Origin of the sequence: Streptomyces bicolor (assembly GCF_000719285.1) — a bacterium.
Taxonomy (GTDB): domain Bacteria; phylum Actinomycetota; class Actinomycetes; order Streptomycetales; family Streptomycetaceae; genus Streptomyces; species Streptomyces bicolor.
Genome location: NZ_JOFS01000006.1, coordinates 224,749 through 281,658, shown reverse-complemented (window position 1 = coordinate 281,658; position 56,910 = coordinate 224,749). Strand labels below are relative to the sequence as shown.

Sequence of the window (56,910 nt, the reverse complement as noted above, 5' to 3'; positions counted from 1 at the left end):
CGGGCACGTCGGCTCAAGGGGCCCGGGCCTGCGCATTCGCGAATCTGACTGGCCGTAAGGACCGCCTGGGCCAGGTCGCATCGCAGGTGCGCGTGTGCTGTTCTGGAAGCAGCCGCAGGAGGCAACACCGATGCGTCGCAGCCGGACTTCCGCCTTCGTACCCTCCCGGTCGCCCGCCCCGACCGGAGCGGGCGGGGGGTTGCTGCCCACGCGAGATCTCGCTGCCGCCTGGATCCTCGTCGTCCTGATCACGGTGCCGGCCTGGGCGATGACGATCGGACAGGCCCGGGACATGGGGGTCGAGCCCGGCACCATGGGGATGGCGCTGCCCCTGTTCCTGCTGCTCTGGGTGACGATGATGGCGGCCATGATGCTGCCGTCCATGGCACCGGTGGCCATCACCTGGGTGCGGGGCATCGGACGGCAGTTCTCCGGCTGGACCCGGGCCGCCCGCACCGTCGAGTTCGTGGGCGGATATCTGCTGGTGTGGACGGCCTTCGGGCTGCTCGCCTACGGGGCCCTGGCCCTGACCGGCGGCCTGGTGGACGACCATCCCACCGCCGGACGCTGGATCGGCTCGATCGCCTTCCTGCTCGCGGGCCTGTACCAACTCGGTCCCCTCAAGCACGTCTGCCTGCGGCACTGCCGCGACCCGCTGAGCCATCTGGTGCGCTACGCCGGCTTCCGGCGACCGGCCCGCGACCTGCGGGTGGGCGTCCACCACGGCGCCTACTGTGTCGGCTGCTGCGCCGGACTGATGGTCGTCCTCGTTCCGCTCGGCGTGATGAACGTGGCGGCGATGGCCGGACTGGCCTTGGTGATCTTCGTGGAAAAGCTGTGGTCCCGGGGCTTGCTTCTCACCAGCGTCGTGGGCGTCGCCTTCCTCGTCCTGGCCCTGCTCGCTCCGTTTCAGGACTGGCTGCTGCCGGGGCTGGAGGGCTCGATGCCGTCAATGGACGGCATGTGATCCCCCCGTACGTGCCAGGTCCGCCGCCCGGCGCACGAGTCGGGACCCTCCTCCCCGTGGACCGGTTTCCCGCCCTGCACGTGGGGTGCAAGCTGGAGGGGAGGCCACCCTCCCGATCCCGGGAGCGGGCTCGGGATACGCGGTCTCGCCACTCCGAGTGAGCTCCTTCGGGCTCGGCAGGAGGGAAGCGAGATGACGGAACAGGCCCCCACCGGCACGCGCTGGCACCTGGCCGGCGACTGGTTCGATGTGTGCAAGTGCGCCATACCCTGCCCCTGCACGTTCGCGCAGCCCCCGACCTACGGTGACTGCGAAGGCGTACTCGTCTGGCACATCCGGGAAGGCAACTTCGGCGACGTACGGCTCGACGATCTCAACGTCCTGATGCTCGGCTCCTTCGAGGGCAACCCGTGGGCCGGCACGCATACCGATCCGTACGCCGCGGTCTTCCTCGACGAACGCGCCGACGACCAGCAGCGCGCTGCGCTGGGGGCCGTCTTCGGCGGTGAGGCGGGCGGTTGGCCGGCACAGTTCGGGGAGATGTTCCACCCCGAGATGCGTGGCATGGTCATCGCACCCATCCACGTGGAGATCGACGAGGACCTTGCCACCTGGCGAGCCGAGATCCCAGGCCGCGTCACGGCGACCGCCGAGGCTCTCAGCGGCCCGACCACCCCGAACGGTGCGCGCGTCCAGGTCCACAACGCCCCGGGCGCCGAGGTGGGGCCAGGCCAGATCGCCACATGGGGCCGGGCAACCATCGACCGCGCAGACGCATTCGGCTTCTCCTGGGAACGCTCCGGCAAATCGAGCAAGTACTTCCCATTCGACTGGAGCGGCCCTGACTGAAGAGCCGATGTGCACGGGCGCGCCCGCCGATGCCCGGCCTGGTTGCGTCCTCCCGGTCGCTCTCTCCGCCTCCCCCAGCGCCGACACTGCCGGTGCTCCGCCATGCCCTGTCTCCCTTCCGCTACCGCCCGCCGCATCGCGGACCAGCAGACAGGGCGGTACAAGGGGGCGCGCAGGACGGCGAGCGCCCCTCTCCAGCCTCCGCGCTCCAACGGGACTTCACCAATTTTGCGATGATTGACCTGGCTGCATCGCAGTTTGCGACACACTCACTTTCGCGCTACAGACCCGACGCCTCCTATTGATCATTAATTTGCGCTCAGGGCCAGATCCCGCAGAAGGTGTAATGTTCAAAAAGCTGCTCGCTATTTTGCAAGCCATAGCACTTGCGCTCCTACCGATCATCTCGCCTGGCTTGACGTTTTTCTGCGGAACTCAGGTGACCTCCTCCAAGGGTGCAATAAGGGCCGGGTACATCATCCTTGGCGTTATGTCTGCGATCGCGGCTCCTTGGTTCGCCCGTATAAGCAGGAAGCGCGAACGCCGAAACGCAGTGATCAAGAACGAAGCGGTCATCTCCGCGGTGGCCGACGAAATGGGCTCCCTTGTCACCCGCCCCGAGGAAAGGACCGGCCGACTGGCACGAATCCAAGATCGGCTCACCACCTGTGCTGCTCAGCACGCCGGCTCCAAGGCGCGTGCGGCCTTCTTCACCGTGGAGACCAGAAGGCGTCTTCGCCTGGCGACCTACCACAACCGCGATACTCCACCCCGACAACTCGAAAGGATGCAGGAGGAGGGCCTTGTCAATGCAATGAACGGCAAGGAGATCGTATACGTAAAAGACACCATGAACACCGATGGAAACCTGAGCTTCAACCTCGGCGACTCATATCGTTCGGCCATCATCGCTCCCGTATACGCAGGTAACGAACCACAGGGCGTTTTGGTAATCGACGCTCCGGAAGCCAAACGGCTCACGAAAAAGCACGTTCGAGAGTCCTACGTGCGAGCCCTGACACATCTGCTGGGCACCGCCCACGCGATGGGTAACGGCGTTCATGTCACCAGAAACGGCGTGCCACGCCAACCGGACGGGAAGCAGGGCGGTAAGGCAACCCCAAGTCAGGGTAAGGACAGTTGAGATGAGCGAAACGGTCCATGGGCAGCCGAACGGCCCTAACCTGCTGTGGAGTTGGCGGATTGGTCTGGGGGGACATCATGCCTGAACGCGAAGCCGAGATCATCGAGTCGGGACGCGCCTGGATGGCGGGTCGCGTGCCCAACGATGTGTACTTCTCCAAGGTGGTTCAGTCCGCGGCCGTCAGCCCGGGTGAGGAACTGCTCAGCCGGGTCTTCGCCTTGATCGCGAAGGTCGTCAGGTGGAAGCGGCACACTGCGTAATCGGCGCCTACCGCTCACGGGGATGAGTGTTGGCTCGGCGGCGTGAGGCTCCTGGCTGAGCACCGGCGAGTGGCAGCAGGCGAAGACCTCCGCATCTCCCCCACGCCCTTGCCGGGAACCGCGTCGTCCGGCACCGGTCCCTCCCCTCGTGGGGACCGGTGCCGGACGGCGGAGTTGTTGTGCCGGTCCGGAGAGTTACCGGCCGCGGCGGCATCAGGCGGCGGGTCAGTGTCGATCTGGTCGGCGTCGATCGAGCCGGTGTGAGTCGAGCCGGTGTGAGTCGAGTCGGTGTGAGTCGAGTCGGTCCGGAAAGTGACCGAGAACATGCGGCGCCATGAGTGGTCTCTCCGAGCTCTTGGCTGGTGGCCTGTCCGAGCGGCGCGCGAGAGCTGCGCATTTGCGTCGTGATCCTGCCATTCGAGCGTGCCCGCGAGGAGGTTCCGGTCTCCGGAGGCCGCCGTTACCGCAGGTCAGCCGTATAAAGTGAGTTTTCCGGTCCGGATGATCAGGTACGGCGGAAGTGAAGAGGTGGAGGCTTTGAGTTCCGACCCCGGGGCGCGCACGGCCTTCGCGGAACGGCTCGCGCTGCTGTACAAGGAGGCCGGCAACCCCCCGCTGAAGAGCGTGGCCGAGGCGGTCGTAAGGCTGCAGCGGGTCGATGAGCGGGGGCGGCCCGTACGGGTGTCCGCTCAGCGGATCAGTGACTGGCGGCGGGCCAAGAACGTGCCCGCGCAGTTCGCCGCGCTGGTCGCCGTGCTGCATGTCCTGATCCCGCAAGCCCGGCGCGCGCGGCCCACACCTGTGTCCGCCGGGCTCTACGACCTGGGCCAGTGGCAGCGGCTGTGGGAGCGGGCGACCTCCGGGGAAGAGGAGGAGCGGACTCCGGTCGAGGTCCCGGCGATGTCCGGTGGGGTGTGTCCCTACCGCGGACTGGCCTCGTACCGGCAGGAGGACGCCCGGTGGTTCTTCGGCCGGGAGCGGAGTACGGACGCCCTGGTCGCCCAGCTCCGCACCGTGGAGAAGTCCGGCGGCGGTCTGGTCATGCTCGTCGGCGCCTCCGGGGCCGGAAAGTCCTCCCTGCTGAACGCCGGTCTGGTGACCGCGCTCCAGAACGGTGCCCTGAGTAGTGAGGGCGGTGGGAACGGCCCGGCCGGCACCGTCGTGCAGTTCGTGCCCGGCAGCGATCCGCTCGCCGAGCTGTCCCGTCGTATACCCGAACTCGCGGACGTCGTCCGTCCCTCGGCAGCGCGAGACCGGCGAGGGGCGGAGCGTTCCTCCGCGCCGTCGGCAGACGCCGTCGGCCCCGGTGACGCGGCCGGGCGCGAGGCCGGCGGGGAACCCGGGCCCGGCACCGACCTGACCCGGGCCACCCGCGACGCCCTCCACGCCTGGGCCCGGCGCGAGGCCCCCTCGGGCGCTCGCCCCGTCCTGATCGTCGACCAGTTCGAGGAGACCTTCACCCTCTGCCCCGACGAAGCGGACCGCCGCACCTTCGTCCAGGTCCTGCACGCCGCCTGCACGTCCCCCGAAGCGGACGACCCCGCCCCCGTGCTCGTCGTCCTCGGCATCCGCGCCGACTTCTACGAGCAGTGCCTCGCCCACCCCGAGCTGGCCGACGCGCTGCAGCACCGGCACATGGTGCTCGGACCGCTCACGACCGCGGAGTTGCGGGACGCGGTGACCGGGCCGGCCAAGGCCGTGGGGCTGGAGCTGGAGCCGGGGCTGGCGGAGCTGATCGTGCGCGAGGTGAGTGCGGACGGCCCGCGCGGGACGCATGACGCGGGGGTGCTGCCGCTGCTGTCGCACGCGCTGCTCGCCACCTGGCAGCGGCGCAAGGCGGGGCGGTTGACGCTGGCCGGGTATCGGGCGGCGGGTGGGATCCAGGGGGCCGTGGCGGCCACCGCCGAGCGTGCCTGGTCCGGCCTCGATCCGGCCGCGCGCACCGCCGCCCGGCTGCTGCTGCTCCGGCTGGTCCGGCTCGGCGAGGACACTCAGGCGACCCGGCGGCGCGGGACCCGGCGGCAACTGGCGGCGGAGTCGACGGATCCGGGCAAGACGGAGGAGTCGCTCGAGGCGCTGGTGCGGGCCCGGCTGGTCACGCTGGACGCGGAGACCGTGGAGATCACGCACGAGGCGCTGCTCCATGCCTGGCCACGGCTGCGGGACTGGATCGACGACGACCGGCAGGGCAATCTGCTGCGCCAGCGGCTGGAGGAGGACGGCCGGGCCTGGGAGGAGTCCGACAGAGACAACTCCCTGTTGTACCGGGGGTCGCGGCTGGAGCAGGCCCATGGCTGGGCCCGGTCCGCCGGGGACACCTTCCTCACCCGCAGCGCCGTGGAGTTCCTGGCCGCCTCGGTACGGCTGCGCCGGCGCACCGTGTGGATCATGCGGAGCGCGGTCGCGGCGCTGGTCGCGCTGGCCATGGTGGCCGTCGGTGCGGCGGTGGTCGCCTGGCAGCAGCGGGACGACGCCGTGTTCGCGCAGGTGCTCGCCGAGGCCGACCGCTTCCAGTACACGGACCCCTCGCTGTCCGCCCAGCTCGACCTGGTGGCGCACCGGCTGCGCCCGGACGACGAGGACACCAGCAGCCGGCTCATCTCGATCGTGAACGCCCCGCTGGCCACACCCCTGCGCGGCCATACCGGCGCCGTCTACCTCACCACGTTCAGCCCGGACGGGCGGCTCCTGGCCACCGCCAGCTACGACCGGACCGTACGCCTGTGGGACGTCGCCGACCGGGCCCGGCCCAAGCCTCTGGGCAAGCCGCTGACCGGGCACGAGAGCTGGGTGAGCAGCGCGGTCTTCAGCCCGGACGGCCGTACCCTCGCCAGCGCCGCCGACGACGGCACGGTCCGGCTGTGGGACGTGCGGCACCCGAACCGGCCGCGTGCGCTGGGCGCGCCCCTGACCGGGCACGAGGGCACCATCTACCTGGTCGCCTTCAGCCCGGACGGCCGTACGCTCGCCTCGGTCAGCGAGGACCGCACGGTGCGGTTGTGGAACGTGGCCGATCCGGCGCGGCCGGCGGCGCTCGCCAAGCTGACCGGGGCCGACGCCGCCGTGCGGTCCGTGGCGTTCAGCCCGGACGGGCGCACGCTGGCGGCCGGGGGCGACGACGACAGGATCCGGCTGTGGGACGTGGCCGAAACGGGCCGCCCGAAGGCGCTTTCCACGCTGACCGGGCACACCGACCTGGTGCACTCCGTCGCCTTCAGCCCGGACGGCCGCACCCTCGCCAGCGGCAGCGCGGACGACACCATCCGGCTGTGGGACGTCACCGATCCGCGCCACGGCAGCCAGCTCGGCGCACCGCTCACCGGGCACACCGGCCCCATCTGGTCGGTGGCCTTCAACCCCGCCGGCAGCATGCTCGCCGCCGCCAGCGCGGACAGCACCGCGAGCCTGTGGAACGTCAGCGACCCGGCGTACCCCTCCCAGGTCGGCGAGCCGCTCGCGGGGGCCAGCGGGGAGATGTACGCGCTCGGGTTCAGCCCCGACGGCCGTACGCTCGCCACCGGCAGCGGCGACAGCAAGGTCCGGCTGTGGTCGATTCCGACGGCGGACATGATCGGGCGCAGCGGGGCGTTCCGGCCGGACGGGCAGGTGCTCGCCACGGCCGCGCGCGACGGCAGCGTACGGCTGTGGAACGTGGCCCGGCCCGCCCGGCCCGTGCTGCTGAACGAGCCCTTCATGCCCGGCGACGGCGGCCAGCGTTCCCTGGAGTTCTCCCCCGACGGCCGCACCCTCGCGGTGCTGACCGGCAACCGGGCGGTGCATCTGTGGGACGTCGGCGACCCGTCCCGCCCGGTCTCCCTGGGCGCGCCCATCACCCTGCGCACCCGGTTCATGGGCCCCGACGCGCTGGCGTACAGCCCCGACGGACGCACCCTCGCCACCGCCTACGACGACCGCACCATCCGGCTGTGGAACGTCAGCGACCCGGCCCATGCCGTGCCGCTCGGCGCACCGATCACCGGGCACACCGGCTACATCAACTCCCTGGCCTTCAGCCCGGACGGCCGCACGCTGGCCAGCGGCAGCGCGGACAGCACGATCCGGCTGTGGAAGGTGACCGACCCCCGCCGTCCCACCCTGTTCGGCGCGCCGCTCACCGGGCACACCGGGCCCGTGAACGCGCTCGAGTACAGCCCGGACGGCCAGACCCTGGCCAGCGGCAGCGACGACGACACCGTACGGCTCTGGGACGTCACCGACCCGGCTGCGGCGGCCTCGCTGGGCCCCCCGCTCACCGGCCACACCGAGTCGGTGGTGTCGCTGACGTTCAACGAGGGCGGGCGCTATCTGGCCAGCGGTGGCAACGACAACACCGTGCGGCTGTGGAACGTCTCCCGGCCGTCCGACGCCTCCGCCGTCGGTCAGGCGATGAGCCCCAACGCCAAGACGGGCAACTTCCTGTCGTTCAGCCCGACGGGCCACATGCTCGGCGTCTCCAGCGGCACCGACACCGTACGGCTGTGGAACCTGGACGTGGACCAGGCGATCCGCCGCGTCTGCTCGACCACGCGGAATGTGCTGACGCGGGAGAAGTGGGACGAGTATCTGCCGCGGTTGTCGTACGAACCGCCGTGCGCGACCTAGGTCCGTGCGCGAGTGCGTGGGCGAGTCCATGCGCGAGTCCGTGCGCTCAGTGATGGAGCGGGGACGCATGTGGCATGACGAGGGATCATTGGACAGCGGTTTCCGTGATCCCGGTCACAACCCCTCCATGTAGCCGATCAGTCGACTCCCGTCGGCGAGGCAGCCTTGTTACTGTTGGGGACAGCCCGATCGCTGGTGCATCCCCCGTCGCCAGCGGTCGGGCCTTCGCATGTCCCCGGCGCCCGGGGCGGCGCGCCTCCCCGACCCGGTGGGTCCTGCCGAGGAGCCGTACGCTGACCGCGTGCCACACGACTCCCCCACCAAGCGCGTCATCGTCGTCACCGCTGTGCACGGCCCTTCGGCGGCGTTCCTGCCGGAGGCGCACAAGTCGCTGGACGCGCAGGAGTTGCCGGCGGGCTGGGAGTGGCACTGGGTGATCCAGGAGGACGGGAGGACGGACGAGGTCCGCCCGTACATCCCCGACGACGCGCGCGTGACCTTCCGTCAGGGCCGCCCCGGTGGCCCCGGCGTGGCGCGCACCATCGCGCTCGCGCACGCCGAGGGCGAGTACGTGAAGATCCTGGACGCCGACGACCAGCTCACGCCGGGGACCCTGGCCCGTGACGTGGCCGTCCTGGAGGCCGACGGCTCGGTCGGCTGGACCACCTCCCGTGTCCTGGACCTCCTGCCGGACGGCTCGACGGCCGGTTTCCCCGACGACCCCGACGACGGGCCGATCGAGCGGGGTGCCGTGCTCGACTTCTGGCAGGCGCACGACTTCCGCGCCCAGGTCCACCCGGCGACCCTCTGCGTACGCCGCGACCTGCTGCTCGGCCTCGGCGGCTGGATGGCGCTGCCGGCCTCGGAGGACACCGGCCTGCTGCTGGCCCTCAGCTCGGTGAGCCGGGGCTGGTTCTCGGCGGAGGTGGGGCTGCTCTACCGCAAGTGGCAGGGCCAGATGACGGGTCAGCGGGCCCACGTCGACCCGGCGGAGCGGGCGGCACGCATGGCGGTGGTGGAGGCCAGGGCGCGGGCGCTGGGCTCGTTCGGCTGGTGCTGTCCGCCCGCCGTTCGCTGATCCGCCTGCTATTCGGTGAGGGAGATGGCCTGGGACGGGCACTTCTCGACGGCCTCCCGCACCCTCGGGTCGGCGCCGCTGTCCTCCCGTCCCGGTCGCACGACGCCGTACTCGTCGACGAACTCGAAGACCGACGGTGCGCGGTGGACGCACTCGGCGGAGCCGTAACAGAGGTTCGGATCGATGGAGACCTTCATCCGCGCTCCCGTCGTGGACCGTGGCCGGGCTTTCCTGACTGGACTGCCCAGCCGCCGAACCCTCCTAATCCTCCGGGTCCTACTGGTCCTACTGGTCCTACTGGTCCTACTGGTCCTACTGGTCAAAGGGGAGTTCGAGCATCCGGATCGCGTTTCCGCGCAGCAGCTTGTAGGCGACCTCGGCGGAGAGCCCGCCGACGTGCTCCTCGGCCACCCGCTTGGTCTCCGGCCAGGTCGAGTCGACGTGCGGATAGTCCGTCTCGAAGGTCGCGTTGTCGACGCCGACCGTCTCGATCGCCTCGATGCCGTGCTTGTCGCGGAAGAAGCAGCAGAAGATCTGGCGGTAGTAGTACGTCGACGGCGGCTCCGGGATCAGGTCCTTCACGCCGCCCCAGGCCCGGTGCTCCTCCCAGACGTCGTCCGCGCGCTCCAGGGCGTACGGGATCCAGCCCATCTGGCCCTCGCTGTACGCGAGTTTGAGCCGGGGGAACTTCACCAGGACCCCGGAGAAGAGGAAGTCCATCATCGACGCCATGGCGTTGTTGAAACTGAGGGATGCCTGGACAGCGGGCGGGGCGTCGGGTGAGGCGGCCGGCATCTGGGAGGAGGACCCGATGTGCATGTTGACGACCGTGCCGGTCTCCTCGCAGGCCGCGAAGAACGGGTCCCAGTAGCCGGAGTGGATGGACGGCAGCCCGAGATACGTCGGAATCTCGCTGAACGTCACCGCCCGCACCCCGCGCGCCGCGTTCCGGTGGATCTCCGCGACCGCGAGGTCGATGTCCCACAGCGGGATGAGGCACAGCGGGATCAGCCGGCCGCCGCTGTCGCCGCACCACTCCTCGACCATCCAGTCGTTGTAGGCGCGCACGCAGGCCAGCCCGACCTCCTTGTCCTTGGCCTCCGCGAAGGTCTGGCCGCAGAAGCGCGGGAAGGTCGGGAAGCAGAGCGAGGCCTCGACGTGGTTGATGTCCATGTCCGCCAGCCGGGCCTTCGGGTCCCAGCAGCCGCGCCGCATCTGCTCGCGCGTGATGCCGTCGAGCGTCATATCGTCCCGGGAGAAGCCGACGGCCGCGATGATGCGCTTGTACGGGAAGAGGTCGCCCTCGTACTCCCACCAGTCGGTGATCTGGCCGTCCGGGTCCGTGGTGAACCGGTACTTCCCGCCGATGTACTCGAGGTCACCGATCCCGGCAGTGAGGGGCTTCGGGCCCCGGTCCCGGTACTTGGCCGGGAGCCAGGTCTCGAAGAGGTGCGCGGGCTCGATCACATGGTCGTCCACGCTGATGACCTTGGGCAGATCCTTCGTGCCGCTCTCGGTACTGGCCACGCTTACCTCCCGAAGCGCCTTATCTGACGGTCCATCAGATTTAGGGTCAGGGTAGTGGCCCGGCCGGAGTCCCGCCAGGGCTCATGCAGGTCGACGCCAGGCGTCAGTTGTTCCAGCTCTCGTCGTACGGATCCTTCGGCGCCGGCACCGGCTTCGCCTCCGTGACCTCGATGTACGGGATCGGGCCCCCGTTGACCGGGTCCTCGGCGCGGCGTGGGGTGTAGGTGCCGGTGATCTGGAGCCAGGTGTCCGGCTGGAGGACCGGGGGGACCTGGCCGGTCAGGGCGACCTTGACCGGCTGGGCGTCGGCCGCGCAGCAGTTGAGGGCCATACGGACCAGGTAGGGGGTGCCGTCGGGGTCCAGGGCCAGGAAGCCGGTGAGCCGGACCCGGCGGTCGCGCAGGGTGCGGCCGTGGTCGTAGACGGCGCGGCCCGCGTAGTCGACGACGCTGAGGGGCAGGGGGTCCGCGGCGGGGAGGGCGGGGTAGGCGAGGGGTTCCTGGAGGGCGGTGCCGGTGCGGGTCGCGCTGTAGGAGCCGAGGGCGGGCGGGGCGACCAGGATGAGGGCGAAGAGGGGGAGGACGAGGAGCCAGGAGACGCGGGGTTCGGGGTGAGCATGCTCATCGGTCTGCTTCTGGCGTCGCGCCCGCTTCCGCTCGTACCACACCGTCGCCACCGCCGCCGCGATCAACACCGCGCCGGCCACCAGCACCAGCGGACGCAAGCCCTGCTTGACGTACCGCAGATAGAGGTCGGTCGTGCCCGCGTGCAGCAGGGACGCGCCGAGCAGGAACAGGACGGCCGACTGCGCCTGGCGGTTCACAGGATCACCCAGCCGGTCAGCACCGACACCACCACGGCCAGCGCGAACGTGGCCGGTGCGAAGCGCAGGGCGAAGGCGCGGCCGAAAGTGCCCGCCTGCATCGCGAAGAGCTTCAGGTCGATCATCGGGCCCACGACGAGGAACGTGAGCCGGGCCGTGAGCGAGAACTGCGACAGCGACGCCGCCACGAACGCGTCCGCCTCCGAGCAGATGGACAGCACCACGGCGAGGATCGCGAGGACGAGGACCGACAGCACCGGGTTGTCGGCCGCGGCCCGCAACCAGCTCTCCGGGGCCACCGCCTTGAGGGTCGCCGCCGCCATCGCGCCGACCACCAGGAAGCCGCCCGCGTGCATCACATCGTGCCGCACGGAGCCCCAGAAGGCCTCGCCCTTGGTCTGGCCGTCGTGGGAGGGGCGGGACGGCGGCTTCAGCCAGTCGGTACGGCCGAGGCGCAGCCACAGCCAGCCCATCGCGCAGGCCACCAGGAGGCTCGCGACCAGTCGGGCGAGGACCATCTCCGGGTCGCCGGGGAAGGCGACGGCCGTCGCCGTCAGCACGATCGGGTTGATCGCCGGGGCGGACAGCAGGAAGGCGAGTGCCGCTGCCGGGGTGACGCCCCGCCTGACCAGTGCCCCCGCCACTGGTACGGACGCGCACTCACAGCCCGGCAGCACCGCGCCCGCCGCCGAAGCGACCGGGACCGCGAGGGCGGGGCGGCTCGGCAGTGCCCGGGCGAAGAAGGACGGCGGCACGAACACCGCGATCGCCGCCGAGAGCAGCACGCCGAGTACCAGGAAGGGCAGCGCTTGCACCATCACCGCGACGAACACCGTCGTCCAGCTCTGCATGACCGGGGCGGAGAGCGCGCGGCGGATCGGGCTCTGCAGGAGCACCAGCACGAGCATCAGCATGGTGAGCAGGAGTGGGGAGTTGAGGTGCCGGGCCTCCTCCTGCGGCCTCGCCTGCTCCCTGTGGTCATCGGTCCCCTTCGGGACCGCTTTGGTGATCGCCACGGGCGAGGTACCTCCGGTGGTGCGGAAGGGCGTTGGATTCCCTCCCCTCTCATACGGCGGGAGAGGCGCGGGCGTTCAGGGTCCGCAGGACCGCTTCTGGAACCACCCGTCACTTTCAGGCAGTCTTTCCCCTCGTGGGGAGCGTTCCGAATCAGGGCTTAGGGAGTGACACCGCCGCACACATGGTGGTGTGCGGCGACGACGGGCTGGCGCATCGGCTGGCCGAAGAGTTGCGTGGGGTGTACGGCGAACAGGTCACGCTCGTCGTGCCGCCCTCCGAGCGGACGGTACGGACGCCGGTCGTGGGCCGGGCCCGGGCGGCGTCGGCGGCGTTCATCGACCGGATGGTGAACGTGGCCGTCAGCCGGACGGGCGGCGGGACCGGCAGCGGAACCGGCGGCAGTGAGCCGACCGGGAGCATCCGGGTGGTGGAGGCCGGCGAGGCGACCGAGGAGAAGCTCGCCGAGGCGGGCGTGGAGCGGGCCGCCGCGCTCGCCCTCGTCTATGACGACGACGAGACCAACATCCGCGCCTCCCTCACCGCCCGCCGCCTCAACCCCCGCCTCCGGCTCGTCCTGCGCCTCTACAACCGCCGGTTGGGCCAGCACATCGAGGAACTCCTCGACCAGGCGGCCGCGTTGGCGACCGGCGTGGGTGATGCGGGGCTGGACGCCTCGACGACCGTCCTCTCCGACGCCGATACGGCCGCCCCCGCACTGGCCGCCACCGCCGTCGCCGGCACCACCAAAGTCGTACAGACGGACGGCCTGCTGCTGCGCGCGGTGGAGCGCCCGCCCCTGCGTCCGGGCCAAGCGCCGCCTTCCGGGCTGGCCACGCTGGCCGTCCTGTCCAGCAACGACCCGGCCGGAGCGGCCGGTTCGGAGGGCAACGGGGAGCACGGTCCGCTGCTGCTGCCGGACACGGCGGCGGTGCGGGAGGCCAGGGGGCGGGGGACGGTCGTCCTGGAGCAGGTGTCGTACGCGGGCCCGTCGCTGCCGTCCGGCAGGGGGGTCGTGCCGTCGTTCGGGTCCCTGTTCTCGCGGCGGTTGAGGTGGTCGCTGGCGGGACTGGTGGGGTGTGTGGCGGCGCTGGCCGTGGCGCTGACGGTGGTGACCGGCGAACACCCGCTCTACGCGACGTACATGACCCTTCTCGACCTCTTCGCCATCAACGAACCCGCACTCCACCAGTCCCTGGCCCGCCAGATCCTCCAGCTCCTGTCCGGGCTGATGGGACTGCTGCTGCTTCCGGTGCTGCTGGCGGCGGTGCTGGAGGCGCTGGGCACGTTCCGTACCGCGTCCGCCCTGCGCAAACCGCCGCGTGGGCTGGGCGGCCATGTGGTGCTGCTCGGCCTGGGCAAGATCGGCACCCGCGTGCTGACGCGGCTGCGGGAACTGCACATTCCCGTGGTGTGCGTCGAGGCCGACCCCGAGGCGCGCGGGCTCGCTACGGCGCGGCGGCTGCGGGTGCCGGTGGTGCTCGGGGACGTCACCCAGGAAGGCGTCCTGGAGGCGGCCAAGATCCACCGTTCGAGCGCGCTGCTCGCGGTGACCAGCGCGGACACGACGAACCTCGAGGCCGCGCTGTACGCCCGCTCCGTGCGGCCCGATCTGCGGGTCGTCCTGCGTCTGTACGACGACGACTTCGCCACCGCCGTCTACCGCACCCTGCGCGCCGCGCACCCCCACGCCTCCACCCGGAGCCGCAGCGTGACCCATCTGGCGGCGCCCGCCTTCGCCGGGGCGATGATGGGGCGGCAGATCCTGGGGGCGATTCCCGTCGAGCGGCGGGTGCTGCTGTTCGCGGAGCTGGACGTGGCCGGTCATCCCCAGCTCGAGGACAAGACCGTCGGCGAGGCCTTCAAGGAGGGCGCCTGGCGGGTACTGGCCCTGGACCGGAGCCCGCAGGACGGGCGCTCCGACGATCGCCGGGAGGAACCGGCGGTCGAGGAGGCGTACGAGGAGGCCCGGGTGGGCGGGGGTGCGTCGGGGTGGGTGTGGGACCTGCCCGACAACTACCTCCTCCAGAAGGACGACCGGGTGGTACTGGCCGCGACGCGGCGGGGGTTGGCGGAACTCTTGGGGAGGCGGTCGCGGGAGCGGGCGGGGGCGTGACGGCGGGAGTTTTCTCGCCCCCGCCGCCCCTACCCGTCCCATCCACCAGGGGCGCTGCCCCTTCGACCCCGGCCGCCTGGGGGCTACCGCCCCCAGGCCCCCGCTTCGGCCCCTAAAGGGCCTCGTCCTCAAACTCCCCCAGAGGGGGCACCCCCAGACAGGCTGAGAGTGCAGGCCGGCGTCTAGGAGTCCTGCCCCTTCCTCAAGTACCGCTCCGCGAAGTCCAGTTCCAGTCCCACCTGCTTGATCCGCTCGTCCACCACCAGCGAGCCGTGTCCGGCGTCGTAGCGGTACACCTCGTGAACCGCGCCCCTGGCCTCCAGGCGCCTGACGTAGTTGTCGATCTGGCGGATCGGGCAGCGTGGGTCGTTCACTCCGGCCGAGATGTAGACCGGGGCCTTCACCTGGTCGACGTAGGTGATCGGGGACGACGCCTCGTAGCGCTCCGGCACCTCCTCCGGTGTGCCGCCGAGGAGCGTGCGGTCGAGGGCCTTCAGGGACTCCATCTCGTCGTGGTACGCGGTGACGTAGTCGGCGACCGGAACCGCCGCGATGCCCACCGTCCAGGCGTCCGGCTGGGTGCCTAGGCCGAGGAGGGTGAGGTAGCCGCCCCACGAACCGCCGGTCAGGACGATGCGGGACGGGTCGGCCAGGCCGGAGGTCACCGCCCATTCCCGGACCGCCGCGATGTCCTCCAGCTCGATCAGTCCGACCCGGTGCTTGAGCGCATCCGTCCAGGCGCGGCCGTAGCCCGTCGAACCGCGGTAGTTCACCCGGACCACCGCGTAGCCGTGGTCCACCCAGGCCGCGGGGCCCGCCGCGAACGCGTCGCTGTCGTGCCAGGTCGGGCCGCCGTGGATGTCGAAGACCGTGGGGAGCGGGCCCTCTGCGCCCGCCGGGCGCTGCACGAGGGCGTGGATGCGGCCGCCCGGGCCCTCCACCCACACGTCCTGCACCGGGACCGAGCGGGGTGACTTCATGCCGGGCGGGTCCAGCACGATCCGTCCGGTCGTCGACCGCACCGCCGACGGCTCGGCCGCCGACGACCACAGGTACTCCACGCTGCCGTCCGGCCGGGCCGTCGCCCCGGACACCGAGCCCGCCGGGGTCGGGATCCGCACCAGTTCACGCCGGGCCAGGTCGTAACGGAACAGTTCGCTGCGCGCCTCGAAGCTGTGCGCGATCAGCAGACCGGTCCCGTCGGGATACCACTCCGCGCTCACATCACCCGGCAGCTCCAGCGCGAGGTCCGACTCCACCCCTGTCGCCACGTCCCACACCAGCGGCTCCCAGCGGCCGCGCCTCTGGTGGCCGATGAGCAGGCGGGTGTCCCCGTCGACCGGGGCGAAGCCCAGGACCTCCAGGCCGAGCTCCTCGGAGCCGCCCTTGGTGTCGTCGAGCTCGACGACCGTCGAGCCGTCGGGGCGCAGGACGCGCAGCGCCGAGTGCATCGCGTCGCCGTGCTCGGTGTGCTCGATGGCGATCAGCGTGCCGTCGTGCGAGAGGTCGCCGACGCCCGCGGACTCGCGGTGGCGGTAGATCTCCGCCGGGGGCTCGCCGGTGCGGGCCAGGTGGATCGTCGTGCCGTCCTCGTCCGTGGAGCGGCCCACGATCGCCGTACGGCCGTCGCGGCCCAGGGCGAGGCCGGCCGGGTACGACGGGTCCAGGCCCGGCGCCGCGAGCTCGTCCTCGCCGCCGCCGAAGCCCTGGCGGCGCCAGACGCCGAACTCGTCGCCGTCCTTGTCGTCGAACCACCAGATCCACGCGCCGTCCGGCGACAGCACGCCGTCCGTCGTGCCGTTCGGCCGGTCGGTCACCTGCCGCTGCTCGCCCGTCGCACGGTCCCAGGCGTACAGCTCGTACGTCCCGGTGGCGTTCGACACGAACAGTGAGCGGTCCGGGGCGTCCTCCGCCCAGTCGGGCAGCGACACCCGGGGCGCCCTGAAGCGCTTCTCCCAGTCCGGCATGTCCTTGTCCTGCATGTGGTGATCCCGCGAATCGGACCCGTGGCTCTCAGTCATGGGCCCATAGTGCCTGGCCCGGCCGACAATTCGCTGCCGAGGTCCCCAGCCTGTGGATAACTTCGCACTCACGCGACGACCGACCCGCCCGGAAGCCCTTCCTCCAAGCCCGGAGCCGCCCGGACCCGAAGCCGCCCGGGCCCAGGCCCCCCAGGCCCGGATCCGCCCGGGCCGGAGCTCCCCCCGACCTTCTCCGCTGGAGGGCGTTTGCGCAGGTCAACGCCATTGTCAGTGGTGGGGTGCAGACTGCTTGGCATGACCGATCTGCGGAAGACAGTCGAGCGGTTCTGGGCCACCGCCGAGGCCCGGGAGTGGGACGCGTTCGCGGAGACACTCGCCGAGGACGTGACGTACACGCTGCCCCAGACGCGGGAGCGGATCAGCGGCCGGGAGCGGTATGTGCGGTTCAACCGGGAGTATCCGGGTGACTGGCACCTTCGGATCGAGCGGATCGTCGCCGAGCCGGGCCAGGTCGTGACCTGGGCCCACTTCACGGTGGGGCTGGAGGAGATGTACGCCATCTCGTTCTTCACCGGCGACGGGAGCGGCCGGATATCCGCGATCACGGCCACGCGCCGGTAGGCGCACATTGTTGCGGTTGGCCCGAGCCGTACGAGCCCCCGGCCGGCCGCGACCACCTCACCGAACGGTACTGACCCCGCGGCCCGGCCCTCCGCCGGAGCCCCGTACCGTTGAGGGCGTGTACCGGTTTCTGCTGACGCCCCGTTGGTGGGGGATCAACGTCTTCGTGCTGCTCGCCATCCCCTTCTGCGTGTTCATGGGGTCATGGCAGCTGAGCCGGTTCGAGTCGCGGGTGGAGGACCATCGCAGCGCCGGTGAGCAGGCCGCGGAGAACAAGCAGGAGGCCGCCCGCCCGCTCGCCGAGCTGCTGCCCGTGGACAAGGCGACGGTGGGCAGGCAGGCCACCGCGAGCGGACGGTACGGCGAGCAGCTGCTCGTGCCGGACCGGGAGCTGGACGGCAAGCGGGGTTACTACGTCCTGTCGCTGCTGCGCACCGACGACGGCAAGGCCCTGCCGGTCGTGCGGGGCTGGCTGCCCGGTGACGCCGACCGGGCCGAGGCCCCGGCCGCACCCGGCGGCGAGGTCACGGTCACCGGCGCGCTCCAGGCGTCCGAGGTGCCGGGCGAGAACGGCGTGCCATCGCAGGGCGGTCTGCCGTCGGGCCAGACGGGGGCGATCAGCGCGGCGTCGCTGGTGAACCTGGTGTCGTACGACGTCTACGACGCCTGGATCACCCTCAACAAGGGCGACTCCGGCATGAAGGCCGTACCGGTGGCCGCCGCCAACGACACCGGCCTCGACCTCAAGGCGTTCCAGAACCTCGGCTACACCGGTGAGTGGTTCGTCTTCGCGGGCTTCGTGGTCTTCATGTGGTTCCGGCTGCTCCGCCGCGAGGTGGAGTCCGCCCGGGACGCGGAGTTGGGGCTGACGCCGGACGAGGAGCGCGTTTCCAGCCCGTCCGGGGTCTGAGGACAAGGCCCGTCCGGCGTCTGAGGACGACGCCGGTTCAGGGCCGAAGCGGGCTCTGGGGGTCGCAGCCCCCCAGCAAGCCCACGGCGAGCGGCGTTCCGCGCTACGCCCCCGTCACCACACCCGTCCAGTACACGGTCCCCGCACACGCGTTGGACACCGTCACCGTGGCCGTAGGGGCGCCCGCCTCCGTCGTGTTGGCGATCGTGACGCTTCCGTCGGCCGCGGAGTCCTCCGTCATCAGCTGGGTGGAGGTTCCGGTGTCGCCACCCGTGGAGGTGCCGTCCGTGGTGCCGGAGGTGACCTCGGTCGGGGTCGGGTCGGGCGTGGGTTCGCCCGTGGGGCCGCCGCTGGTCTCCCCGTTCGTGGGACAGGTCTCCGAGGGGACCCAGGCGAACTTCACCGCGTACGAGTCGCCGGGCTTGAGGACGAGCGAAGTGAGCTCCTGGGACGGGTCGGGCAGGCCGGCCGCCGGGTCACCGGCGACATGCCGGGACACGAAGATCTTCGCCGCGTCCGCCGCCCCGGCCGGCACGGCGCTCAGTGTGCCCGGGCCGCTCACGATGCAGTCGCTGGTGGAGACGTTGCTGAAGCTGAAGGTGCCGTACACCGTGCCGGCCGAGTCGGGGACGTCGGCGGCCTGACTGGCCACACCGAGCTGATCGGCGGTACACGAGGCCACGCCGGCCGGACTGGTCTGCATGGGGTTGTCGGGGCTTCCGGAGCCGGCACCCGGGCCCGTGCCGGTGCCCTTGTCCTCCTCCTTCTCGCTGCCCTTGCCCTTGTCCTCGGTCTTGCCCGAGGAGCCGCCGGAGGTGCTCTCGCCGCCCGCCGTCTCCTCGCCCTGTCCGGCCCCGCCCTGCGCCTGTTCGCCGTGGCCGGCGTTGGACGAGTTGACACTGGCGTCGGTGACGTTGGAGACGTGCACCAGAGCCGGTACGGCGGTGCCGACGAAGAGGCACGCGGCCGCCATGCCGACGAGCGCCTGCCGCTTGCGCGCCCGTCGCGCGGGCACCGCCCGCCGCAGATGGTCCAGCGTGCCGTCGCGCGGCTCGATCTCCTGGACCGCCTGCTGCAGCATGCGGCGCAGCGCCAGCTCGTCCGATTCGAGCCCTTCGGGGCCCTGGTCGTCGGGGCCGTGGTTCACAGTTCCGTTCCCAGCGTGCGATTGCTTCGGCTCTTGCTTGTCCGGCCCCCCGGCCGGGCCGTGCCTCCCCCGCGCCCCGAAGGGCGTGAGGGGACCCCCGGAGGGCTGGTGGGGGACGTGCGGAGCACGCCGCCCGTCCTTGTCCTCGCTCATGCCGGCGCCTCCATGGCGACCCGCAGCGCCGCGATGCCGCGCGAGCCGTACGCCTTCACCGAGCCCAGCGAGATGCCGAGCGTCTCGGCGACCTGGGCCTCGGTCATGTCCGCGAAATACCGCAGGACCAGCACCTCGCGCTGCCGGCGCTGCAGGCCCTTCATGGCCCGGATCAGCGAGTCGCGCTCGAGCTGGTCGTACGCCCCCTCCTCCGCGCTCGCCATGTCGGGCATCGGCTTGGACAGCAGCTTCAGACCGAGTATGCGGCGGCGCAGGGCGGAGCGAGACAGGTTGACGACGGTCTGGCGGAGATACGCCAGCGTCTTCTCCGGGTCCCGGACGCGCTTGCGCGCGGAGTGGACGCGGATGAACGCCTCCTGGACGACGTCCTCGCAGGAGGCGGTGTCGTCGAGGAGGAGGGCCGCGAGACCCAGCAGCGAGCGGTAGTGCGCCCGGTAGGTCTCGGTGAGGTGGTCGACGGTCGTACCGGCCGCCGCGGTGTTCTCGGCGTGGTCGGCGCCGTCACGCTGACTGGGAATGCGGGCGGGCCGCGCTGCGGGCATGGGCGCGATCACCGGCATGCCGCCGGGCACGCCGGACCGGCCGGGCCGGCGGGGCGGCCGTAGAGCCGTACCGCGGGTCGCCGCACTGAAGTCGAGTACCTCTGCCACGCCTGTTGGACACGCGTCCCCCCGCGAGGGTTGTACGTGCCGGACGTCACTTTTGCGTCAGTCCCCGCAGTCGCCGCAATCGACCCCCGGGTCCCTGCGGCCACCGCTCTCGTGCCAGGCAGCACAACTGACCGTGCGTCAAACGCCCACATGCCTACCCGCTCTTCCCTTATGTCCCATATGAACGGGCGTCCCCACGCCCTGCTCATGGCGTCCCCACGCCAGAAAAAACGCGTCCTGCAGCCCCACGAGGGTGACCGCAAAGACGCTCCCCGCCCTGCAAGCGGTTGCAGGGCGGGGAGGAAATCTTCTGTTGCCGCGCAGCCCGGATCAAGTGGTCCGGACCATCGATCGGCTCACATTCTTCACATGGATCCTACAAACATTTCAGCCGCAGCCCAGAAGAATTCCGGCATCCGGCTCGGCTCACCCGAACTCCGCCGCCACGAGCTCGGCGATCTGCGCGGTGTTCAGCGCGGCGCCCTTGCGCAAGTTGTCGCCGCAGACGAAGAGTTCGAGCGCCGTCGGATCGTCGAGCGCGCGCCGCACCCGGCCGACCCAGGTCGGATCCGTGCCGACCACATCGGCGGGGGTCGGGAACTCCCCGGCCTCCGGGTCGTCGTAGAGCACGACCCCGGGCGCCGTGGCCAGGATCTCGCGGGCCTTGGCGACGGTGACCTCGCCCTCGAAGCGGGCGTGGACGGTCAGCGAGTGCCCGGTCAGCACCGGCACCCGCACACAGGTCACCGCGACCGGCAGCTTCGGCAGCCCGAGGATCTTGCGGGACTCGTCCCGCACCTTCATCTCCTCCGACGACCAGCCGTCCTCGCGCAGCGACCCGGCCCACGGCACCACGTTCAGCGCGACCGGCTCCGGGAACGGCCCGGTGTTGTCGCCGACGGCCCGCCGCACGTCACCCGGGGTGGTCCCCAGTTCCGTGCCGGCGACCAGGGACAACTGCTGCCTGAGCGTCTCCACTCCGGCGCGCCCGGCCCCGCTCACCGCCTGGTAGGAGGACACCACCAGCCCACGCAGCCCGAACTCCGCGTGCAGCGCGCCCAGCGCCACGATCATGGAGAGGGTCGTGCAGTTGGGATTGGCGACGATGCCGCGCGGCCGCATCCGCACCGCGTGCGGGTTGACCTCGGGGACGACGAGGGGCACCTCCGGGTTCATCCGGAAGGCGCCCGAATTGTCCACCACCACCGCGCCCTTGGCGGCGGCGATCGGCGCCCAGCGGGCGGACACCTCGTCGGGGACGTCGAACATCGCGATGTCGACCCCGGCGAAGGCCTCCTCGGTGAGCGCCACGACCTCGACCTCCTCACCGCGCACGGCCAGCTTGCGGCCGGCCGAGCGCGGCGAGGCGATCAGACGGATCTCGCCCCAGACGTCCGCGCGCTGGGACAGGATCTGGAGCATGACCGAGCCGACGGCTCCGGTCGCCCCCACGACCGCCAGCGTCGGACGGCGGGACTCGATCCCCGCCATCAGCGTCCGGTGCCTCCGTACACCACGGCCTCGTCGCTGTCGGAGTCCAGCCCGAAGGCCGTGTGCACGGCGCGGACGGCCTCGTTGACGTCGTCGGCGCGGGTGACGACCGAGATGCGGATCTCGGAGGTCGAGATCAGCTCGATGTTGACCCCGGCGTCGGAGAGCGCGGTGAAGAAGTCGGCGGTGACGCCCGGGTTGGTCTTCATCCCCGCGCCGACCAGGGAGATCTTGCCGATCTGGTCGTCGTAGCGCAGCGAGTCGAAGCCGATGCCGTGCTTGTTCTTCTCCAGGGCGTCGATGGCCTTGCGGCCCTCGGCCTTGGGGAGCGTGAAGGAGATGTCCGTCAGCCCGGTGGAGGCGGCGGACACGTTCTGCACGATCATGTCGATGTTGATCTCGGCGTCGGAGATCGTCCGGAAGATCGCGGCGGCCTCGCCCGGCTTGTCCGGCACGCCGACGACCGTGATCTTGGCCTCGGAGGTGTCGTGCGCGACACCGGAGATGATGGCCTGCTCCACCTTCTTGTCCCCTTGCTCAATCGGCTCGCTGCTGACCCAGGTGCCCTGCAGCCCGCTGAAGCTGGACCGGACGTGGATCGGGATGTTGTAGCGGCGGGCGTACTCCACACACCGGTGGAGCAGCACCTTCGAGCCGGACGCTGCCAGCTCCAGCATGTCCTCGAAGGAGATCCAGTCGATCTTCTTCGCCTTCTTCACCACGCGCGGGTCGGCGGTGAACACGCCGTCGACGTCGGTGTAGATCTCGCACACCTCGGCGTCCAGCGCGGCCGCGAGCGCGACGGCGGTCGTGTCGGAGCCGCCGCGACCCAGGGTCGTGATGTCCTTCTTGTCCTGGCTGACGCCCTGGAACCCGGCGACGATGGCGATGTTGCCCTGTTCCAGCGATTCCCGGATACGGCCGGGCGTGACGTCGATGATCCGGGCTTTGTTGTGGACCGAGTCGGTGATGACGCCTGCCTGGCTGCCGGTGAAGGACTGGGCCTCGTGGCCCAGGTTTTTGATCGCCATGGCCAGCAGCGCCATGGAGATACGCTCCCCGGCGGTCAGCAGCATGTCGAACTCACGCCCAGCCGGCATCGGCGATACCTGCTCGGCGAGATCGATCAGCTCGTCCGTCGTGTCGCCCATCGCGGAAACGACGACGACCACCTGGTGGCCGTTCTTCTTCGCTTCGACGATTCGCTTGGCGACGCGCTTGATGCCCTCGGCATCGGCTACGGAGGAGCCTCCGTACTTCTGCACGACAAGGCCCACGTGCGCTCCTCGCTCAGTCCGTGTGTGTCGGCTCAGTTTAACGAGCGTCCGAAATCGACCTTGGGGTTCCCAGATGGTGAGATCCGGCCGCTCGGGGTGGTGTCTGCCCGGTGGCGGGTGAGGCATACGAGGAAGTGGCACAGCTCACCATCATTGACGCTCTCCGTAGTCGACCGCTAACTTCGCGTCGTCGTCGCCACACCAGGAGCACACGGCTCCATCGGGACTTGCGACGCGAAGGACTTCTCCTCCTTTGACGACTGCGACCGCTTCAAAGATCCAGCACGTCACTTCTTCCACCACTCCGGCCGGCCTCTTCGAGGTCGAGCCCTTCACACCCCACTGCGAAGTCATCCGTACCGCCGGCGACCACGCCGTCATCGGCGTCTCCCCGGGCAACAGCTACTTCTCCGCCCAACGCGTGCACGACCTCGCCCGCTGGGGGCTCACCCTGTTCGAGCGGGTGGACTTCGTCTACACGGACCTGTACGTGGCCGAGATGTACGCGGCGTCCGGCTATCCGCCCGAGGACGCCCGCCGCAAAGCCGTGAAGAACCTGCGCGGTGTACGGGCCAAGGTCCTCGGCGCCGTACAGGCCGCCCGGGCCGTCGACCCCGGCGGCACCCGGCTGCGCGCCCACGCCATGTCCGACTTCCGCGGCAACCCGGCGTACCGCGAGATCCACGACCACCTCCAGGCGCGGCTCGCCACCGACGACGAGTTCCGCACGACCTGCGAGAAGCTCGTCGACTCCTTCCTGGCCGGCAAGGCGGGGCGGGCGACCGAGGCACAGCGCGAGGTCTGCCTGGCCTACGTCTGCGCCGAGGCACCCCTCTTCCTGGACCCCCCCGCCATCCTCGGAGTGCCCTCCTCCCTCAACTGCTACCACCAGCTCCTGCCGATGGCGGAGCTCCTCTACGCCCGGGGCGCCGGTCTGCGCGCCTCCCGCAACCAGGGGCACGCCATCGTCACACCGGCCGAGGGAACCGACGCCGAGGGAACCGACACGGAGGGGGCCACCGATGCTCACTGAAGACCTCATCGACTTCCCGTTCTCCTGGCGCGGTGACCAACTCCCAGCAGAGGTCGAGGAGTTGCGCGCCAAGACGCCCGTACGGCGGGTCCGTACCATCGCCGGCGACGAAGCCTGGCTCGTGTCGTCGTACGACCTCTGCAAGCAGGTCCTCGAGGACCCGCGCTTCAGCCTCAAGGACACCTCCGCCCCCGGCGTGCCCCGGCAGTACGCGCTGACGATCCCGCCCGAGGTCGTCAACAACATGGGGAACATCACCGGGGCGGGGCTGCGCAAGGCCGTGCTCAAGGCGCTCAATCCGAAGAGCCCCGGGCTCGTGGAGTGGATGCGCTCGTACGCCGCCGAGCTCGTCGACGGGCTGATCGGCGAGGGCGCGCCGGCCGAGCTGCGCGGCGGCTTCGCCGATCCGTACTCGGCGGGCATGCACTGCCGCATCCTCGGCATCCCGCAGGCGGACGCGCCCCGGCTGATGCGGAGCCTGGACATCGCGTTCATGAACTCGGCCTGCCCGGTCGCGGGCGCCCGGCTGAACTGGGACCGGGACATCGCGTACATGGCCGGGAGGCTCGACGATCCGGCGACGACCGGTCTGATGGCCGAGCTCGCGGCCCTGCGCGCCGACCCCGACTACGGCCACCTCACCGACGAGATGCTCGCGACGGTCGGGGTGACCATGTTCGGCGCGGGCGTCATCTCCACCTCGGGCTTCCTGACCATGGCGCTGGTGTCCCTGATCCAGCACCCGGACCTCCAGGACGGGCTGGTCGCGGACCCCGGCAGGATCCCGGCAGCCGTGGACGAGCTCCTGCGGATCAACCTCTCCATCGGCGACGGTCTGCCGAGGCTGGCGACGCAGGACGTACGGCTGGGAGACGTTGAGGTGAGAGCGGGCGACCTCGTCCTGGTCCTCGTCGAGGGCGCGAACTTCGACCCGGACGCCTTCCCCGACCCCCACACCGTCGACCTCGGCCGCGAGAACGCCACCGCCCACCTCTCCTTCGGCGGCGGCCGCCACTACTGCCCCGCCACCGCGCTCGGCCGCAAGCACGCCGAGCTCGCGCTGGAGGTCCTGCTGGAGCGGATGCCGGGACTCCGGCTCGCGGTGCCGATCGAGCAGCTGGTGTGGCGGACCGGGTTCATGAAACGGATCCCGGAGCGGCTGCCGGTGATGTGGTAGCAACCGTTTTGTCCGCTCATTGATCGCTCGTCGATCACCCGGGGGCTCGGCGACCAGTCGTCTTTAAACTTCAACCATTAAGGTTCCGCCTGTGCGCGTACTTCTGGTGGAAGACGACGAACCGGTCGCCGAGTCGCTCCGGCGCGGACTCATGCGCTACGGCTTCGAGGTGGCCTGGGTCAGCACGGGCAGCGCGGCACTGAGCCACTCCGACCCCTACGACGTCGTACTCCTCGATCTCGGCCTGCCCGACACCGACGGCCTCGACGTCTGCAAGGCGCTGCGCGAACGCGGCGACGTGCCGATCATCGTGATCAGCGCCCGCAGCGACGAGACGGACCGGGTGGTCGGGCTGGAGCTCGGTGCGGACGACTACGTGTCCAAGCCGTTCGGGGTGCGGGAGGTCATCGCGCGGATACGGGCGGTCATGCGCCGTATCCAGCCCCGTACGCCCGCCGCCGCTGCCGCCGAGGCCGGTCCGGACCGTTACGGCGACCGCCTCACCATCGACCGCAAGGCGGCCCGTGTCCGCCTGGACGGCGCGGAGGTGGCCCTCGCGCCCAAGGAGTACGACCTGCTGGCCTTCCTCACCGAGGAGCCCGGGGCGCTGATGTCGCGCGAGCAGATCATGGAAGCGGTCTGGGACGCGAACTGGTTCGGCCCGACCAAGACGCTGGACGTGCATGTGGCGGCGTTGCGGCGGAAGCTGGCCGGGGCGATCACGATCGAGGCGGTGCGCGGGGTCGGCTTCCGGCTGGAGATCGTGAACGCGGGTCGTGACGCGTCATGATCCGCCAGCTCACCCGGAGCTACGTCGCGCTCGTCGCAGGAGCCATCGCCCTGTTCACCGTGCCCGTGGCCTTCACGCTCACGGACCAGCTGCGGGACGACACCGCGGCTTCCGTACGGCGTGAGGCCGACACCATGGCCCTGCTGCTCGGCAACGGCAACCCCCCGTCCTGCGCGGCGCTGGAAGAGATGGCCCGTGCCTACGCCGGCCAGACACCCGGCAACGTCGAAGTGACGAACCGCTGCGACACGAACCTGCCCAGCCCCGAGCAGGACGCGGCCCTCACCAAGGCCCTCGAGACGGGCAAGCCCACGACCGACTGGGGCTCCCCCTTCATCTGGGGGCCGGAGCTGGTGATCACGGTCCCCGCCCGCGAGAGCGCGGTGGCCGGTGACGGCCGCAACCGGGGACCGGTCGTCGGCGCCGTACGCATCGTGTACTCGACCGGCGACCTGACCAGCCGGCTGTGGACGATCTGGGGCTTCCGCGCGGGCCTGGCGGTGGCCGTCCTCGTCGTGGCCGCCGTGGTCGGCGCGGGGGTGGCCCGTCGGCTCACCCGCCCCCTGCGCCAGCTCAACGACACGGCGAGCAGGTTCAGCGACGGCGACCTGTCGGCCCGCTCTCCGGTGACGGGCCCGAAGGAGACACAGACCCTCGCCCGCACCCTCAACCAGGCGGGAGAGCGCCTGGACACCCTGATCGCCTCGCAGCGCATCTTCGTGGCCGACGCCTCGCATCAACTACGCACTCCTCTCACGGCGTTGCGGCTGTCGCTGGACAACATCGCGGACGGCGTGGACGACGACTTCGTCAAGGAGGACGTCGAGCAGGCGACGGCCGAGGTCGTCCGGATGAGCCGGCTGGTGAACGGCCTGCTGGTGCTGGCACGGGCCGAGGCGAAGGTCAGCGCGGCGGAACCCCTGCCCCTGTGGGACATCGTGCGGGAGAGGCTGGACGTGTGGAGGCCGGCCGCCGACGAGCGCGGAGTCACCATCACGCTCAGGGGGAGTGCCGACGGCCGGCTGCTCGTGCTGGCCAGCCCCGGTCATCTCGACCAGGTGCTGGACAACGTGCTCTCGAACGCCCTGGAGGTGTCACCGGACGGCGGCACGATCACGGTCCGGGTGGAGCCGAAGGGCGACGTGGTGGAACTCTCGGTTCTCGACGAGGGACCGGGTATGTCGGACGCCGAGAAGTCCCGGGCCTTCGACCGCTTCTGGCGCGGCCAGGGCCTGACCGGGAAGGCCGGTTCCGGGCTCGGCCTCGCCGTCGTCAAGCAGTTGGTGACGGACGACGGCGGGGCCGTGACGCTCGGGGACGCTCCCGGGGGCGGGCTGAGGGTGACGATCAGCCTTCGGGCATCTTCGAGGAGTGGTGGTTGACGATGAGCCACTCGCCGTTCCGCTTCTCGTACTCGTACGTGTAGCGGGCCTTGACGACGCTCTTCTCGCCGCTCTCGGGGTCGGTGAGCGTGAACTCGTAGACACCGGCGTCGAGCGCGGAGTTCTGGTCGAGGACGTTGACGTGCGTCTCGATCTTCTTGCCGGCCGGCTTGTTCGCCAGGAAGTGCTCGAAGTAGTCGACGATGGCGGCGCGGTCGGCGCGGACCTTGTTGGACACGGTCGGCAGCAGGACCGCGTCGCTCGCGTAGAGGTCCGCGACCTTCTCCGGGTCGCGGGTCTGCAGGGCCCTGTTCCAGTTGTCGAACAGCCCGGCCACCTGCTTCTCGGTGGGCCGCTTGCTCTCACCCCACGAGGGCCCGGCGACGGCGGCACCGGCGGCGACAGTGCCGACGGCGACCACGGCGGTGGCGGTGACAATGGCCACGCGCTTACGTATGGAACGACGAGTCATCGCATCTCCAGTGCTGGTCCGGTCGGTTTGCCTCCCTCCGCGTCCTGTCGGGCGCTTGCCTCTGCGGTGGAAGTGACTCCAGATTCGCGGTGCACCGGTTAGGGCCCGTGCAGCGGACGTACAGGCCCGGGACAACACGCCTCCAATTCACGCTGTGCATCCGGCCGATCACACAGCGGCAGCCAGTGGTCTCCCGAAGGGGTGGTGTAGCGGGCTGCACCCTGGGAGCATGCCGACCCGTGGCAGGCGGGTGGACGGGCACACGCGGGGTGGACGGTACGGGAGTTCGTGCCGAACGCGCAGTTGTACGGCGTGGTCGTCAACGCCTTCTCGGTGGCGGCGAACGGGGTGCCTCAGCTCAGTGCGCCTCGCTGGGGGAGCGTCATCGCGGCGATGCTGATCGGCGCGGTGATCGGCAGGTGGCTGGCCCACGAACCTCCGAACAGCGGGCGCGGCAGGTGGTGTTGGGGCTGGCGTTGGTGGGTGGGGTCACGACGGCGGGGAAAGGGGTGGCGGGGTCGTGATGCCCGGTGGGGCACCGGCCCAGCGGGCCGCGGATCAGACCCGCCCCCCGAACAGCGTCACGAGACCGTGGTCCAGCTCCGCACCCACGGTCTCCTCGCCCGGCGCGATCACGGTGTAGGTGCGGGCCAGGAAGCGGTACAGGTCCGCGGTGGTGAAGCGGAGCAGGGCCGTGCCCAGCGGCGAGTGGAACTCCACGTACGTGTGGGACGCCCCGCACGGCCGGACCCGCACATGGCCGACACCGGCGGGCGCGTGCAGACCTTCACTCAGCAGCACACGGGCGAACGTCCAGGTCGTGACCTCGCCGTCGAGCGTGACATGGGGCGGGAAGTCGAGGTGCACGGCCAGCGGGTCGACGGAGGTGTAGCGGAGGGTCGCGGGTATCGCGATCTCCTGGTCCACGGCGGTGATCAGGCGGGCACCGATGGGCTGCTCCAGGGTGACGTGCATGGTCGGGCTCCGTTCGAGGCGGGGGGTGGGCACGGGCCGGGGACCGACCGGTGTGCCTGAGAGACCGCCCGAGGGGCCGGAGCATTACGCCACTTCAGAAGCCTGTTCCTGTAACCCGTGTCACACCAGGTTCGCTCAGTCCACCAGCTCCTTGAGGGGCTCGGTGTCCAGAGTGAAGTTCACGGGATCCGGGAGCTTCACGGAGGCGCCGAAGGGCAGTTTCTCCTCGTGCCGGTAGCAGCCGTCCTCCGGCTGATTGAAGACCACGACCGAGCAGTCGTCCCGGTCGATGAGGAGGTAGACGGGGATACCGGCGGCGGCGTAGCCATCGGGCTTTTCGACTCGGTCACGCTTATGTGTGTCGGCGTCGTACGAGGTGATCTCCACGGCCATCAAGGCACCGTCGGCTTCGGACCACTCGCCCTGCCCCTTGAGGCCGCCCACTCGGACCAGCACGCCGTCGGCACGAGCGCGCCCCTTGCTGTACCGCTCGGTTTTCAGGCCGCTTTCAGCGTGCAACCACAGATCCGGGCGATGCTGCATGCACACCCGTTGCAGCCACGCGATCATCTCGCGGTGGTTGCCATCCGCCATGGGCTTGACCACGACTTTTCCGTTGATGAACTCCAGCCACACGCTCTCCGGGGCATGGCGTTCCAGTTCCTCGAACTCCTCGACGGACATCTGCGGCCGGTCTTCGATCCTGGGGGTCATGGCGTCGCCTCCTCGACACCATGGTGCCCCGACCGGCACCTCTTGCACGCTCACAGCAGTCCCGCCGCACGCCGAAGAGCATCGACGCGTTCGGTGACGTCGATGACCTCGTCCGCGCCGGGCAGACCATCACCGTCGCGCGGACCGGGCAGGAAGGTGGCCGGGACGTAGCCGTTCACCGGCCCCTCCGCCTCGATCTCCGCCAGGCATTCCCGGCACAGGCCGCTGACGATCTCCGTCGTCCGCTCGTCCGCGTCGCACAGCCCGCAGGCCATGAGCACGCGGGTCACCCGGGCACGGCGCGCGGCCTGCTGCCGGATCTTCGCCTTCTTCGGAGGCATCTTGTTCTCCAATCGGTTGCGGGCGAGTCCGCCCGGGTTGGTGACGGCGGGCGGCAGCCCGTCGGTCAGGGCCTTGGTGATGTCGTGGGGCGTCGCGCCACGGGACAGCCACTCGCCGGCGAGGGCTTCGAGGGAACGGCAGTCCCGGTCGGACAGCGGCATACGGGCGTCGGCGGCGCGCAGTTCGGCGAGGGTCCGGTAGGCGGTGCTGGGCTGCTCGGCAGACGACTCACCGGGCTGCTCGTCGGGCTCAGGCTGCGGGTTCGGCTCCGCGGTTGGCTCTTGCTCTGGCTGTTGCTCTTGCTCTTGCTCTTGCTCGGCACGAGCCAGGCCCGGCATGTGGTCCTCGGTGACGTCCCTGCCGTGGCGATCCCGCGCGAAGTCCGCCCACCATTCCTCCGACCTGCGCGTACGCGACCAGTACGTCCGCGTGACCCACCGCATCGAGCTGTCCTCGACGGTGATGTGCTCCTTGATCCAGCGCAGGTGGCCGGCGAGGGTGATGCGGCCCATCGAGGTGCGCACGGCCTGCTGGCCATAGCGGGGATGCTCCGCAGCGATCGCCTTGTAGCCCATCGCGTGGCCCTCGTCGAGATGGTCGACGAAGACGGCGATCTCGCGGTCACGAGGGCTCAGATGTGCGAAGTCCGGGTCGGCGTACGGGTCTTCGTCACCCGGGGAGCGTTTGCCGTAGCCCGTTTTGGCCATGGGGTGGGACGGGGACGGCAGGGCGGGGCTAGGGTAGGCGGAAGCCACCATCGAAAGCTCGATTCGATGAGTAGGTCTAGGCCCCGGAGCCGGTGTTGGCGCACCGACCGGGGCCGATCTAGTTGCCGCGAACCTAGAGTGGTTTTACTCTCCGCCGCAAGCCGATCACGGATCGTCACCCATTTGGGGTACGTGGACTCAACTCACGTACGTGCTTGGTTGGTTGGGCTGGATTTCACCCAACCCAAACCCAGAAAAACCCATTGAAGGGCTCGAAGCCCGAGGCTCAAGCCCCGGGCTGAACTGCGGAAATGAACGCCGCCCACGTGGGAGCGGTGAGGCGGAGTTCGGGGCCCGCGGGATTCTTGGAGTCGCGGACGTGGACGGCTGCCGAGAAGGCCACTTCGACGCAGGCGCCGCCCTCATCGTCGCTGTAGCTCGACTTGAACCAATTCACCTGGTCACTCACGGCTGTCCACCATCCGCTCGATGAAACGGGCCGACTCGTCGGGCCCGAGGGCCTGCGTCCGGATCATGCTAAGCCGCTCGGTGACACGGCTGACAACCCCGGATCAGCCGAAAGCTCGCTCGCGAACTGGCCCTCCATGAAGGCGAAACGCTCGTGATCACGGGTCTCCAGCAACAACATGGGACCCATAAGTGCGGCGGGGACGGCCCGTTCGAAGGGGAGCACCTGCAACACGACATTCCGCAGCCGCCCCGCCTCCAGCAGGTGACGCAGTTGTTCGGCGTCCACCTGCGGGGCGCGCAGCACGGCCTCGTAGAGAACGAAGCTCAAACCCACCGGCGGCTTCCGTTCGGTGAGGATGGCCTGCCGCTCCATGCGGCCCGCGACGCGTTCCTCCACCGTCTCCTCGTCCAGGGGCGGGATCCGGTTGTCGATGAGGGATCGGGCGTACGCCTTCGTCTGCAACAACCCCGGCACGAGCGAGACGTCGTACCACCAGATGCTGGTCGCTTCCTTCTCCCGCTCCATGAAGTCCTGGGCCCGCGGCGAGTACCGCTCCCGATCCAGGAACTCCTTGGCCGCGCTCAACATCCCCTCGGCGCCGCACAGTTCGTCCGCCACTTCGAGCACACGCGGCGTCGGCCTGCGCACCCCGCGCTCCATGGACTCGATGGTGTCCGGCGAGTAATTGGCGGCGGAGGCGAGCTGCTCGCGACTGACGTCCGCCTTGGTGCGCCAGCGCTTCATCTGGTCGCCGCTGTAGCGCCAAGCGACAGGCCGTTGGCTGTTGTTGTGCGTACCCGACACGGTCACCACCTCCGACCGGCACACTCCCCTGTGCACCCCATCCGGCTCGCTACCGAGCGTAGCCCCCGAGGCATCCCTGAGTGACCGACTTCGCACTGTTCACCGCTTTCCCCGCACCGCCCGGACCAGTTCCGCCACGGCCACCAGGATGCGCGGCCGGTCTTTCGACTCGGCCTCGTCGAGCGCCAGCAGGACGATCAACACCGCGGCACAGGCGACGATGAGCAGGGACGTGACACAGCACAAGGCAAGGGCGAGAACGGGATCCATTGCGGCTCCTTCGGGGCGTCGAACGGTGACGTCGACGACGGTGCCGCGGCCTACCTGACGGCCGCGCGATCCGATATCCGAGATCGGAGGTTGTCTCGCAGGTCAGAGCAGTAGTTTGGGAATTCACGAGTCGGCCGAGTCGGCCGACTCGGGGCACTGGACCGAGGTCGGCACGGGTGCGGGGAGCCATGGCGGAGCCGCTGAAGTACTGGACAGCACTGAACGCGCTGCTGGAGCGGGCCGGGTATCCCGAAGCAGCCGCCGTCCGCGCGGAGATGAGAAGGGACCTGGCACGCGACCAGGAACCGCCGGCCGACAGCACCGTCGCCGGCTGGTTGGCGCAGGACAGGATTCCCCGGCGGAACAAAGAACTGGACACCTTCCTGTCCGCGCTCTACGGCATCGCGCAGGCAAGAAGCGCCCAGCCGGTTCGGCGAATTCCGAACCGGCTGTGGCAGGAAATGGCGAGTCAGGCACGAGAGGCCCGACGCAACGGAGACACCGGACCGGACGCCCGCCCTGCCGCCGTCAGTCCGACTCCCACCGCCCACCCCCGGCCGGACTGGCGGAAGGAGGTCGCGAAGTCCTTGGTGTGGCAGTGTCTCAAGTCCGGGGATGAGGATCAGACCTCTGCCCTTCGGCAGCAGGCGGAAGACATCGCCGACCGTCTGTCGGAGCTGTACGACGAAGTACGGCACTCCCTCGCCGACGACCCCTGGCACGACGTACACCTGGCGCGGCGGACCTCCCACCGCGCCAACCGGCTCATCGACCTCCTCCGGAAGGACAGGGAGGGCTTCCTCACCCCCGCCGAGGCGGCGCTGATCGCGTTGCTGCCCTTCCTGTACCAGGTGCACCGGTCGCGTACGGCGGCTGAGTTGTCCCATGTCGAGCCGACGGATCTCGGACAACGGACGGCGCCGGACGAGGACCGTCGGATGTACGAGGTGCTGGTGCGGGGTCACGAACGGCTGGTCAGGCGAGCGGAGTTGGGCGGCCTGAAGGATCGCCGGGACGGACGGCCCGAGATCGGATGGTGGCTGTTCCACCAGTGGGCGGACCAGCAGCCGGGACGGCTCGCGAACCTCCTGTCGGCCGTGGTCACGCCCAGCGCCGGACTCGGCGAGCTCGACGTCGTACTCGATCCGGAACTCCTGTCCCGTCTGCTGGCCTGTGCGCAGGCAGGCCCCGGCGAGCTCTTCGATCCCGCACGCGCCGAGCATCTGCGCGAGGAGGCCTTCCCGCTCGACTTCCACGGTCGTGACTTCCAGGACGTGCGGGAACGGCTGGTGGGGTCGTTGTTCGCCATCGCCCACGGCATGGCGATCGAGGTCACGAGTCTGCCCTCGGTGGTCGTCCGCCATGTCGGGATCCCGGAGGCCCTGGTTCCCGCCACGCTCCTGACCACCGTCGACAAGGCGTCCTGGCGGTTCGGGCGGGGCAGCATCGGGCTGAAGGCCGGCTGCGACCACCCGGCCGTGGTCGCCGCGCTCACCGAACACAGCCGACGGGTCGAGTCACTGCTGCAGGCCGTACGGCAGGTGGACGCACCCGAACTCGACGCACTGCCCCTGTACACCCGCGCCGACGACGTGCGCGAGGTCGATGACAAGGGAAGCCCCGTTCCGATCGGCGGGGTCATCCGCTTCCGGCTGGACGAGGAACGCGTCCAGGAACTCCTCATGGGCGAGAACCTCTACCGCGACCGCTCCCTCGCCATCCGCGAGCTGTACCAGAACGCCCTGGACGCCTGCCGCTATCGACGGGCCCGATCCCAGGCGGCTGACAGCTTCAGCTCGTACCAGGGCCGGATCGAGTTCACTCAGGGCTTCGACGAGGCGGAAGGCCGGCACTACCTGGAGTGCCGGGACAACGGCGTCGGCATGGACGAGCTCACGCTGTCCGAGGTCTTCTCCCAAGCCGGTGTGCGCTTCACGGATCTGCCCCGGTACCAGGAGGAACGACAGGAGTGGCAGGGGCGCGGCGTCACCATGCACCCGAACAGCCGGTTCGGCATCGGGGTGCTCAGCTACTTCATGCTCGCGGACGAAGTGCGGGTGACGACCTGCCACATGGATCCCGTCGAGGGCAGGTTGCGGGAGATCACCGTCCTCATCACCGGGCCCGGCCACTACTTCCGTGTGCGGCCCACGTGTCGGGCGGGGACGATCGGCACCACAGTCCGGCTGTATCTGCGGGAGGGCGATAAAGCGCCCTCCTGTGTCAGGGAGTTGCGCAGGTTCCTTGGGATCGCCGAGTTCGGGACGACCGCCGAACATGGGGCGCACAGCGCGGAGTGGGAGGCTGGAGTTCTGCGCCCGCGAGAGTCGCTTGGACTGCATGCCAACGGTTTCGAAGCCCATGGGCGACTTGTCTCCTGGAGCGCCGACCCTGCGGGGAGGGACGGCCAGGTGGTCTGGTGCCGGCACGGCGGCGGGCTACTGGTCGATGGGATTCATGCTGAGCCCCGCGTACGACACGGCATCCTCAGCGGTCCGGGCGACCTGGCCAGACCGCGCGGGGTGGTGGTGAACCTCTCCGGGACCACTCGGCCCCGCCGGCTGTCGGTGGACCGTACGGAGATCCTGGACGACGACGTGTGTGCGGACGTCGAGAGGCTCGTACGAGACGCCCTGCCGACACTCCTGTCCGCCGATCCCCCGCTCCTTGACTACGAGTGGCTCTCGCAGGTGGCGGAGGAGAGTCCCAGGCTTGCGGACATCGTGACGGAGGCGGCCGGAGCCGCGGAGTACGAGCTGGAGTTGTACGGCTGTTCCTCGTCGATGGCGGTCACTGGTTTCTTTCCGCGCGATGTCGACGTCGTGCGAGGAGAGGACCTCATTGACACATTCCAAGTGTTGGACATGTACAACTCCCCAGACCATTCGACACGCCTTTGGAGGCTGCTCGCCCACGGCCCCAACGCGATGCTGACCGCCCTGGCCGAGATTGTCCCGGAACTGAATCGGGTCGAGCGTGTACTTCCGGCGCTCCCCTCGGACGCCCTCATTCGGATCACGCGCGATAGACATCGCCCTGGTTTCCGGCCCACAAGACCGCGCCGTCAGCCGACCCTCCCCGGCCGCGCACTCCTCGTGGCAGGCGTCTGCGGGTTGCCATACCGTGAGGTCGCGAGCCGCATGGCCGAACTGTGCGTCGGGCATCCGGACCTGTCCGACGTCGATCCCGTCGTCGACGAGATCAACTTCGCCCTCATGAGCAATGATCTGCGCGGTGTGCGGCTTGAGGAACCCAACTCGATCCGGCCTTGTGACAGGACTGTGCCTCCTGGACACCTGCTCAAAGCCCACTTCGAGTTCGGCATCAGCGTCGGCGAGGCCGCTCGAAGAATGGAGGCGTTCGGCTTCGCTCTTCCAGAACTGACTCCAGCGGCAGATGAAGCGGACGAGTTGGCCCTCAGGCTGCTGAGCCGTCAGCTGGACGGTAAGCAGCCGTGGTGCGATGTCAGCAGTCCTGTTCACCCGGGCCACCTGCTCAGAGCACACTTCCGGCTCGGCGTCGACATCGGAACGGCTGTTCAGTGGATGAAGGCGTTCGGCTTCACGGTTGTGGGCGAGCAACGGTTGGTGAACGGAACAGAGGAGACGCTTCGCCTGGTCAGCGTGGACGACACGCGGTGGCTGAGCCTTGAGGAACCCGTCTCGACAAGCCATGTACTCGGTGTCGCTGCTGAGTTGGGGCGCTCGGTGTCGGAGGTAGCGCGAGAGCTGAGGGAACTCGGCTTCCACGTGGACACCGGCAGCGTTCATGAACGGCTGACCGAGGATGCGCTCGCCGAAAGTGCGGGATGGGGCTGGAGCCACGATGACTGGGGGATGCTCCGCGATGGAGAAGCGATTCCCCCCGGCCTGCTCGTCCGGGCCGCGTCCCGCCTGGGCGTCTCCCTTCACGAGATGTCCGAGCGCATCAGAGCCCTGGCGCTCACTCCTCCCAGCACTCTGCCGAAGGAGGCGGAGGACGCGGACACGGTGATTCTCCGCACCTTCCCGGCGTATTCCTCGATCTCCCTGCTTGAGGTGGCGGGAGCATCCCTGGAGAGCGGGCTCCCACCGAACGTGGTGGCCTCCCGACTCCGTGCCTACGGCCTCGTACCACCGGCCACGGCGCTTCCCTCCGTGGCCGAGCCGGATGACGTGATCCTCTTGGACTGGACGAGGCTCGGCCGTTCACCGCTGTCACCGGACCTGCCGGTTCCCGTGGGCCATGTGCTTGAGCTAGCTGTCCACCTGGGCGACTCGCCCCGTGCAGTCCTGGACCGCTTGGCCCAATACGGCCTGACCACACGACCCGAAGTGCCCTCTGAGGAGCTCGACGCCTTCGACCTTCGTTTACTCGTAGAGGGCCATCTGGAGCTTGCTGACGAATCCCCTGTCCCACTGCACCGGTTGGTGTCAGCATCATGGGAGCTCGACATGGACCTGGGCGAGCTTGTGAGGAGATTGGTGGCCCTCGGCTTCGAGGTCCGCGGCGACCGTGTGAGCCACCTGGACGAGATTGACCACTTCCTGTGCACGTGGCGCAGCAGTACTCCGTCGGGACTCCGCAAACCGCTGTCCCTGGCTGATCCGATCCCCGACTTCCTGCGCATCGTCTTGTCGGAAGCACCTGCCGACGGCCTCCCGCAAAGGCTGGAACGCCTCGGCGTGGACCTCGACCGCGTCCGCGAAGCCGTCCGGACCGCCCTCCCCAACGTCCCCGGACTCGTCATGAAGCCCGAGCCCGAGTCCGCGGCGAGCAGGCCGGAGGCTACTTCGCCGACCGCAGCCCCAACTGCTCCCCGATCTCCTGCTCCATGACCTTCCCGGCCTCGAACTCCAGCGTCTCGTCGCCCATCACGCCCTGGTCCGTGTCCAGGCCGTCCAGTTCCTCCAACGGCTGGTTCAGGCGGACGTGGGCCAGGACCGAGTGCAGGGCGCGCAGGGTCGCGGACGCCGTCGAGCCCCAGTTGGAGAAGTAGGAGAACTGCCACCACCACAGGGCCTCGGTGGTGCGGCCGGCGCGGTAGTGGGCCATGCCGTGGCGGAGGTCGGTGATGACGTCGGCCAGGTCGTCGGAGATGCGGGCCGGGACCGGGGCCTTGCGGGGCTCGTAGGGGTCGAAGACCTCGGAGTAGACGTCGACCGGGTCCAGGAGTCGGGCGAGGTTCTCGCGGAGTTCGTCCACGTCCGGCTCCGGGCCCAGGTCGGGCTCGTAGCGCTCCTCGGGAACGATGTCCTCGTGGGCGCCGAGGCGGCCGCCGGCCAGCAGGAGCTGGGAGACCTCCAGGAGGAGGAAGGGCACGGTCGAGCCCGGCTCGTCGCCCTTCGCGACCTCCGTGACGGCGACCAGGAAGCTCTCGATCTGGTCCGAGATCTGGACCGCGAAGTCGTCCGGGTTCTGCTCGGTCGCGTGCAGCGTGGCGTCAGACATCTAGGAGTCGTCTCCCCTCGAAGGCGCGGCCGAGGGTGACCTCGTCCGCGTATTCCAGGTCGCCACCCACCGGGAGGCCGCTGGCCAGGCGGGTGACCTTCAGGCCCATGGGCTTGATCATGCGGGCGAGATACGTCGCCGTGGCCTCGCCCTCGAGATTCGGGTCGGTGGCCAGGATCAGCTCCGTGACCGTCCCGTCGGCCAACCGCGCGAGAAGTTCTCGTATACGCAGGTCGTCCGGTCCGACCCCCTCGATCGGGCTGATCGCCCCGCCGAGGACGTGGTAGCGGCCGCGGAACTCTCTGGTCCGCTCGATCGCGACGACGTCCTTCGGCTCCTCGACGACGCAGATGACCGCCGGGTCGCGACGCGTGTCCCGGCAGATGTTGCACAGCTCCTCCTGCGCGACGTTCCCGCACGTCGCGCAGAAGCGGACCTTCGCCTTGACCTCCATCAGGGCCTGCGCGAGGCGCCGTACGTCCGTCGGTTCCGCCTGCAGGATGTGGAAGGCGATCCGCTGCGCGCTCTTGGGACCGACGCCGGGCAGCCGCCCCAGTTCGTCGATGAGGTCCTGGACCACGCCTTCGTACAACGGACTGCCGTCCTTCCTCGGGGTTCCTTACGGTACGTACGGTAGTTGGCCGCGGCCCGTCTTAGAAAGGCATGCTGGGCAACGCCTGGAACCGTCAGAACGGCAGGCCCGGGATGCCGCTGCCGCCCAGACCCTGGGCCAGCGGGCCGAGCTTCTGCTGCTGGAGCGTCTGCGCGTTCTCGTTGGCCGCCTGTACGGCCGCGATGATCAGGTCGGCGAGGGTCTCGGTGTCCTCCGGGTCCACCGCCTTCGGGTCGATCCGCAGCGCCCGGAGCTCGCCGGAGCCGGTGACGGTGGCCTTCACCAGGCCGCCGCCCGCCTGCCCGTCGACCTCGGTCTGCGCCAGTTCCTCCTGTGCCCGCTGCAGATCCTGCTGCATCTTCTGGGCCTGCTGGAGCAGCTGCTGCATGTTGGGCTGGCCACCACCGGGGATCACGATCAGCTCCTTGTGCCTCTGTACGGCTTTCCCGTTCAGCACGAGCCTACGTGGTCGGCGGGGCCGTCGCCCCAGCACTCTTTCGAGTGAGAGGAACTGGAGTCCTATACCTGATCAAGACCCACTTCCGGGCGGAAAAGAGGCGAAACGCATTTCTTCGCCACCCATTGGGCGGTAGGAAGGGTCCGGCGCGTCAGCCTCAGGTGTTGCGTGACGTTCCGTGCGCTGCGGGGGTCGCATCCACGTCGCAGGTCGTACGTGATGTCACGCACCGTGACAGTAGGGAGTGCCGGGTGGGTCAGCCGGAAATGCAGCCCGACAGGTCGCCGAAGGACAGGCGGGGCGGCGAAGGGGCGGCCGGACTGCGGCCGGGTGATCTGACGGGGCGGGCCTTTCCGCACGGTGACTGGGGAGAGCCGGCGGTGCGGCTGGACGAGTTGTACCGGTGGGTGGAGCGGGGGGCGCTGAACACGGCCGCGTGGTATCTCGCGGACCGGGTGTGGAAGCGGCGCGGGGCCCAGGCGTTGCGGGGCGGGGCCGCGGTGGGGGCGGTCGTGGGGGCGGCGTTGCCGCTGCTGGATCTGACGGGGGTGGCGGGCGGGACGGCGCCGTGGGGGTATCTCTCACTGCTGCTGGGCGTGGCCTGTCTGGCGGCCGACCGGTTCTTCGGGGTGACCTCCGGGTGGATAAGGGACGTCGCCACGGCGCAGGCGGTGCAGCGGCGACTGCAGATGTTGCAGTTCGACTGGGCGACGGAGTGTGTCCGGGAGGTTCTGGGCCCGGCGGAGGGGACGGCCGGTGAGGCGGCGGAGCGGTGCCTGGGAGTGTTGCGGCGGTTCTGCGAGGACGTGACCGAGCTGGTGCGGGCGGAGACGGCGGACTGGATGGTGGAGTTCCGGACCGGGTCCGCGCCCCTGGGGATCCAGTCGGCGGTGACCGGCGGCAGCCGGCCGGACGCGGGGGCGGTACTGGGGCGGTTCGGAGTGCCGCCGACGAATGGAACACGGCCGAACATGCCCCGGCAGCGGCCGCCCGAGGTGCGGTGAGGGGCCACTCGGCCGGGGAGACCCGGCGCCCGGCGGACCGCTGCCGGTCGAAGGAGCCCTAGAGGCGGACGTAAGGCCTGCTAGGGGCGGACGTAAGGCCGGGTCATGATCTCCATGTTGTGGCCGTCCGGGTCGTCGAAGTAGGCGCCTCGGCCGCCGAACAGCCGGTTGATCCGGCCGGGTTCGGTGTGGCTCGGGTCGGCGTAGTAGGTGACCCCGACGGCCTCCAGGCGGGCGATCATGCCGTCGAACTGCTCGTCGGGCACGAGGAAGGCGTAGTGCTGGGACTGGATCGGCTCGTCCGTCTCGTAGTAGTCGAGCGTCACGCCGTTGCCGAGGTCGACGGGCAGGAACGGCCCGAACGGGGCGCCGACCCCGAGGCCAAGGATCGCGGCGATGAACTCGGCGGACAGCTGCCGGTCGCTTGCGTAGACGGCGGTGTGGTTCAGCTGGACGGTGTCTGTCGCGGGGCTGGATCCGTGCGCGTGCGGCTGGTCATGGGACATCAGTGAGGTGACTCCGGTCTTGGGTTCCATCGGGACGGGGCTTGGGTTCCATCGGACGGGAAGGACGCGGAGAAGGGGCGGGCCTCTCGCCCGCCTCGCGCTCACGCCGAGGCCGGGAGCCCCACTCGTGCATGGCCCATGGCCGACCCGGCAGTCACCCGGCCGACACTAGTGACCACCACGGGCCGGGGCAAAGCCGTTTTCGCGCCGCACCGCCACCGGACCGGATCGCCTACGCCTGCGGAGCCGGGAAGGCCACCGGGCTGCGCAGACCCGCCCGGTTCACCGCCCGCACCCCGAAGAACACGTTGTCCTTGGACAGGTCCACCTCGTGGGTCGTCACGTCGCCCACCGGTACGACGTGGGTCCAGTCCGGGGACGTCGTCTCGCGCCAGACGATCTCGTAGCCGGTGAGGTCGGGTTCCGTGCCCCTGGTCCACACCAGGCGGGTGGCGTTGGTGAGGTCGGTGGTGATGATCCTGGCGCCGGTCGGGGTGCCCGGGGCCTGGGCGAGGGTCCACAGGGCCGCCGCGTTGACCTTGGCCACCCGCGCCGTGAAGTCGAAGTCGCAGAACTCCGGCAGATCGCCGTACTGCCTGCCGGTCTCGTCGACGCGGACGTCCTGGTGCTGGTGGGCGAAGTCCTCGGCCGGCTCGGTGAAGCGGGCGGCCGGGTAGCCGCGTTCGAGGAACGGGATGTGGTCGCCGCCCCGGCGGTAGCGGTCTCGGCGGTAGATGACGCGGACCCGCATGCCTGTCGCGTCGTTCTCGGCCACATCCCGTACGAACCTCGCCAGTTGGCGTGTCGCCGAGTCGTTCTCGCCGCCCACCGAGCGGCGGATCGCCGCCTGTTCGGGGGTCTCGGACGACGGGACGCCCTCGGCGAACAGGCGGATCGTGTACGGGTCGCGGGTGCCGTCGTCCGCCGTCGAGCTGCCGACTATGTCGTTCGTGAACATGCCCTGCACATCCGCGCCCGCCGCCTTCAACCGTTGTGCCATGTACGCCGATCCGTACAGCCCCTGCTCCTCCCCCGCCACCGCCGCGAACACGATCGTCGACGCCGGGCGGCGTCCCGCCATCACCCGGGCCAGCTCCAGCACGACGGCAACACCGGACGCGTCGTCGTCCGCGCCCGGCGCGTCGGAGGTGGCGTCCATGACGTCGGTGACGCGGGAGTCGTAGTGGCCGGCGACGACGTAGACGCGGTCGGGCGTCACCGCCCGCGGAGCGTCGCGATCACGTTGGTGATGCGGGTCGCCGTGGGGATGCGCGGGGCCGGTTCCTGGACGTACGACTGGAGTTCCACCGTCATCCGGCCGCCGGAGGCCGCCGCGTACGACCTCAGTTCCGCCGCCAGCCAGTCACGGGCCGCGCCGATGCCTCGCGCGGGGTCGTCCTGGACGGAGAGGGTGTGTCGGGTGCCGAAGGAGACCAGTTCACGGACCGTGGCCTCGATGCGGGCGGGGTCGATCTCGCGGAGCAGGGCGCGCAGTTCGCGGCTGGGGCGCTGGGCGGTCGCGGGAGGGTGGTTCGCCGATGCCGGTGCCGCCTCTGCCGGGCCGGTCGTCGTCAACGCCGCCGCGCTCGCCGCCGTAGCCGCCAGGACCGTCCTTCTGGTGGGGCTGCGGCGCATGTGTCCTCCCGGGGCTGATGATGCCGGCCGACCCTCGCAATGGTTGTGGACATGGCAACAAACGGCAAGGGGACCTCGTCGGCGGGCCGTCACCTCAACTGCCCGCGTCCCCACACAACTTCAGCCCCACCGGCGTCCCGCACGGCAGATGCCCCTGCGTGCGGATCACCCGCTGACTGCTCTCCTTGTCGAGGTAGGCGAGGAACCCGGCCGTGAGGGAGTCGTCGGGCGCCGCCCCGTAGGTGTAGGCGTACTCGATGTCGCGGTACGGATAGGCGCTGTCGCCGCGCTCGATCTCGTCCACGTTCGCGCGGTCCCCGTCGAGCGCCACCGTCCGCACGCCCTTGTGCCGGGCGGCGACACCCAGCTCGCTGTACCCGATGGCGCCGGGCTGACCGGCGACCGTGTCCAGGACCTCGCTCGTGCCGGCGAGTTCGCAGCGCGTCACCACGGTGACCTCGCCCCCGGGCGGCCGGCAGTCCAGTGACGTGCTCTGTGCCTGCTCCCACTGACCGAGCACCCGGTCCTGGAAGACCTGCCGTGTCCCCGAGCTGTCGCTCCGGCTGACGAGGACGACGGGCAGGTCGGCGATCGCCTTGTCGGCGCCGGGGATCAGCTCGCCCCAGCGCTTGTACCTGCCCTTGTAGAGGTCCCGCACCTGCTGCACCGTCAGGCCCCGCGGCCCGAGGTCGATCCCGTCGTTGACGACGAGGGTGAAGACGGACAGCGCGACCTTCTTCCCCTTCAGGCCCAGCCGGTCGCCCAGCGGGCCGTCGGAGAACGCGATCACCGACCGTGCCCCCGACTTCGACCGGTCGCCCAGAGCGGCCAGTTCGGCGACGCCCGCCTCGCTGCCGCGCGTCTCGACGTCGATCTCGGCGCCCGCGCACTTGCGCTCGTAACTCTTCTCCAGGGTCTCGATCACCGGCGCGAAGGCGGTCGAGCCGATCACCGTCAGCTCGCCCTGCTCGCATTCGATCGGGTTGCCGTCACGGAAGACGACGATGCCCGCGAGGGCCAGCACGGAGAGGGTGAGCAGTCCGGTGAAGATCCTGGCCGGAAGGCTGAACACCGGCGCCTTGTCGTCCGGCGTCGCGCTGCGGTTGGGGTGCACCTCGCCGCCCCGGATGCCGCCGCGCACCCGGATGTCGCAGCCCACGTCACCGCCGGACAGCATCACCAGCAGCTTGAAGTGGTCGCCGGGGTTGAGCGGGACGCGCGGGATGCGCAGCCGGTTGTCCTCGTAGCCGAAGCCCCGTTGCGTGGTGAAGTGGTCCATCAGGTGGTCGATGTCGGTCGGCTGCGTGACCGAGACACCCCGGATGGTGCGGTCGGTGAACACCGCGGTGAGACCGTGGGGTTCGGGGCCGGTGTAGTCGTCGCGGTCGATGCTCTGCGAGCCGTCGTTCTCGACGCGCAGCAGCACGAGGGTCGCGTCGTCCATGTCCGCGTCGAACAGGCCGAGCCGGACGTTGGCCCGGCCCGAACGCACGTCGTCGCCTATGGGGTTGTCCATCTGGACGCGGTAGCCGATGCGCTTCTTGCGCGGCACCCGCCGCTCGTACCAGACCATGACACCGGACGCGACGACGCCGAGCACCGCGGTGCCGACGGCCACGACGTTCTCCGCGCTCAGCCACTCCATCGAGTCACAGTAGGCTCGCCGTGATCTCAACGGCCTTACGCGGACGGGTACTTGGGGTTACTGCCTGGTGTACGTCAGCTTCTGCCCGCTGCTCGTGTTCACGCGCTCCAGGCTGCCGTCCGGGAGCAGCGTGATCTCGGTGGCCTCGCCCGGCGAGCAGGTGGGTGGCTCGCCTGCCGTCACCGTGGACGGGCCGATCACCAACGGGCCGTCAGCGCCGGGTGCTTCGGAGAGGGCCGCCTCGAACTCGCAGTGGTAGGTGCCGGTGCCGGCGGGCCCCTCGGCGACGAGCGACAGGACCGTGTCACCCACCTCGCCCTGCCGGATGGTCAGGCTTCGGGTGTTGGCGCCGGCGCTGTTGTCGATCGAAGCCGTCCAGGTGCCGAGGTACTCGGTGGGAATCACTCCGTCCGTCGGCGCGGAGGTGCCCGGGGACGAAGTGGGGCCGGTGGTGGCGGGATCGGTGGTGGGGTCGCCGGTGGTCGTGGTGACGGTCGGGGTGGCGGTCGGATCACCGCCGGCCCGGTCGTCACCGCCGCCGTTCATGAGGGCGTACACCGAGCCACCGGCCGCGAGCGCGACGACGAGTGCGATGAGGACGAGCACCACCGTGGAGCGGCCGCTGCGGTGGGACGGCTCGGGTGGGGTGGTGGGGAGGTAGGGCAGGGGTGGGTCGTAGGGCGGGGTGGGGCCGTACGGCGGAGTGGTGGAGCCGTGCGACGGACTCGGACCGAACGACGGAGGCGGACCGGGCGGCGAGTTCGGGCCGAAGAGGGGAACGTACGGCGCGGGCCCGGCGGCCGGTGGGGTCGGGCCGGACGGTGGCGGCGCGGTCGGGCCGGACGGTGGGTAGCCGTACGCCGGCTGCTGCGGGTGCTGCTGCGGGGAGGTCTGGCCGTTCTGCGTGGCGGCGATGGTGGGGAGCTGGTCCGGCGGTGTCACGCCGGCCGCGGGAGCGTGCTCGGGGGAGGCGGCGGGAGTCGGCTCCATGGCCGGATCCTCCGCGTCCAGCAACCGCACCGCATGCCGCCCCAACTGTGCCACCAGCGCACTCGGCAGCCAGGGGTCCCGGGACCGCCCGTCCGAGACGGTGTCCTCGGCCCCCGTACGTTCCAGGATCCGGTCCAGCGTCGGCCGGGCGCCGGGGTCCTTGCGCAGACAGTCCCGGACCAGCTCGGCGATCCCCTCGGGAACCCCCTCCAGATCGGGTTCCTCCTGGGCGATCCGGAACATCACGGCGTGGGCGCCGCTGTCGACGGAGCCGAAGGGCAGCCTGCCGGTCGCGGCGTACGCGAGCACCGAGCCCAGGCAGAACACGTCGCAGGCGGGCGTGATCCGGTCGCCGCGCACCTGCTCGGGCGCCATGAACCCCGGCGACCCGACGAGCGCGCCCGTCCGCGTGAGCCCGCTCTCGTCGACCGTCTCCAGCGCCCGGGCGATTCCGAAGTCGATGACGCGGGGCCCGTCGATGGTGACCAGCACGTTGGACGGCTTCAGGTCCCGGTGCACGATCCCGGCGGCATGGATGTCCCTGAGCGCGTGCGCCAGCCCCGCGGCCAGGATCCGCACCGAACGCTCGGGCAGCGCCCCGTGGTCGTGCCCGACCACCTGCTGGAGGCTGGGCCCGGCGACATACCCGGTGGCCACCCAGGGCACCTCGGCCTCGGTGTCCGCGTCGAGCACCGGCGCGGTCCAGAACCCGCCGACCCGCCGCGCCGCATGCACCTCCCGCCGGAAGCGGGCCCGGAACTCCTCCTGGGCGGCGAGCTCACGCCGTACGAGCTTCACGGCGACGGTACGGCCACGGTCCGACCGGGCGAGATACACATCCCCCATGCCGCCCGCGCCCAGCCGCGCCAGCAGCCGGTACGCCCCGATGCTCCCCCAGTGCTGATCGCCTGAGGGGACCCCCAGCGGATCTCCCGACCCCTGCTTCCCCATCGCACGCCCCCCAACCAGCCCCCGCCAATGCGTCGGCCCCACGATAGTGCGGCATTTGGGGAGGTGAGCAGGTCGGCGCCTACGGTTCCGTAACAGGAACGCCGAGGTCGTCGAGCACCTTCGACAACCGTTCCAGAACCTTTACGGCATCGGCGAGTTCCGCCTCCCCGAAAGCCTCCGCCAGCCGGTCCGCGAAGGCCGCGTGGCCGGGGTCGATCCGGGAGACCGCCGCGCGCCCCTCCTCGGTCGGCGCGAGGAGTTTCGCGCGGCGGTGGGCGGGGTTGGGCCGGTACTCGGCCAGCCCCTTGTCGACCAGCAGGTCGGCGATGCGCTGCACGCTCTGCCGGGTGATGCCCATGGCCCGGGCGACGCCCGCGACGGGCAGGGGCTCGCCGAGCACCGCGCCCAGCACCTGCCACCAGGCCGCCGTCAGCCCGGCCGGCCGGGCCAGCTCCTCGGCGACCGCGAGGAACTGGCCGTTGAGCCGGAAGACCCCGAGCGCGCCGCCGCTGAGCAGAGCCTGCCGCTCCCGGCTCACGCCGCCCCCGCCTTCTCGAGCACGGCGTACGCCTCCGCGTCGGAGTCGTGGAACAGCCGGTACCAGGCGTCCAGCACCTCACCCTCGTACACCCCGAGGAGCCGGAAGATCTCCCGGGCGAAGGCGACGGGCTCGGTCGGCCCGGCGGTGATCAGCGCGCCGTCGCTTCCGTCGCCGGCGTCGGTGACGGCATCGGCGTCGACGTACCGCTCGCCGCCGCCGTAGCCGGTGGCCGCGAGGTAGAAGGAGACGGCGCTGGTGTGGGCACGGTCGTCCAGCAGTCCCTCGCGGGCCAGCCCGGCGGTGGCCCCGCAGATCGCGGCGACGGGCACGCCGGCGTCGAGGAACTCGCGCGCCTTGCGGGCGAAGGGCGCGAGGTCGTCGGACGTGTCCCAGAGGTCGGCGCCCGGGAGGATCAGCAGCGCGCTGTCATCGGGCCGTACGTCGTCTAGGGCGAGGTCGGGCTGGACGCGCAGCCCGCCGATGCTGCGGACGGGCTCGGCGGTCGGGCCGACGGTGCGGATCTCGTACCCGGCGCGCGCGAGGTGGGCGGTGGCGTGACCGGTCTCCCAGTCGGCGTAGGTGTCGTAGGCGGCGAGGTGCACGGGCTTGCTCATGATTCCTCCTGGTCATCCCGGACCTTCCGAAGATGACAATATCCTGTCATTTGGACAGCTTCCTGTCAATACACGGGTGCTGCCGTGCTGCCTGCCCATTCCGCCGCGCACCCCCTGTCGACAACCTGTCGCGGAAACCCCCCGACCGCAGACATGACGCCGATACCTCGCCCACCCCCCGCGCTCCTACGCTCGCCCGCATGACCCCTCATCAGGCAGATCCCGAGGCCGGCGCCGCCGTGAAGACCACGGACCGTGCGCATGTGTTCCACTCCTGGTCCGCGCAGGAGCTCATCGACCCGCTCGCCGTCGCCGGTGCGGAGGGGTCGTACTTCTGGGACTACGACGGCCGGCGCTACCTGGACTTCACCAGTGGGCTCGTCTACACCAACATCGGCTACCAGCACCCGAAGGTCGTCGCCGCGATACAGGAGCAGGCCGCGCGGATGACGACCTTCGCGCCCGCGTTCGCCGTCGAGGCGCGGTCGGAGGCGGCGCGGCTGATCGCCGAGCGGACGCCCGGCGACCTGGACAAGATCTTCTTCACCAACGGCGGCGCGGACGCGGTGGAGCACGCCGTGCGGATGGCGCGGCTGCACACCGGGCGCCCGAAGGTGCTCTCGGCGTACCGCTCGTACCACGGCGGCACCCAGCAGGCCGTGAACATCACCGGTGACCCGCGCCGCTGGGCCACCGACAGCGCGGCGGCCGGTGTCGTGCACTTCTGGGCGCCCTTCCTCTACCGGTCCCGGTTCTACGCGGAGACCGAGGAGCAGGAGTGCGCGCGGGCGCTGGAGCATCTGGAGACGACGATCGCCTTCGAGGGGCCGTCGACCGTCGCCGCGATCATCCTGGAGACGGTGCCCGGAACCGCCGGGATCATGGTGCCGCCGGCCGGTTACCTCGCCGGGGTGCGGGAGATCTGCGACAAGTACGGGATCGTCTTCGTCCTCGACGAGGTCATGGCGGGGTTCGGGCGGACCGGGCAGTGGTTCGCGGCGGACCTCTTCGATGTGACGCCCGACCTGATGACCTTCGCGAAGGGCGTGAACTCCGGGTACGTCCCGCTGGGCGGTGTGGCGATCTCCGGGGCCATCGCGCAGACGTTCGCCAAGCGCCCCTACCCGGGCGGCCTGACCTACTCCGGGCACCCGCTGGCCTGTGCGGCCGCCGTCGCGACGATCCAGGTCATGGCCGAGGAGGGCGTCGTCGAGAACGCCGCCCGGCTGGGCGCCGAGGTGGTCGGGCCGGGGCTGCGGGAGCTGGCGGAGCGGCATCCGTGCGTCGGCGAGGTGCGTGGTGTCGGAATGTTCTGGGCTCTGGAGCTGGTGAAGAACCGCCAGACGCGTGAGCCACTGGTGCCGTACAACGCGTCCGGCGAGGCGAACGCGGCGATGACGGCGTTCGGCGCCGCCGCGAAGGCCGGGGGAATCTGGCCGTTCGTGAACATGAACCGCACCCATGTCGTGCCGCCGTGCAACGTGAGCGAGGCGGAGCTGAAGGAGGGGCTGGCGGTACTGGACGCCGCGCTGGCTGTGGCGGACGAGTACACGGAATAGGAGCCACCTCTGTGATGCCGGCCGCTTGTCTCCGCCCGCGGCGGGGGCGAGAAAGATCCCGGCGAACGCAGAAACGTCCCGCAGACCCCGAACGCGTAAGGTGGCGTGCTCGTAGACATATACGCGCACGCCACCTCATCGCGACGACGGGAGACGCCCCGACCATGCCCGGCACCGGCGGCAACGGCTCCGTGACCCGGAGCACCCTGCGGCAGCAGCTCGCGGACGCCCTGCGGGACGAGGTGCTGGCCGGACGGCTGCAGGCGGGCAGAGAGTTCACCGTCAAGGAGATCGCCGAGCAGTACGGCGTCTCCGCGACCCCCGTGCGCGAGGCCCTCGTCGATCTCTCCGCGCAGGGCCTCCTGGAGGCCGACCAGCACCGCGGCTTCCGCGTCCACGAGTACTCCGTGGCGGACTACCGCGGCATCATCGAGGCCCGCGGCCTGGTCACCACCGGCATGTTCCAGGTCCTCGCCACCGACCACTCGGGCCACCGGGACCCCGACAACCCCCGCGTCCACGCCGCCGTGCTCGGCGTACGCCGCCGCGCCGAGGAGGCCCAGCGCGCCGCCACCGCCGGCGACCTCACCGTGCTGATCGGCTACGACCTGCGCTTCTGGCGCGAACTCGGTGCCCTCTTCGGCAACCCCTACCTCGCCGACTTCCTGCACCGGCTGCGCGTCCAGGCCTGGGTCTGCGCCGTCCAGCACCTGCGCCGCGTCGACGACCTGCGCGGCCACCTGTGGTCCCGGCACACCGACCTGGTCGACGCCCTGATGCGCCGCGACCTGCCCACGGCCCGCGCGATCATCGCGGCCCACGACGCGGACTCCCTCGCCCTGATCGAGCGGCTGGCCTCGGGATGACCCACGAGCGGGAACTGCCGGACACCCCCGACCTCACCGACTTACCCGGCCTCCCGGAACTCCCCGGCCTCCCCGATGTCCCCGGCCTCCCCGATGTCCCCGGCCTCCCCGATGTCCCCGACGTCCCGGACACCCCCGACCTCTCGGTCGTCATCCCCGCCTACAACGAGGAACACCGCCTCGCCCACACCCTCGACGCCCTCACCGACCACCTCACCACCGGCAACACCCGCTGGCCCGACTGGGAGATCGTCGTAGCCGACGACGGCTCCACCGACGCCACCCGCGCCCTCGTCACCGAACGCCGGCACCACAACCCCCGTATCCACCTCGTCACCACCCCCCGCAACCGCGGCAAGGGCCACGCCCTCCGCCTCGGTGTGGCAGCCAGCCGCGGCCGTCGCGTGCTCGTCACGGACGCCGATCTCGCGACGCCGATCGAGGAGCTGGAACGGCTCGACAAGGCACTCACCGAGGGCAACTGCGCGGCGATCGGCTCCCGTTCGGTCCCCGGCGCCACGATCGGCGACCGCCAGCACCGGCTGCGCGAACTCCTGGGCCGCGCGGGGAACCTGCTCATACGCCGTACCGCCCTCCCCGGCATCCGCGACACCCAGTGCGGCTTCAAGCTCTACGACGGCGACCGCGCCCGCGAGGCCTACGCCGCCTCCCGCGTCAACGGCTGGGCCATCGACGTCGAGGTGTTGCGGCACCTGCACAGCGCGGGCCTGCCCATCGCCGAGGTCCCCGTCCGCTGGTCCCACCGGCCCGGCTCGAAGATCGCACCGCTGGACTACGCCCGCACCCTCACCGAGATCGCCCGCATAGCCGTGCGCTCCCTGCGCCCCGCCGACGTCTTCGCCGCCTTCCTCTTCCTCCTGATGTCGGTGGCCCTGTACTCCGCCCGCTTCTTCGACCCGGCCCACCGCTACCTCCCCGACTCCCTGCGCGACCAGAACCAGTGGGAGTGGTTCTTCGCGGTCACCGCCGACAACGTCGCCCACTTCCGCAACCCGCTCTTCACCGACCTCCAGGGCTTCCCCGACGGCGTCAACCTCATGGCCAACACGGTCATGCTGGGCCTCTCCGTCCCCCTCACGCCCCTCACCCTGACCGCCGGCCCCGCGGTCACCCTCAGCCTGGTCATGACGCTGGGCCTCGCCGCCACCGCGGCCGCCTGGTACCGGCTGATCGTCAAGTACGTCGTACCCGGCCGGATCGCGGCCTTCCTGGGCGCGTCCCTGGCCGCCTTCGCCCCGCCCATGGTCAGCCACGCCCACGCGCACCCGAACTTCGTGGTCCTCTTCATGATCCCGCTGATCATCGACCGCGCCCTGCGCCTGTGCGCGGGCACCCGGGTCGTCCGGGACGGGGTGGTCCTGGGCCTGATGGCGGCGTACCAGGTCTTCCTCGGCGAGGAGCCGCTGCTGCTGGCGGCGCTGGGCATGCTGCTCTTCGCCGCCGCCTACGCCGCCGTACGCCGGGACACGGCCCGGGACTCCTGGCGGCCGCTCCTCAGAGGCCTCCTCATCGGCGCCTCCGTCTGCCTCCCGATCGTCGTCTACCCGCTGGTCTGGCAGTTCTCCGGCCCGCGGAGCTACACCGACATCGAGCACAACCCCCGCTCCTTCAACAGCCCCCTCGCCCTGCTCTCCTTCGCCGAGCGCTCCTGGCTCGCGGGCGACGCGGAGACGGCGAACGCCCTGTCCTTCAACACCACCGAACAGAACGCCTTCTACGGCTGGCCCCTGGTCCTCCTCGCCTTCGCGATTCTCGTACGGCTGTGGCGACAGGCCCTGGTCAAGGCGCTGGCGTTCACGGCCGTGGCCGCCGCGTTCCTGTCCCTCGGGCGGGAGTTCCGCATCCCGCTCACCGGCACGACCCTCCCCGGGCCCTGGACACTCCTCGCCGACAGACCGCTCTTCGAGGCGGTCATCGAGAGCCGGGTCGCGATGATCTGCGCTCCGGCGCTGGGCATGCTGCTCGCGCTCGCCGTGGACCGGCTGCTCGCCACCCGCCCCCTGCCCACCCGCTGCATCGGCCTGCTGGGCGTCGGCCTCGCCCTGCTTCCCCTCGTCCCGGCCCCGCTGAGGGCGGTCGACCGCGTCGACGTGCCCGCCTTCATCGCGGACGGGACCTGGAAGTCGTACGTCCGCGAGGGCGAGTCACTCGTGGCGGTGCCGTTGCCCGACCCCGGGGACGCGGAGGCGCTGCACTGGCAGACCGAGGCCGGCCTCGGATTCAGGCTGGCGGGCGGCTACTTCAACGGCCCCTACGGCGACGAGCGGATCGGCATCTACGGCGCCGAGCCCCGTTTCACCTCCAACCTGCTGCGCGAGGTGCGCGACTCGGGCGAGGTCCCGCCGATCGTCGAGTCCTGGCGGGAGCAGGCGCGGGCGGATCTGGCGTACTGGAAGGCGGGCGTGCTGGTGCTGGCCCCGCAGCCGAACGACGGGGCGCTGCGTGAGACCGTGGAGAAGCTGGTGGGCGGGCCGGGTAGGTGGGTCGGCGGAGTGTGGGTATGGGACCTGCACGAGCCGGGGCTCGCTCAGGGACCCAGTCCCATGAACTCGTATCAAGACGATGACCCCGCACAAGGGGTCCGCCCCCGGCCCGCACCCATTACCCTTCCCTGACCACTGTGCTATGTGAGGAGCCCTCTTTTGGCCTGTGACCTGTGGCTGGTACCGCTCGTCGACGTGTTGTGCCACACCCCCGACAACCCGTTCGCCGAGGAACTCGCGCAATACAACAACGTGCTCGCCGAGGCCGGGCTGCCGCCGGTGCCGGTGTACCAGTACATGCCGGGCCTGTCCGGCGACGTCGCCCCGGTCGCGGGCTTCGACTACGACGCGCTGCACTTCCTGCGCCGCGCGTACCTGCTCCAGGTCTGTCAGCTCCCGGTGACTCCGGTCGACGAACTGGGCGGCGACTACGAGCAGCTCCTGGAGATGTTCGAGGCGACGGCCAAGCAGTCGCACCTGGTCTGGCACTACGACCACGCGGGCGCCTACGTCCCCGTCGACTTCCCGGCCCCGCTCTCCAGCGACGAACTCCTGGCGGGCGGCGGCCCGTTGGGCTCCTCCCAGTCACTCCTGCGCGAGCTGGAGTTCGTGGCCCCGGTGATCGGCATCGACCCGGCCAACCCTCCGGCGGCCCCCCAGCCCCCGCTCGCGCCCACGGCCCTGGAGGAACCGGCGGTCCCCGCCCCCTACGACCCGAGCCCCTTCGCCCGCGAACGGCATGTGTGGCTCGGGCTGCACGCGGCGGCGACGCGGAGTCTGGCGCAGGGGTCGATGATCGTCTTCAGCTGATGCGAGCACTCACCGGATCTGGGACAGCCCCTTCTGCAGGTCCTCGAAGTTCATCACCGGCGTGTAGTCCACCCTGGCGCCGAAGTTCTGGAAGAGCTGCTCGGTGAGCGGCGGCAGCTGTGACGAGTCCTGCATGTCGAAGACCAGGAACATCGTGCGGACCCCGTTGTCGGGGCCGAAGTAGGAGGCCTCCGGCTTGAACGCCTCCATGATCTCCTGCATGACCTGGGGCATCTTGCCGCTGCGGATGACTTCGTTCGCCTTCTCCGTGTCGACATGGGCCTGAAGCAGCACGCGCATGAGGTTCGCCTTTCTCTGATCGCTCCGTACGGCCTCACGCTATGGGCGGTATGCGCACTTCGCTCGCTCACTGCTCCATCAGGAGAAGCCATCAGAAGGAGCCACCAAAAGGGGCGCCCCGCCGGGGCGCCCCTTTCAGTTCACCGGAGCCTCAGCTCACAGGAACGAGTTGATCTCGATCGTCTCGTCCCGGCCCGGTCCCACACCGATCGCGGAGATCGGCGCGCCGGACATCTCCTCCAGCGCCTTGACGTAGCTCTGGGCGTTCTTCGGCAGGTCGGAGAAGGACTTGGCCGACGTGATGTCCTCGGACCAGCCGGGCAGGGTCTCGTAGACCGGCTTGGCGTGGTGGAAGTCGGACTGGGAGTACGGGAGTTCCTCGACGCGCTTGCCGTCGATCTCGTACGCCACGCAGACCGGGATCTCCTCCCAGCCGGTCAGGACGTCCAGCTTGGTGAGGAAGAAGTCGGTCAGGCCGTTGACTCGGGTGGCGTAGCGGGCGATCACCGCGTCGAACCAGCCGCAGCGCCGGTCACGGCCGGTGGTGACACCCCGCTCACCGCCGATGCGGCGCAGCGCCTCGCCGTCCTCGTCGAAGAGCTCGGTCGGGAACGGCCCGGCGCCGACGCGGGTGGTGTACGCCTTCAGGATGCCGATCACGCGGCTGATCTTCGTCGGACCCACGCCCGCGCCCGTGCACGCACCGCCCGCGGTCGGGTTGGAGGACGTGACGAAGGGATAGGTGCCGTGGTCGATGTCGAGGAGGGTGCCCTGGCCGCCCTCGAAGAGGACCACCTTGTCGTCCTCCAGGGCCTGGTTGAGGATCAGGACCGTGTCGGCGACGTACGGCCTGATCTTCTCGGCGTAGCCCAGCAGCTCCTCCACGACCTGCTCGACGGCGATCGCGCGGCGGTTGTAGAGCTTGGTGAGGATCTGGTTCTTGACGTCGAGGGCCGCTTCGACCTTCTGCTCCAGGATCGACTCGTCGTAGAGGTCCTGGACGCGGATGCCGACGCGGTTGATCTTGTCGGCGTAGGTCGGGCCGATGCCGCGCCCGGTCGTGCCGATCTTCCGCTTTCCGAGGAAGCGTTCCGTCACCTTGTCCACCGTCACGTTGTATGGCGTGATGATGTGAGCGTTGCCGCTGATGAGGAGCTTGGACGTATCGACGCCGCGCTCGTTCAGACCGCTCAGCTCGGAGAGCAGGACCGACGGGTCGACGACGACACCGTTGCCGATGACCGGGGTGCACCCCGGGGACAGGATTCCGGAAGGGAGCAGGTGGAGGGCGTACTTCTGATCACCCACGACTACCGTGTGGCCGGCGTTGTTGCCGCCCTGGTAGCGCACCACGTAGTCGACGGATCCGCCTAGCAGGTCCGTCGCCTTTCCCTTGCCTTCGTCACCCCACTGAGCACCGAGCAGCACAAGTGCGGGCACGCGCGTACACCCCTTCCGGGCGGGGCATGTCCAAGGTCAGGGGAGCACGCGTAGGGTTTCCGCCGCGTGCTCCACGACCGGCACCGCGACCGTCGTTGGCCGCGAACCGTCGGACCGGATGGCCCCGGAATAGACGAAGCCCCTGGCGCAATAGCGCAAGGGGCTCTTGCACAAAGATGCTACCCGAGGAAGCGAGGCATGGCCGAGGTGGCGACTTTCGCGATGTCCGACCAGCTGCTGGTGGTGATCGATCCGGTCGCTCGGATGACGGACGGGGAGGCGGTCAGGATCGCGAAAGACGTGCTCAGCGCGGGTGCGGCGACGAAAGTGTGCCTGCCGGACGATCCCGACGAGTTCGCCCGGGCACTGGCGCGGCGCGGGTCGCGGCGGCCGGTGGTGGTCGGCGACGACCGGGCACTGACGCGTGCGGTGACCCTGCTGCACCGGCAGCGGGAGCTGGCCGAATGTGTGCTGTCGGTGGTGCCGGTCGGGGGTGCGCTGTCGCTGGCCGGATCCCTCGGGGTGCCGACGGGGGCGGTGGCGGCGGCCCGGGCGGTCCTGGAGGGGGTGGAGCGGCGGCTCGATCTGCTCGTGGACGACAGTGACGGGGTGGTGCTGGGCGGACTGGGCATTCCGCCGGTGCGGGAGCCGGGCGTGCCGGCGGGTGCCACCGCGGTGGGGCCGGGCGCCGGGCGGCCGTGGCTGCGGACGTGCCAGTCGCTGGTACGGACCCTGGTCCCGGCGCGGGCCGCCTCCGCTGCCGGATCCGGACCGGCGCGGCTGCGGGTCGAGGTCGACGGGGCGACGCTGGTGGACCTCGACCAGCCGGTGGAGGCGGTGTCGGTGGCGCCGGGGGGCGCGGGCGTGGCCGAGGTGGAGGTACGGCCGGCTTCGGTGGGGGCGGAGGCGACGCCACTGCGGGTGGAGGGCCGGACCGTGACGGTGTCGGGGGCGCACTTCCGGTACCGGGCGGACACGGAGGTGTCGGGGCCGGTGCGGACGCGGACGTGGGTAGTTCGGGAGGGGGCTTGGGGGCTTACGGTGCCGGTGGTGGGGTGAGCCGTCGGGCCTCGCCCTCGGGGGCCTGGAAGCCGGCGGTGTCGAGCGGCTTGGTGCAGCGGCCCTGGTAACCCTTGTCCGGGGGTTGTCACTTGCCGAACCTCTCCTCCCGATGCGCCCGCCACCGCTCCATCATCGCCGCGACCTCCCGCTCGATGAACTCGAAGAAGGCCAGCGTCTCAGCCATGCGGCGCCCCGCCGGGGTGTCCGCGCCGAGGCTGCTGACACCCTCGCGCAGAGCCGCCTCCCACCGCTTGAGGACGGCCTCGCGGTTGGTCAGGGCCTCGTACCACTGGTCGCCGTGCACCCGGTAGCGCTCCCGGCGCGAGCCGGGCTCCCGCTCGCGCGACACCATGTGCGTCTGGGCGAGGTAGCGCACCGCTCCGGAGACCGCCGCGGGACTGATCTGCAGCTGTTCGCCCAGTTCGGCGGAAGTCATGACGCCCTTGTCGGAGGAGAGCAGCGCGGCGAAGACCCGGGCGGCCATGCGCTGCATCCCGGCCTCGACGAGCTGCGCCGCGAAGGACTCGACGAACTTCGACACGGCCTCGGCGTCCCGCCCACCACCAGCTGCTTCCGTCATGACCTCATCCTATCCGCGCTTCATACGCTTCCTTAACTTCACAAATTTCTGAAAGAAGCGTACGTTCTGAAGCATGACGAAGGCCATCACCGTCTCCGGACTGCACAAGTCGTTCGGCACGACGCACGCGCTCGACGGGCTCGACCTGGACGTCGAGGCCGGCGAGGTCCACGGATTCCTCGGCCCCAACGGCGCCGGCAAGTCCACTACCATCCGCGTACTGCTCGGCCTGCTGCGCGCCGACTCGGGCGGTGCGCAGGTACTGGGCCGCGACCCCTGGGCGGACGCGGTGGAGGTGCACCGCCGGATCGCGTACGTGCCGGGGGATGTGACGCTGTGGCGGAACCTCTCCGGCGGCGAGGTCATCGACCTCTACGGCCGTCTCCGCGGCGGCCTCGACGCCCGGCGCCGGGCCGAGCTGATCGAGCGGTTCGAGCTGGACCCGACGAAGAAGGGCCGCACGTACTCCAAGGGCAACCGGCAGAAGGTCGCCCTGGTCGCCGCGTTCGCCTCGGACGTGGACCTGCTGATCCTGGACGAGCCGACATCCGGCCTGGACCCGCTGATGGAGGAGGTCTTCCAGCGGTGTGTGGAGGAGGAGCGGGACAGGGGCAGGACGATCCTGCTGTCGTCCCACATCCTCAGCGAGGTCGAGGAGCTCTGCGACCGGGTCAGCATCATCCGCAAGGGCCGTACCGTCGAGAGCGGTTCGCTCGCCGACCTGCGTCATCTGACCCGGACCAGCGTCACCGCCGAACTCGCCGGTCCGCCCAACGGGCTGTCGCACCTTCCGGGCGTCCACGACCTCGCCATTCAGTCAACGGAGAGGGGTCAGGGCCACCGCGTCCGGCTCCAGGTCGACACCGACAAGCTGGACGCCGTACTGCGCTCGCTGAGCGAGTCCGGTGTGCGGTCGTTGACGTCGACGCCGCCGACGCTGGAGGAGCTGTTCCTGCGGCACTACCAGGACGACGTCCGTGAGGGGGCGACCGCACGATGACCGCCACCGCCACGAGGACCGACTTCGCCGTACGGTCCGGAGGCACCCGCCAACTGGCGGGCACCACAACGCTGTTGCGCTTCGCACTGCGCCGCGACCGGTTGATGATCCCGGTCTGGGTGGGCGTCAACGCGCTCATGATCCTCTCCATGCCGAACACGCTGGAGAACCTGTACGGCTCCCCGGCCGACCGTGCCGAACTCGTACGGGACACCGCGGCCAACGCCTCCTTCCGCGCCCTGATCGGCCCCGTCTTCGACGACTCGATCGGCGCCCTGACGGCCTGGCGCGTCGGCGTCTACGCGGGCGCCCTCGCGGCCGTGGTGAGCCTGCTCCTCGTCGTACGGCACACCCGGGACGAGGAGGAGAGCGGCCGCCAGGAGCTGGTGGCGTCCGGGATGGTGGGGCGCCGGGCCTCGCTGACGGCCGCGTTGCTGACGGCGGCGGTCGCGAACGCCGTACTGGCCCTGCTGGTGACGGTCGGACTGGCCGGACAGGGCGCCGCCGGGGCACTGGCGTTCGGGCTCGGTCTCGCCGGGGTCGGCATGGCGTTCGCCACGCTGGCGGCGATCGTCGCCCAGTTCACGGAGAGCGCGCGGTTGGCGCGCGGGCTGACGGCCGGGCTGCTGGGTG

General features: G+C 70.4%; 50 protein-coding genes and 1 pseudogene (1 of these 51 only partly in view). 22 read left to right on the top strand and 29 right to left on the bottom strand.

The window, feature by feature from the left end; translation table 11 throughout:
• Positions 1-130 precede the first annotated feature (130 nt).
• From IF78_RS0110130 to IF78_RS0110105, 6 genes are all read left to right on the top strand, one after another.
• Complete coding sequence (locus tag IF78_RS0110130) at positions 131-967, top strand: DUF2182 domain-containing protein (RefSeq protein ID WP_037640081.1); 837 nt, start codon at positions 131-133, stop codon at positions 965-967.
• Between the two features lie 192 nt (positions 968-1,159).
• On the top strand, positions 1,160-1,816 hold the full coding sequence (locus tag IF78_RS0110125; protein ID WP_031482682.1) for a DUF1326 domain-containing protein: 657 nt from the start codon (positions 1,160-1,162) through the stop codon (positions 1,814-1,816).
• A 346-nt stretch (positions 1,817-2,162) separates the two neighbouring features.
• A complete protein-coding gene (locus IF78_RS48340) occupies positions 2,163-2,960 on the top strand; it encodes a GAF domain-containing protein (RefSeq protein WP_158751329.1) in 798 nt (265 codons plus the stop codon).
• Between the two features lie 77 nt (positions 2,961-3,037).
• On the top strand, positions 3,038-3,220 hold the full coding sequence (locus IF78_RS0110115) for a hypothetical protein (RefSeq protein WP_158751327.1): 183 nt from the start codon (positions 3,038-3,040) through the stop codon (positions 3,218-3,220).
• A 528-nt stretch (positions 3,221-3,748) separates the two neighbouring features.
• Positions 3,749-7,822: a WD40 repeat domain-containing protein gene (locus tag IF78_RS0110110; protein ID WP_031482687.1), complete on the top strand. Its 4,074-nt coding sequence runs from the start codon at positions 3,749-3,751 to the stop codon at positions 7,820-7,822.
• A 301-nt stretch (positions 7,823-8,123) separates the two neighbouring features.
• The gene (locus IF78_RS0110105; RefSeq protein WP_031482689.1) at positions 8,124-8,900 is read left to right on the top strand and encodes a glycosyltransferase family 2 protein; all 777 of its coding nucleotides are present in this window, start codon (positions 8,124-8,126) and stop codon (positions 8,898-8,900) included.
• 8 nt (positions 8,901-8,908) lie between these two features.
• On the opposite strand, the gene IF78_RS0110100 is transcribed toward IF78_RS0110105, so the two are convergent.
• The 4 genes from IF78_RS0110100 to IF78_RS0110085 all read right to left on the bottom strand — a co-directional run bounded on the left by IF78_RS0110100 (position 8,909) and on the right by IF78_RS0110085 (position 12,266).
• A complete protein-coding gene (locus IF78_RS0110100) occupies positions 8,909-9,097 on the bottom strand; it encodes a ferredoxin (RefSeq protein ID WP_031482691.1) in 189 nt (62 codons plus the stop codon).
• Between the two features lie 115 nt (positions 9,098-9,212).
• Complete coding sequence (locus tag IF78_RS0110095; RefSeq protein ID WP_031482693.1) at positions 9,213-10,427, bottom strand: amidohydrolase family protein; 1,215 nt, start codon at positions 10,425-10,427, stop codon at positions 9,213-9,215.
• 103 nt (positions 10,428-10,530) lie between these two features.
• Positions 10,531-11,250, bottom strand: a complete 720-nt coding sequence (locus IF78_RS0110090) for a TIGR03943 family putative permease subunit (RefSeq protein WP_031482695.1) — start codon at positions 11,248-11,250, stop codon at positions 10,531-10,533.
• Complete coding sequence (locus tag IF78_RS0110085) at positions 11,247-12,266, bottom strand: permease (RefSeq protein ID WP_031482697.1); 1,020 nt, start codon at positions 12,264-12,266, stop codon at positions 11,247-11,249. The genes IF78_RS0110090 and IF78_RS0110085 overlap by 4 nt, the downstream gene beginning before the upstream one ends.
• A 182-nt stretch (positions 12,267-12,448) precedes the next feature.
• Here IF78_RS0110085 and IF78_RS0110080 point away from each other — a divergent pair, with 182 nt between their 5' ends.
• Positions 12,449-14,380, top strand: coding sequence for an NAD-binding protein (locus IF78_RS0110080; RefSeq protein WP_031482699.1), 1,932 nt, complete (start codon positions 12,449-12,451; stop codon positions 14,378-14,380).
• 182 nt (positions 14,381-14,562) lie between these two features.
• Here the strand turns inward: IF78_RS0110080 and IF78_RS0110075 are convergent, their stop codons facing one another.
• Positions 14,563-16,401 carry a S9 family peptidase gene (locus IF78_RS0110075; RefSeq protein ID WP_031482702.1) on the bottom strand — a complete coding sequence of 613 codons (1,839 nt, stop codon included), beginning with the start codon at positions 16,399-16,401 and terminating at the stop codon, positions 14,563-14,565.
• A 255-nt stretch (positions 16,402-16,656) separates the two neighbouring features.
• Here IF78_RS0110075 and IF78_RS43485 point away from each other — a divergent pair.
• Together IF78_RS43485 and IF78_RS0110065 are read left to right on the top strand one after the other, a co-directional pair.
• Positions 16,657-17,057: pseudogene (locus IF78_RS43485) on the top strand (nuclear transport factor 2 family protein).
• Positions 17,058-17,101: 44 nt separating this feature from the next.
• Complete coding sequence (locus tag IF78_RS0110065; RefSeq protein WP_031482704.1) at positions 17,102-17,893, top strand: SURF1 family protein; 792 nt, start codon at positions 17,102-17,104, stop codon at positions 17,891-17,893.
• Positions 17,894-17,996: 103 nt separating this feature from the next.
• On the opposite strand, the gene IF78_RS0110060 is transcribed toward IF78_RS0110065, so the two are convergent.
• The 4 genes from IF78_RS0110060 to IF78_RS0110045 form a co-directional block, all read right to left on the bottom strand.
• On the bottom strand, positions 17,997-19,040 hold the full coding sequence (locus IF78_RS0110060) for a hypothetical protein (RefSeq protein ID WP_031482706.1): 1,044 nt from the start codon (positions 19,038-19,040) through the stop codon (positions 17,997-17,999).
• Positions 19,041-19,189: 149 nt separating this feature from the next.
• Positions 19,190-19,864 (bottom strand): SigE family RNA polymerase sigma factor, encoded by a 675-nt coding sequence (locus IF78_RS0110055; protein ID WP_078662370.1) that lies wholly within the window; start codon positions 19,862-19,864, stop codon positions 19,190-19,192.
• 426 nt (positions 19,865-20,290) lie between these two features.
• Complete coding sequence (locus tag IF78_RS0110050) at positions 20,291-21,355, bottom strand: aspartate-semialdehyde dehydrogenase (protein WP_031482710.1); 1,065 nt, start codon at positions 21,353-21,355, stop codon at positions 20,291-20,293.
• Positions 21,355-22,632 carry an aspartate kinase gene (locus tag IF78_RS0110045; protein WP_031482712.1) on the bottom strand — a complete coding sequence of 426 codons (1,278 nt, stop codon included), beginning with the start codon at positions 22,630-22,632 and terminating at the stop codon, positions 21,355-21,357. Before IF78_RS0110045 ends, IF78_RS0110050 begins: the two co-directional genes overlap by 1 nt.
• Before the next feature lie 253 nt (positions 22,633-22,885).
• Here IF78_RS0110045 and IF78_RS43480 point away from each other — a divergent pair, with 253 nt between their 5' ends.
• The 4 genes from IF78_RS43480 (at position 22,886) to IF78_RS0110025 (ending at position 27,014) form a co-directional block, all read left to right on the top strand.
• Positions 22,886-23,665 (top strand): cyclodityrosine synthase, encoded by a 780-nt coding sequence (locus IF78_RS43480; RefSeq protein ID WP_234439832.1) that lies wholly within the window; start codon positions 22,886-22,888, stop codon positions 23,663-23,665.
• Complete coding sequence (locus tag IF78_RS0110035; protein ID WP_031482716.1) at positions 23,655-24,842, top strand: cytochrome P450; 1,188 nt, start codon at positions 23,655-23,657, stop codon at positions 24,840-24,842. Before IF78_RS43480 ends, IF78_RS0110035 begins: the two co-directional genes overlap by 11 nt.
• 91 nt (positions 24,843-24,933) lie before the next feature.
• On the top strand, positions 24,934-25,632 hold the full coding sequence (locus IF78_RS0110030; protein WP_031482718.1) for a response regulator transcription factor: 699 nt from the start codon (positions 24,934-24,936) through the stop codon (positions 25,630-25,632).
• Positions 25,629-27,014, top strand: coding sequence for a sensor histidine kinase (locus IF78_RS0110025; RefSeq protein ID WP_031482720.1), 1,386 nt, complete (start codon positions 25,629-25,631; stop codon positions 27,012-27,014). Before IF78_RS0110030 ends, IF78_RS0110025 begins: the two co-directional genes overlap by 4 nt.
• Here IF78_RS0110025 and IF78_RS0110020 read toward each other — a convergent pair.
• The 7 genes from IF78_RS0110020 to IF78_RS48335 all read right to left on the bottom strand — a co-directional run bounded on the left by IF78_RS0110020 (position 26,980) and on the right by IF78_RS48335 (position 31,770).
• Positions 26,980-27,486, bottom strand: coding sequence for an SgcJ/EcaC family oxidoreductase (locus IF78_RS0110020; protein ID WP_031482722.1), 507 nt, complete (start codon positions 27,484-27,486; stop codon positions 26,980-26,982). The genes IF78_RS0110025 and IF78_RS0110020 overlap by 35 nt on opposite strands.
• Positions 27,487-28,044: 558 nt before the next feature.
• Positions 28,045-28,461, bottom strand: coding sequence for an SsgA family sporulation/cell division regulator (locus IF78_RS0110015; RefSeq protein WP_031482723.1), 417 nt, complete (start codon positions 28,459-28,461; stop codon positions 28,045-28,047).
• A gap of 135 nt (positions 28,462-28,596) precedes the next feature.
• The gene (locus IF78_RS0110010) at positions 28,597-29,175 is read right to left on the bottom strand and encodes a Uma2 family endonuclease (protein ID WP_031482725.1); all 579 of its coding nucleotides are present in this window, start codon (positions 29,173-29,175) and stop codon (positions 28,597-28,599) included.
• 50 nt (positions 29,176-29,225) lie between these two features.
• The gene (locus IF78_RS0110005) at positions 29,226-30,224 is read right to left on the bottom strand and encodes a hypothetical protein (protein WP_051827637.1); all 999 of its coding nucleotides are present in this window, start codon (positions 30,222-30,224) and stop codon (positions 29,226-29,228) included.
• 286 nt (positions 30,225-30,510) lie between these two features.
• A complete protein-coding gene (locus tag IF78_RS45910) occupies positions 30,511-30,681 on the bottom strand; it encodes a DUF397 domain-containing protein (RefSeq protein ID WP_425314608.1) in 171 nt (56 codons plus the stop codon).
• 75 nt (positions 30,682-30,756) lie between these two features.
• Positions 30,757-31,500: a helix-turn-helix domain-containing protein gene (locus IF78_RS43475; RefSeq protein ID WP_324617274.1), complete on the bottom strand. Its 744-nt coding sequence runs from the start codon at positions 31,498-31,500 to the stop codon at positions 30,757-30,759.
• A 99-nt stretch (positions 31,501-31,599) separates the two neighbouring features.
• Positions 31,600-31,770, bottom strand: coding sequence for a hypothetical protein (locus IF78_RS48335; protein WP_158751325.1), 171 nt, complete (start codon positions 31,768-31,770; stop codon positions 31,600-31,602).
• 188 nt (positions 31,771-31,958) lie between these two features.
• Between IF78_RS48335 and IF78_RS44925 the strand changes: the two genes are divergently transcribed.
• Positions 31,959-36,587, top strand: a complete 4,629-nt coding sequence (locus IF78_RS44925) for a wHTH domain-containing protein (protein WP_051827635.1) — start codon at positions 31,959-31,961, stop codon at positions 36,585-36,587.
• Here the strand turns inward: IF78_RS44925 and IF78_RS0109985 are convergent.
• From IF78_RS0109985 to IF78_RS0109975, 3 genes are all read right to left on the bottom strand, one after another.
• Complete coding sequence (locus IF78_RS0109985) at positions 36,538-37,200, bottom strand: DUF5063 domain-containing protein (RefSeq protein ID WP_031482733.1); 663 nt, start codon at positions 37,198-37,200, stop codon at positions 36,538-36,540. The genes IF78_RS44925 and IF78_RS0109985 overlap by 50 nt on opposite strands.
• Positions 37,193-37,792 carry a recombination mediator RecR gene (gene recR, locus IF78_RS0109980; RefSeq protein WP_030053254.1) on the bottom strand — a complete coding sequence of 200 codons (600 nt, stop codon included), beginning with the start codon at positions 37,790-37,792 and terminating at the stop codon, positions 37,193-37,195. The genes IF78_RS0109985 and recR overlap by 8 nt, the downstream gene beginning before the upstream one ends.
• A gap of 94 nt (positions 37,793-37,886) precedes the next feature.
• Positions 37,887-38,228 (bottom strand): YbaB/EbfC family nucleoid-associated protein, encoded by a 342-nt coding sequence (locus tag IF78_RS0109975; RefSeq protein WP_031482736.1) that lies wholly within the window; start codon positions 38,226-38,228, stop codon positions 37,887-37,889.
• Between the two features lie 293 nt (positions 38,229-38,521).
• Between IF78_RS0109975 and IF78_RS0109970 the strand changes: the two genes are divergently transcribed.
• The gene (locus IF78_RS0109970; RefSeq protein WP_031482738.1) at positions 38,522-39,274 is read left to right on the top strand and encodes an SLATT domain-containing protein; all 753 of its coding nucleotides are present in this window, start codon (positions 38,522-38,524) and stop codon (positions 39,272-39,274) included.
• Positions 39,275-39,354: 80 nt separating this feature from the next.
• On the opposite strand, the gene IF78_RS0109965 is transcribed toward IF78_RS0109970, so the two are convergent.
• The 7 genes from IF78_RS0109965 to IF78_RS0109940 all read right to left on the bottom strand — a co-directional run bounded on the left by IF78_RS0109965 (position 39,355) and on the right by IF78_RS0109940 (position 46,156).
• The gene (locus tag IF78_RS0109965) at positions 39,355-39,780 is read right to left on the bottom strand and encodes a VOC family protein (protein ID WP_031482740.1); all 426 of its coding nucleotides are present in this window, start codon (positions 39,778-39,780) and stop codon (positions 39,355-39,357) included.
• A 232-nt stretch (positions 39,781-40,012) separates the two neighbouring features.
• Entirely contained in the window at positions 40,013-40,999 is a 987-nt protein-coding gene (locus tag IF78_RS43470; protein ID WP_234439833.1) for a M28 family metallopeptidase, read from the bottom strand.
• Positions 40,996-41,415: a zinc-binding metallopeptidase family protein gene (locus IF78_RS49575; protein WP_234439834.1), complete on the bottom strand. Its 420-nt coding sequence runs from the start codon at positions 41,413-41,415 to the stop codon at positions 40,996-40,998. The genes IF78_RS43470 and IF78_RS49575 overlap by 4 nt, the downstream gene beginning before the upstream one ends.
• A 94-nt stretch (positions 41,416-41,509) precedes the next feature.
• Positions 41,510-43,060, bottom strand: coding sequence for a PstS family phosphate ABC transporter substrate-binding protein (locus IF78_RS0109955; protein ID WP_031482743.1), 1,551 nt, complete (start codon positions 43,058-43,060; stop codon positions 41,510-41,512).
• 57 nt (positions 43,061-43,117) lie between these two features.
• Positions 43,118-45,001 carry a serine/threonine-protein kinase gene (locus IF78_RS0109950; protein ID WP_031482745.1) on the bottom strand — a complete coding sequence of 628 codons (1,884 nt, stop codon included), beginning with the start codon at positions 44,999-45,001 and terminating at the stop codon, positions 43,118-43,120.
• Positions 45,002-45,080: 79 nt separating this feature from the next.
• Positions 45,081-45,539 (bottom strand): MarR family winged helix-turn-helix transcriptional regulator, encoded by a 459-nt coding sequence (locus IF78_RS0109945; protein ID WP_031482747.1) that lies wholly within the window; start codon positions 45,537-45,539, stop codon positions 45,081-45,083.
• Entirely contained in the window at positions 45,536-46,156 is a 621-nt protein-coding gene (locus tag IF78_RS0109940) for a type 1 glutamine amidotransferase family protein (protein WP_031482748.1), read from the bottom strand. Before IF78_RS0109940 ends, IF78_RS0109945 begins: the two co-directional genes overlap by 4 nt.
• Before the next feature lie 200 nt (positions 46,157-46,356).
• Here IF78_RS0109940 and IF78_RS0109935 point away from each other — a divergent pair, with 200 nt between their 5' ends.
• The 4 genes from IF78_RS0109935 (at position 46,357) to IF78_RS0109920 (ending at position 51,895) form a co-directional block, all read left to right on the top strand.
• Entirely contained in the window at positions 46,357-47,715 is a 1,359-nt protein-coding gene (locus tag IF78_RS0109935; protein ID WP_031482750.1) for an aspartate aminotransferase family protein, read from the top strand.
• A gap of 164 nt (positions 47,716-47,879) precedes the next feature.
• The gene (locus IF78_RS0109930) at positions 47,880-48,581 is read left to right on the top strand and encodes a GntR family transcriptional regulator (protein ID WP_031482752.1); all 702 of its coding nucleotides are present in this window, start codon (positions 47,880-47,882) and stop codon (positions 48,579-48,581) included.
• A complete protein-coding gene (locus tag IF78_RS0109925; protein WP_078662369.1) occupies positions 48,578-51,217 on the top strand; it encodes a dolichyl-phosphate beta-glucosyltransferase in 2,640 nt (879 codons plus the stop codon). Before IF78_RS0109930 ends, IF78_RS0109925 begins: the two co-directional genes overlap by 4 nt.
• Before the next feature lie 27 nt (positions 51,218-51,244).
• Positions 51,245-51,895: a phospholipase D-like domain-containing protein gene (locus tag IF78_RS0109920; protein ID WP_031482756.1), complete on the top strand. Its 651-nt coding sequence runs from the start codon at positions 51,245-51,247 to the stop codon at positions 51,893-51,895.
• A 9-nt stretch (positions 51,896-51,904) separates the two neighbouring features.
• Here IF78_RS0109920 and IF78_RS0109915 read toward each other — a convergent pair whose 3' ends face one another.
• Together IF78_RS0109915 and IF78_RS0109910 are read right to left on the bottom strand one after the other, a co-directional pair.
• Positions 51,905-52,195: a DUF3303 family protein gene (locus tag IF78_RS0109915; RefSeq protein WP_031482758.1), complete on the bottom strand. Its 291-nt coding sequence runs from the start codon at positions 52,193-52,195 to the stop codon at positions 51,905-51,907.
• A gap of 156 nt (positions 52,196-52,351) precedes the next feature.
• Positions 52,352-53,635, bottom strand: a complete 1,284-nt coding sequence (locus IF78_RS0109910; RefSeq protein ID WP_031482760.1) for an adenylosuccinate synthase — start codon at positions 53,633-53,635, stop codon at positions 52,352-52,354.
• Positions 53,636-53,833: 198 nt separating this feature from the next.
• Here IF78_RS0109910 and IF78_RS0109905 point away from each other — a divergent pair, with 198 nt between their 5' ends.
• Entirely contained in the window at positions 53,834-54,694 is an 861-nt protein-coding gene (locus IF78_RS0109905) for a diacylglycerol kinase family protein (RefSeq protein ID WP_031482762.1), read from the top strand.
• An 88-nt stretch (positions 54,695-54,782) separates the two neighbouring features.
• Here the strand turns inward: IF78_RS0109905 and IF78_RS0109900 are convergent, their stop codons facing one another.
• Complete coding sequence (locus IF78_RS0109900; protein WP_031482765.1) at positions 54,783-55,277, bottom strand: GbsR/MarR family transcriptional regulator; 495 nt, start codon at positions 55,275-55,277, stop codon at positions 54,783-54,785.
• Positions 55,278-55,350: 73 nt separating this feature from the next.
• Here IF78_RS0109900 and IF78_RS0109895 point away from each other — a divergent pair, with 73 nt between their 5' ends.
• On the top strand, positions 55,351-56,277 hold the full coding sequence (locus IF78_RS0109895; RefSeq protein ID WP_031482767.1) for an ABC transporter ATP-binding protein: 927 nt from the start codon (positions 55,351-55,353) through the stop codon (positions 56,275-56,277).
• On the top strand, positions 56,274-56,910 hold the 5' end (the start) of the coding sequence (locus IF78_RS0109890; protein WP_031482769.1) for an ABC transporter permease. The gene runs 980 nt beyond the window's last position; the window shows 637 of its 1,617 coding nt (coding positions 1-637); its start codon is at positions 56,274-56,276; its stop codon lies off the right edge, out of view. The genes IF78_RS0109895 and IF78_RS0109890 overlap by 4 nt, the downstream gene beginning before the upstream one ends.

What these genes read in the sequence shown, in the direction of transcription:
- IF78_RS48340 (WP_158751329.1), top strand. Translation starts at nt 2,163, where the DNA reads ATGTTCAAAAAGCTGCTCGCTATTTTGCAAGCCATAGCACTTGCGCTC.
- IF78_RS0110075 (WP_031482702.1), bottom strand. Translation starts at nt 16,401, where the DNA reads ATGACTGAGAGCCACGGGTCCGATTCGCGGGATCACCACATGCAGGAC.
- IF78_RS0109905 (WP_031482762.1), top strand. Translation starts at nt 53,834, where the DNA reads ATGGCCGAGGTGGCGACTTTCGCGATGTCCGACCAGCTGCTGGTGGTG.
- IF78_RS0110050 (WP_031482710.1), bottom strand. Translation starts at nt 21,355, where the DNA reads ATGGCGGGGATCGAGTCCCGCCGTCCGACGCTGGCGGTCGTGGGGGCG.
- IF78_RS0110015 (WP_031482723.1), bottom strand. Translation starts at nt 28,461, where the DNA reads ATGCACGTCACCCTGGAGCAGCCCATCGGTGCCCGCCTGATCACCGCC.
- IF78_RS0109955 (WP_031482743.1), bottom strand. Translation starts at nt 43,060, where the DNA reads ATGGAGTGGCTGAGCGCGGAGAACGTCGTGGCCGTCGGCACCGCGGTG.
- IF78_RS0110005 (WP_051827637.1), bottom strand. Translation starts at nt 30,224, where the DNA reads ATGGCCAAAACGGGCTACGGCAAACGCTCCCCGGGTGACGAAGACCCG.
- IF78_RS0110080 (WP_031482699.1), top strand. Translation starts at nt 12,449, where the DNA reads ATGGTGGTGTGCGGCGACGACGGGCTGGCGCATCGGCTGGCCGAAGAG.
- IF78_RS0109950 (WP_031482745.1), bottom strand. Translation starts at nt 45,001, where the DNA reads ATGGGGAAGCAGGGGTCGGGAGATCCGCTGGGGGTCCCCTCAGGCGAT.
- IF78_RS0110115 (WP_158751327.1), top strand. Translation starts at nt 3,038, where the DNA reads ATGCCTGAACGCGAAGCCGAGATCATCGAGTCGGGACGCGCCTGGATG.
- IF78_RS0109930 (WP_031482752.1), top strand. Translation starts at nt 47,880, where the DNA reads ATGCCCGGCACCGGCGGCAACGGCTCCGTGACCCGGAGCACCCTGCGG.
- IF78_RS0110125 (WP_031482682.1), top strand. Translation starts at nt 1,160, where the DNA reads ATGACGGAACAGGCCCCCACCGGCACGCGCTGGCACCTGGCCGGCGAC.
- IF78_RS0110130 (WP_037640081.1), top strand. Translation starts at nt 131, where the DNA reads ATGCGTCGCAGCCGGACTTCCGCCTTCGTACCCTCCCGGTCGCCCGCC.
- IF78_RS49575 (WP_234439834.1), bottom strand. Translation starts at nt 41,415, where the DNA reads ATGCGCCGCAGCCCCACCAGAAGGACGGTCCTGGCGGCTACGGCGGCG.
- IF78_RS0109895 (WP_031482767.1), top strand. Translation starts at nt 55,351, where the DNA reads ATGACGAAGGCCATCACCGTCTCCGGACTGCACAAGTCGTTCGGCACG.
- IF78_RS0109925 (WP_078662369.1), top strand. Translation starts at nt 48,578, where the DNA reads ATGACCCACGAGCGGGAACTGCCGGACACCCCCGACCTCACCGACTTA.
- IF78_RS0109935 (WP_031482750.1), top strand. Translation starts at nt 46,357, where the DNA reads ATGACCCCTCATCAGGCAGATCCCGAGGCCGGCGCCGCCGTGAAGACC.
- IF78_RS0109915 (WP_031482758.1), bottom strand. Translation starts at nt 52,195, where the DNA reads ATGCGCGTGCTGCTTCAGGCCCATGTCGACACGGAGAAGGCGAACGAA.
- IF78_RS0110025 (WP_031482720.1), top strand. Translation starts at nt 25,629, where the DNA reads ATGATCCGCCAGCTCACCCGGAGCTACGTCGCGCTCGTCGCAGGAGCC.
- IF78_RS0110035 (WP_031482716.1), top strand. Translation starts at nt 23,655, where the DNA reads ATGCTCACTGAAGACCTCATCGACTTCCCGTTCTCCTGGCGCGGTGAC.
- IF78_RS44925 (WP_051827635.1), top strand. Translation starts at nt 31,959, where the DNA reads ATGGCGGAGCCGCTGAAGTACTGGACAGCACTGAACGCGCTGCTGGAG.
- IF78_RS0109985 (WP_031482733.1), bottom strand. Translation starts at nt 37,200, where the DNA reads ATGTCTGACGCCACGCTGCACGCGACCGAGCAGAACCCGGACGACTTC.
- IF78_RS0109965 (WP_031482740.1), bottom strand. Translation starts at nt 39,780, where the DNA reads ATGTCCCATGACCAGCCGCACGCGCACGGATCCAGCCCCGCGACAGAC.
- IF78_RS0109940 (WP_031482748.1), bottom strand. Translation starts at nt 46,156, where the DNA reads ATGAGCAAGCCCGTGCACCTCGCCGCCTACGACACCTACGCCGACTGG.
- IF78_RS0110100 (WP_031482691.1), bottom strand. Translation starts at nt 9,097, where the DNA reads ATGAAGGTCTCCATCGATCCGAACCTCTGTTACGGCTCCGCCGAGTGC.
- IF78_RS0110010 (WP_031482725.1), bottom strand. Translation starts at nt 29,175, where the DNA reads ATGACCCCCAGGATCGAAGACCGGCCGCAGATGTCCGTCGAGGAGTTC.
- IF78_RS0109900 (WP_031482765.1), bottom strand. Translation starts at nt 55,277, where the DNA reads ATGACGGAAGCAGCTGGTGGTGGGCGGGACGCCGAGGCCGTGTCGAAG.
- IF78_RS0110020 (WP_031482722.1), bottom strand. Translation starts at nt 27,486, where the DNA reads ATGACTCGTCGTTCCATACGTAAGCGCGTGGCCATTGTCACCGCCACC.
- IF78_RS48335 (WP_158751325.1), bottom strand. Translation starts at nt 31,770, where the DNA reads ATGGATCCCGTTCTCGCCCTTGCCTTGTGCTGTGTCACGTCCCTGCTC.